The organism is Arthrobacter sp. YAF16 (genome assembly GCF_052113385.1).
Lineage (GTDB): Bacteria > Actinomycetota > Actinomycetes > Actinomycetales > Micrococcaceae > Arthrobacter.
The window spans coordinates 1,473,462-1,530,993 of record NZ_JBFRDC010000001.1 but is presented as its reverse complement, the minus strand read 5'-3'; the positions used below and the strand labels follow the sequence as shown (position 1 = coordinate 1,530,993).

Sequence of the window (57,532 nt, the reverse complement as noted above, 5' to 3'; positions counted from 1 at the left end):
CGGAGTGCACCCGGCCCAGCTGGCGCGGAGACACGCCGACGATCACGAAGCCCACGAGGGCCATGATGCCGGTCGCGGCGAGCCCGGCGAGCCAGACATTGCCGAGCAGGCTGTTCAGCAGCACGGTCACGGCCACCGCGGAGGCCATCTCGAACCAGACCCGCCAGAACCGCAGCGCGCGCATGTGCGCCACCGGCTGGGCCATGATCCGTTTCAGCGCCGTGCCGCGGCTCTGCAGGATCGCCTGTTCGGCGTCGTGGCGGGGAAGGTAATTGAAGGCGGCCTCTGCCGCGGTCAACACAGCCGCAAAGCTGAGGAAGACCAGCGCCATGCCGGCCAGGATCAGTGGGGTCACTGAGTCGTCTCTGCCGGGGCGTCCTTGCCGGTGAAGCCGGAGAGCAGCTCGCGTTGCAGCCCGAACATCTCTTCCTTCTCCTCCGGCTCCGCGTGGTCGAAGCCCAGCAGGTGCAGGATGCCGTGGGTGGTCAGCAGCAGCATCTCGTCCTGGGTGGAGTGGCCGGCGTTCTTAGCCTGTACCTCCGCCACCTGGGGGCAGATCGCGATGTCGCCGAGCATGCCCTGCGGTGTGGGCTTGTCCGGCGTGCCGGGAGTGAGTTCATCCATCGGCACGGACAGCACATCGGTGGACCCGGGCTCGTCCATCAGTTCGATGTGCAGCTTCTCCATGGCGGGCTCGTCGACCAGCAGGATGGACAGCTCCGCCTGCGGGTGGATGAAGAGCCGCTCAAAGACGAACCGGGCTAGTGCCACCAGCTCGGCTTCGTCCACCGTGACGCCGGATTCGTTGTTGACCTCGATGCTCATGCGCGTTCTCCCCGGTTCTCCCGGGCGACGGAATGCTTGACCCGGTTCCTTTGTGTCTCGTCCCAGACGCTGTACGCGTTGACGATGTCGCCCACCAGCCGGTGCCGGACGACGTCGGATGCGTCCAGGACCGAGAAATTAACGTCCTCGATCTTCTGCAGGATGTCTTCGACGATCCGCAGCCCGGAACGGGTGCCGAACGGCAGGTCCACCTGGGTGACGTCGCCGGTGACGACCATCTTGGAGCCGAAGCCCAGCCGGGTGAGGAACATCTTCATCTGCTCGGGGGTGGTGTTCTGGGCCTCGTCCAGGATGATGAACGCGTCGTTGAGCGTGCGTCCGCGCATGTAGGCCAGCGGCGCCACCTCGATGGTGCCGGCGGCCATCAGCCGCGGGATCGACTCGGGGTCCATCATGTCGTGCAGGGCGTCGTAGAGCGGACGCAGGTAGGGATCGATCTTGTCACTGAGCGTGCCGGGCAGGAAGCCGAGCCGCTCCCCCGCTTCGACGGCCGGGCGGGTCAGGATGATCCGGCTGACTTCTTTCTGCTGCAGCGCCTGGACCGCCTTGGCCATGGCCAGGTAGGTCTTGCCGGTGCCGGCCGGGCCGATCCCGAAGATCACCGTGTTCGCGTCAATCGCATCCACATAGTTCTTCTGGTTCAAGGTCTTGGGCCGGATGGTCTTGCCGCGGCTGGAGAGGATGTTGTGGGTGAGCACGTCCACCGGGTTCTGCAGCGACTGGGTGCGCAACAGCGACACGAGCTGCTGCAGGACAACCGGCGTAATCACCGTGCCGCGCGCCACCAGGCCGCGCACCTCGTTGAGCAGCCGCATAATCCTTGGCACGTCGGCGGCAGGGCCGCTGATGGAGAGCTCGTTCCCGCGGACATGGAAGTCGACGCTGGGGAACTGGGTTTCGATAAAGCGCAGGGCTTCGTCATGGCTCCCCAGGGACTGCACCATCTGGTCGGAATTGTCGAACAGGACCACCTCCGTCCGCAGACCTGGGAGGGAGTGGGGAAATTCCCCTGCGGTGCGCTCGTTCGCGCTGATCCGGGCCTTGCCGTTGGCTGCTTCAGTCATGGTGTTGGCCCGTGGGCCTCTGGTCCCCTCCAGTTCGGAAATGGTCTCGCCGCCTCGGCGCCGGCCGACGGCGTTCCGGGCCGTCCGCGCCGGGTTTCAGCGGGTCCTTCCATCTTACGCCAGCGCGGCCCGGTGCCGGCGCGGAGGGCAGCTGCCGCGACATTAGGTATCAACTTCATATCGTCCTCATATCGTTCCCGTTGCAGTTCGCCGGACAGCGCGGAATCCCCACTGGAGCGCAGGCGCCTTGTGCAATGCTGGATTCGGCCCTGCCGGGCCCGCGGAGCGAGCAACACAGCGAAGGGACAGGGGCAATCAGCCAGCGTGGAGTGAACAAGACAGCAGCAGGGCGGCGTACGCGCCGCGGCTTGCTGCACCTTGTGCTGCCCGCTGCCCTGGCGCTGTCCGGCTGCGTGGCCACGCCCCAGCCGGGCATCACGAACTCCGACACGCCCTCCCACACGGTCCCCGGCCCGGCCGCCGGCGTCGCCACCACCAGCGCACCGCTGGAATCCACCCAGGCCTCCAACAAGGCTCCGGTCTACTGGATCGGGCGCAGCAACAACAACGTCTTTTTGTACCGCGAGTTCCGGGACGTGTCCGAAGAGGACAATCCGATCACCCGGGCGCTGCGGGTGATGATGTCGCAGAAGCCGCTGGACCCTGATTTCTTCACCCCGTGGCAGAACCCCAGGCTCCTCGCCACCTCGATTTCCGGAAAGAACGTGATCACGGTGGACGTGTCCGCCGATGCGTTCAACAGCAACGTCGACGCCGACATGGCCGAACGCGCGATCCAGCAGCTCGTTTACACGGCCACGGCCGCCGGTGCCAGCGCCGGGCTGACCGATACCGGGCAGCAGATCCAGGTCGTCATCCTCGTCGACGGGCACACCGACTACGTCGCCTTCAACCGGGTCCGGCTCGGTTCACCGACCTCGCGCAGCGCCGGAATGGTGGCGCCCGTGTGGATCATCGATCCGCAGGAGGGCACCGAGGTGGCGGACGGCGCGGTCAAGATTTCCGGCCGGAGCACGGTCCCGGGCGGCAAGCTGCGCTGGGAGATCCTGCGGGTCGACGGCGCCAGCAAGACGCCCTATCTGGACGGCAACATCACGGCCTCCGCCGATGCCTCGAAGCCCGGCCTGTTCAACCTCTCGTTGAACCTCGGTCCCGGTGAGTATGAGGTCCGCGTGTCGCAGGTCGATCCCGCCAGCAAGGTCCAGGACCTGAACGTAGATACCCGCGGGTTCACTGTCCGCTAAGGCATTCCGCTAAGGCAGGCACCCGGCGGACCCGCACGGGCGCGGCGTCTGGCCTGTCCTATTACTGCTTGCCCCTACCAACGTCCCAGGACGTCGCTGGCCAGCACCGTGGCGGCGGGGCCGGCGGTGGAAGAACGCAGCACGTGGTGGCCCAGCAGGGCGGTGACGGCTCCCGCATCGCACAGCCGGGTGACCTCGCGGGGGCTGATGCCGCCCTCGGGGCCCACAATCAGGAGCACCTCGCGGGCCACACCGCCGTCGCCGGCCTGCTGGTGCCAGGCCTCCAGCACCTGCCGCAGGGGCCGAACCGCGTCCTCGTGCAGGATCACGGCCAGGTCCGCGGCGGCTACGGCCGCCTGCAGGCCGTTGCCGTCCACCGCGGCGCGGACCTCCGGAATCCAGGCGCGGCGTGCCTGCTTCGCGGCTGCCGTCACCACGGACTGCCATTTGGCGTGCGCCTTCGCCGCGCGTTCGGGTTTCCAGCGGACGATCGAGCGTTCGGCCTGCCAAGGCACGACGGCGTCAATCCCCAATTCGGTCGCGGTCTCAGCCGCCAGCTCGTCGCGGTCGCCCTTGGCCAGGGCCTGCACCAGCACCAGCCGAACGTCAGGCCTTGGCTCGGTCACGACCTCGCCGCACTCCACCGTCAGCTCCTGCGGCGCGGCGGCCGTCACGGTGCCGGTGATCCGCTTGCCGGCGCCGTCGGCGATGTCCACCGGCTCCCCCACGGCCAGGCGCTTGACCGTCACCGCGTGGCGCGCCTCGGCGCCTTCGAGGACGAACGTCGCGCGGGGGACCAGCTGGTCCAGGGTGCCTGCGGGGGTGAAGAAGACCGGGTTGCTCACTGCTACAGGTTACCGAGCCGGTCCCGCAGCTTCGCGAAGACACCGCCGCTGGCGGCAAGCTTCCCTTCGGTGAACTGCTCGCCGCGGAGTTTGGCGAGCTGGCGCAGCAGGTCTTCCTGGGCGGCGTCGAGCTTCGCGGGGGTATCCACCTGCAGGTGGACCTTAAGGTCTCCGCGGCCGTAGCCGCGCAGGTGCGTGACGCCCAGGCCACGCAGCGTGATGACCTCGCCGGACTGGGTGCCGGCCTTGACGTCGATTTCCTGTTGACCGTCAAAGGTCTCAAGGGTCAGCTCTGTGCCGAGCGCGGCCGCCGTCATCGGGATGTTCAGGCTAGCGTGCAGGTCGTCGCCTTCGCGCACGTAGGTGGGGTCGTTGTTGACCCGGATCTCGACGTACAGGTCACCGGACGGGCCGCCGGCAGGACCGGCCTCACCCTGGCCGGAGAGCTGGATGCGGGTGCCGGTAGCGACGCCGGCGGGAACCTTGACGGTAAGCGAGCGGCGACTGCGGATGCGGCCCTGGCCGGCGCATTCGTTGCAGGGATCCTTGATGACCGTGCCGAAGCCCTCGCAGCTGCCGCAGGGGGCAGTGGTCATGACTTGGCCGAGGATGGAACGCACGGCGCGCTGGACCTGGCCGCTGCCGCCGCAAATGTCGCAGCGCTCCGGGTGGCTGCCTTCGCGGCAGCAGGAACCCTCACAGGTGGGGCAGGTGACGGCGGTGTCCACTTCGAGCTTCTTGTTGACCCCGAAGACGGCGTCGCGCAGGTCGATCCGGACGCTGATCAGGGCGTCCTGGCCGCGCCGCACCCGGGATGCGGGGCCGCCCTGGCCGCCGGCGCCGCCGAAGAAGGTTTCGAAGATGTCCTGGAAGGCGAAGCCCTGGCCGGCGTAGCCGCCGCCGAAGCCGTTGTCGTTGCCGTTCTCGTTGCCCGTCGTGTCGTAGACCCGGCGCTTTTGCGGGTCGGAAAGCACCTCGTAGGCATGGGTGACCGCCTTGAAACGCTCGGAAGCGTCATCACCGGGGTTCACATCCGGGTGCAGGGTCCGCGCAAGCTTGCGGTAGGCCTTCTTGATCTCTTCCCCCGTGGCTTCACGGGAGACTCCAAGAACGTCATAGTGGCTGCTCAAAGTCTGTATCTCTTCCTTTTTGTACTGCCAGTGGGGCACTGCCTGTAGTTGGCAAGAAGTCCGGTTCCGGATCCGGCCCTGTCAGGGCCCGAGGATCCGCGAAAGGTAGCGGGCCACCGCACGGACGGCGGCCATGGTGGTGGGATAGTCCATCCGGGTGGGGCCAAGGACTCCGACCTTGGCCGTGGCGTCCGGGCCGTAGCCGGTGGCCACCACGGACGCTTCGGACAGGCCGTCGTAGGGGTTCTCCCGGCCGATGCTTACCGTGACGCCGCGCGGGTCCTCCGCCATGTCGCTGAGCAGGCGCAGCATCACCACCTGCTCTTCGAGCGCTTCGAGCACGGGTCCGATGCTCAGCGGGAAATCCACATTGGACCTGGCCAGGTTGGCGGTCCCGGCCATGACCATCCGTTCCTCGCGGCTGCTCGCGGCAAGCGATTCAAGCCCGCGGGCCAGAGCCTGGGCGGGTCCCCGGCGCACCGGCGCACAGCTGTCCACCACGGCCTGCAGCGACTGGGGCAGCAAGCTCAACGGGGTGCCGGAGAGCCTGGCCAGGAACAGGGTGCGGAGTTCGGCGAGGGCCTCGTCACCGAAGTCCTGGCCGACGTCGATCACCCGCTGTTCCACCTTGCCCGTATCCGCGATCAGGACCGTGAGTACCTTGCGCGGCGCCAGGAGCACGAATTCGATGTGCCGGACGCGGGCCCGGCTCAACAGCGGGTACTGCACGACGGCGACCTGGTTCGTCAGCTGCGATAGCAGCCGCACCGTCCGGTCCAGCACGTCGTCGAGGTCATCGGACCCCTCGAGCAGCGCCTGGATGGCGCGGCGCTCCGCCGGAGAGAGGGGTTTGACGGCCGAAATCTGGTCCACGAACAGGCGGTAGCCCTTGTCCGTGGGAATCCGGCCGGCGCTGGTATGCGGCGCCGTGATCAGGCCCTCGTCTTCCAGGGCGGCCATGTCATTGCGGATCGTGGCGCTGGACACGCCCAGATGGTGCCGTTCCACCAGGGCCTTGGATCCTACCGGCTCGCGGGAATGGACGTAGTCCTCCACGATGGCGCGCAGCACTTCGAGTTTGCGTGGCTCGCTCACTCTCCACCTCCAATCGACCCGTATCGGTTCGCCGGTGCCGCCGCGCGTGCAAGAACACCCGGGGTTAGCACTCGACATGCCTAAGTGCTAACCAGTCTAATATGAGTCGCGCCGTTGTTAGCATTGGATTCGCTGCGGGCGTGGGCCACGGGACTGGTGTTTCCCGGCACACCACAGGCCGCGCCGCCGTTCTGTCCCCCGTAATTCCCGAGTGCAAAGCAGTGTGTAGCAGATGTCGTACCAGAATTGGGGCCCGCAGGATCTCTCCGCGCCCGCTAAGGCCCAGCTGCCCGAGATCCCGGTGGAGCGCGGCATGGTGCTGGAGGACGTGCAGTCCGGCTGGGTGGGCGCCGTCACCCGGGTGGAGAAGTCCGGCGGCATGCACGTCGTGGCCCTCGAGGACCGGCGCGGCAAGTCCCGATCCTTCCGCCTCGGCTTCGGCTTCCTGCTCGAGGGCCAGCCCATCCGGCTGATGCCGCCCGCCCCGCGGGTTCCCGCGGCGGGTGCCGGAGTCGGCGCGCGCACCGCCTCCGGTTCGGTCCGGGTGGAGGGACAGCGTGCCCAGGTCGCGAAGGCCAGCCGGATCTGGGTGGAAGGCAAGCACGACGCCGAACTCGTCGAGAAAGTCTGGGGTGACGACCTCCGCGTCGAGGGCATCGTGGTCGAGCCGCTGCACGGCATCGACGACCTAGCTGCCGCCGTGAAGGAGTTCCGGCCCGGCCCCGGCCGTCGCCTCGGCGTCCTGGTGGACCACCTTGTTCCAGACTCGAAGGAGTCGCGAATCGCCGACGCGGTGATGGCCTCCCCGGGCGCGGCCGGCAACGTGCTGATCGTCGGGCACCCGTACGTCGACGTCTGGCAGGCCATCCGCCCTGCCGTCCTGGGCATTGAGCGGTGGCCGGTGATTCCGCGCGGGGTGGATTGGAAGACCGGCATCCTGACGGCCTTCGGCTGGCCGCACAGCACCAAGGAGGACATCGGCCTGGGCTGGCAGAAACTCCTCGGCGCGGTCCGCAGCTACGCGGACCTGGAGCCCTCCCTGCTGGGCCGGGTCGAAGAGGTCATCGACTTCCTCACGGTGCCGTAGCCGCCTCCCCGTGCTTTAGTTCGCGGTCCGAGCAAGTATTCTTGGTAGGGCGGCCGCTGCATTTTGTTGCGGCCGCGGCTCGTACAGGTACCTACGCTCCACCGCAATCCAAAGGACGAAACGTGGCAGAAGACGCACGCGAACACACGGATCACCAGGCCGGCCATGGCCAGTCGCAGTACCATGGCGTTCCCGCAAATGCTCTGCCGTTGACGGCAAGCGAGGACCGGCAATGGGCCACCCTGGCGCACTTTGGCGGCATTCTGGGTTGCATTCCCGCGCTGCTGATCTACCTGATCTTCAAGGACCGCGGCCCGTTCACGGCGCAGGAGTCGAAGGAGGCGCTGAACTTTACGCTTCCGCCCACCATCGCTGCGGTGGTAGCCAATCTGCTGGTCTTCGTCCCGGTGGTGGGCAACCTGTTCGCAGTCCTGGCGACCGCCATCTGGATTGCCCTCGCCTGCTTCTCGGTGGCCGCCGGCATCCACGTCAACCGCGGCCAGCCGCACCGCTACGAGTACAACCTCCGCTGGATCAAGTAGCGCGAACGGACATTTCCGGCCCACGCGCCCAACGCGATCGGACACTTCCGGCCCGCATGGGCTGACTACCTAGTCCGGCAGGATCCGGCGGACCACGGCGTCGGCTAGGAGCCGGCCCTTGAGCGTGAGCACCAGCCGGCCCTTGAACGCTTCCGCAGGCTCAACGAGCCCGTCGGCGATGAGTCCGGCGACCGCGTGCCGTCCGGTATCCCCCAGCCCGCCCAGGCTCGGGATTTCCAGGCCGGTGACCAGTCTGGCTTCGAGCATGACGCGCTCCACGTTGCGGGTCTCGGCGTCGAGGGTCTCCCGCCCGGCCGCGGGCGAGACGCCTGCCGCCAGCCGACCGGCGTAGGCCGTGGGGTGCTTGACGTTCCACCAGCGGACCCCGCCGACGTGCGAATGCGCTCCGGGGCCGATGCCCCACCAGTCATCCCCGCGCCAGTAGGCCAGGTTATGGCGACAGGCCTGGTCCGGCGTGCGCGCCCAGTTGCTTACTTCATACCAGCCCAGCCCGGCCGCGGAGACCAGTTCATCGGCCAGTTCGTATTTGGCGGCATGGTCGTCGTCGTCGATCCCCGGAACCTCGCCGCGCCGGATCTGGGCGGCGAGTTTCGTGCCCTCCTCGACGATCAGCGCGTAGGCGCTGATGTGGTCCGGGCCGTAGGACAGTGCGGTCTCCAGCGAGTAGCGCCAGTCCTCCAGCGACTCCCCCGGGGTGCCGTAGATCAGGTCCAGGCTGACCGCGAGGCCCGCCTCACGCGCCCACTGGACCACCTGCGGCACACGGCTGGGCGTGTGGGTGCGGTCGAGGACCTTGAGCACGTGGGGCACCGCGGACTGCATGCCGAAGGAGACCCGGGTGAAGCCGGCGTCGGCGAGCAATTGCAGGGATTCGGGCGTGACCGAATCCGGGTTGGCTTCCGTGGTGACCTCGGCGCCGGGCTCGAGGCCCCAGGTGTCGATCGCGGCGGCCAGGATGCGGGCCAGGTCCCCGGCCGGGAGCAGCGTGGGGGTGCCGCCGCCGAAGAACACCGTGCTGAGCCGGCGCTCCGGGAGGCCGGAGGCTTTCAACGCCCGCCCGGCGAAGTCCACTTCCGCGACGGCGGTGTCCGCGTAGGCGTCCTGCGAGGCGCCGCCGCCGAGTTCCGTGGCGGTGTACGTGTTGAAGTCGCAGTAGCCGCAGCGCACGGCGCAGAACGGAATGTGGACGTAGAGCCCGAAGGCCCGGTCCGCGGCGCCCTCCAGCGCCTGGCCGGGCAGCAGCCCGTCCGACGGCGCGGGGTCACCGAGGGGAAGCGCACTTGGCATGGCTACTTCTTGGCCTTGTCCTTGGACTCTTCCGTGGTGAGTGCGGCGATGAAGGCCTCCTGCGGGACTTCGACGCGGCCCACCATCTTCATGCGCTTCTTGCCTTCCTTTTGCTTCTCCAGCAGCTTGCGCTTTCGGGTGATGTCGCCGCCGTAGCACTTGGCCAGGACGTCCTTGCGGATGGCCCGGATGCTTTCGCGGGCGATGATCCGGGAGCCGATGGCAGCCTGGATCGGCACCTCGAACTGCTGCCGCGGGATGAGTTCGCGCAGCTTGCCGGTCATCATTACACCGTAGGAATAGGCCTTGTCGCGGTGGGTGATGGCGCTGAAGGCGTCGACCTGTTCGCCCTGGAGCATGATGTCCACCTTGACCAGATCGGCGACTTGGTCGCCATCGGCCTTCCAGTCCAGCGAGCCGTAGCCGCGGGTCTTGGACTTCAGGATGTCGAAGAAGTCGAAGACGATTTCGGCCAGCGGCAGGCGGTAGCGGATCTCCACCCGGTCCTCGGAGAGGTAGTCCATGCCGCCCATGACGCCGCGGCGGCTCTGGCACAGCTCCATGATGGCGCCGACGAACTCGTTGGGCGCCAGAATCGTGGCGGAGACCATCGGCTCGCGGACCTCGGAGACCTTACCGGTGGGGTATTCGCTGGGGTTGGTCACGTGGACGACCTTCTTGTCCTCCAGCGTCACCTCGTACTCCACGTTCGGGGCGGTGGAGATCAGGTCCAGCTTGTACTCCCGTTCGAGCCGCTCGCGGGTGATTTCCAGGTGCAGCAGGCCCAGGAAGCCGACGCGGAAGCCGAAGCCCAGCGCGGCGGACGTCTCCGGCTCGTAGACCAGGGCGGCGTCGTTGAGCATCAGCTTCTCCAGCGCGTCACGGAGCACCGGGTAGTCGGTGCCGTCCAGCGGATAGAGGCCGGAGAACACCATCGGCTTGGCGTCGGCGTAGCCGGGCAGGGAGTCGGTGGCGGGCTTAGCCAGGTTGGTCACGGTGTCGCCGACCTTGGACTGGCGGACGTCCTTCACGCCGGTGATCAGGTAGCCGACCTCGCCGACGCCGAGGCCCTTGGACGGGGTGGGCTCCGGGGAGCTCACGCCGATTTCGAGCAGTTCGTGGGTGGCGCGGGTGGACATCATCTGGATGCGCTCACGCGGGTGCAGCATGCCGTCCACCACGCGGACGTACGTGACGACGCCGCGGTAGGTGTCGTAGACGGAGTCGAAGATCATTGCCCGGGCGGGGGCGTTCGGGTCGCCCACCGGGGCGGGGAGATCGCGGACGATCTTGTCCAGCAGGACTTCGACGCCGGCGCCGGTCTTGCCGGAGACGCGCAGCACCTCGTCCGGGTCGCCGCCGATCAGGTTGGCCAGCTCCTCGGCGTACTTCTCCGGCTGCGCCGCGGGCAGGTCGATCTTGTTCAGGACCGGGATGATCGTGAGGTTGTTCTCCATCGCCAGGTAGAGGTTGGCGAGGGTCTGCGCCTCAATGCCCTGGGCGGCGTCCACGAGCAGCACGGCGCCCTCGCAGGCGGCGAGTGACCGGGAGACTTCATAGGTGAAGTCGACGTGGCCGGGAGTGTCGATCATGTTCAGCGCGTAGCTGGTGCCGTCCAGCTCCCATGGCATCCGGACGGCCTGGGACTTAATGGTGATGCCGCGTTCGCGCTCGATGTCCATCCGGTCCAGGTACTGGGCCTTCATGTCGCGGGACTGGACGACTCCGGTGTACTGGAGCATCCGGTCGGCCAGCGTGGACTTGCCGTGGTCAATATGCGCAATGATGCAGAAGTTCCGGATGAGGGCCGGATCTGTTGCGGCAGGCACCGGGGCGGTGCGGGCCATGGGAGACACGCAGGGTCCTTACTGTTGGCAATACTTGGGGGCTGTACTGGCGGGCTGCACAGCTGGGCTGTTCTACGGGCGGGCGCAGCCGGTGTTCTACGTTGCTTGTTCCACCTGCTGCGGCACGCCGCATTTCTCGTTCCTATAGTCTCCCACGTCCCGGACCGTGGCACTGCATTAGCGCCGGCGCTCACTGCCCGTCGTCGCCGCTCCGTCAACGTACGCCGGTGCACGGCGGCCGGTAGGGTTTCCCCATGGCCTTGAATCTTCGCTCCCTCGGCAACGCCGTCCGCGGCGCCCTGCGCTTCCTCGACCGGCTCGGCGGCGGCGCTCCTCCCGCGACACGCCGTCCTGCCGGCAAGGCTCCCGCCCGGCAGCCGCCCCGCGCATCCGGCGGACTGACCGGGACCTACCCGGGCGACTTCCAGGGCAAAGCCAAAGTGCAGTACAGCCCCGCCGCGAACGGCCGGGCCGAGCCCGGTGAGATCGTCTGGACCTGGGTACCGTTCGAAGAGGACCACTCCCGGGGCAAGGACCGGCCGGTGCTGCTCGTGGGAAGCAAGGGCCGCTTCCTGCTTGGCCTGATGCTCACCAGCAAGGACCACGACGGCGACGCGCGCCGCTCGGACGACTACGTCGACATCGGCACCGGGCCCTGGGACCGGCAGTGGCGCCCGAGCGAAGCCAGGCTGGACCGCATCCTGCAAATCAACCCCCAGGACGTGCGCCGCGAGGGCGCCATCCTGGACGCCGGACGGTTCCGGGACATTTCCTCGGCGCTGCGCAGGCGGCACGGCTGGTCCTGAAGTCCGGGTTCTTCGGCGACGCCGCGCGGGGAACTCCGACCCGCGGGTCGCACCGGGAATCGCCACCGGGTTCGCGGCTCTGCTATTATTGACAGCTGTGTGTCCGTGCAGGTCGACGGCCACAGATGGTTGGTCGCCATAGGTATCCCCACGCCGCTCAGTCAATGGCCAATCTGAAAGCCCTCTAGACCATTTTCCGCATTGAAAAAGAGAGTTCACACGTGGCTAATATCAAGTCCCAGAAGAAGCGCATCCTGACCAACGAAAAGGCTCGCCTGCGCAACAACGCAGTCAAGTCCGAGCTGAAGACGGCCATCCGCGCCGTCAACACCGCCGTTGAGTCCACCGACAAGGATGCCGCTGCTGCTGCACTGGTTACTGCCAGCCGGAAGCTCGACAAGGCTGTCAGCAAGGGTGTTCTTCACAAGAACAACGCTGCAAACCGCAAGTCCGCGATCTCCAAGAAGGTCAACGCACTCTAAGGTTTTCCAGTTCAACTGAACTGATGATTGTGGCCGGCACCCCCAGGGTGCCGGCCACAGCCAGTTAAAGCGCCGGACCGGACACGGCAACGTGACCCGGGCAAGCCGCCAACGCGACCCGGCGACCCGGGCAACGTGACCCGGCGACCCGGGCAAGCCGCGGCGCGGGACGTGCGGTCGGGCACCGGCCGTGCGCGGGCCGTGGTCGTCAGCGGCGGACCGCGCCCGCAATCACCGTGACGGCATGTTCCACGGCGTAGACCGGGTCGCGGGAGAGTCCCTTGACCTGCGCGTCGGCTTCGGCCGTGACCTGGATGGACCTAACCAGGCCCTCCGGAGTCCAGCGCCGCACATCGCGCTGCGCCTGCTCCACGAGCCACGGCTGCATGCCCAGCTGCTTGGCGATCTGGGCGGAAGACCCCTGTGCCCCGGCCACCTTGGCCAGGGACCGCAGCTTGGAGGCCAGCGCAGCGACGATCGGCACCGGGTCGGCACCGGTATCCAGTGCGTGGCGGAGCGTGGAGAGGGCCAGCGGCGCATTCCCGGCCATGGCGGCATCCGCGACCTTGAATGCCGTGGCCTCCACCCTGCCGCCGTAGTAGCGGTCAACCATTTCCGAATCCACGCCGGTGGTGGCGTCGGCGATCAGCTGGCTGCAGGCGGCCGCGAGTTCGGCCAGGTTGGCCCCGACCGCGTTGACCAGGGCGTGCACGGCGTCCGGCTCGATCCGCCGGGAGGCGGCCTTGAACTCTGTGGTGACAAAAGCCACCTTGTCCGCGTCCTTCTTCAACGGTTGGCAGTCGACCACGGGCCAACCGCCCGCCTTGATCGCGTCCAGGAGCTTCTTGCCGCGCACTCCTCCGCCGTGACGGAGCACCAGGACGGCGTCGGGTTCGGGCTGGACCAGGTACTTCAGAGCGTCGGCGAGGAAGGCGTCATTCATCGCTTCCAGGCCCTCCACCTCGATCAGCTTCTGCTCGCCGAAAAGGGACGGGCTGACGTTCATGGCCAGCGTGCCCGGTTCGTAGCTGCCGGCGTTGAGGCGGGTGAGCTCGACGTCGGGGGCCGCGGCACGGACCTGGGAGCGGATCCGGTCCATGGCCCGGGAACCCAGGTAGTCCTCCGGTCCGCCGACCAGCACCACCGCCGCGGGCGTCACATCGCGCCAGGTGGCGGTCTTCGTCGCCGTGGTCCTGGTGCGTTGGGTCTGGGCAGCAGCCACTCGTGGTTCCTCCGGGAAGTTGGTTTGCAGACTCTAAGCCTGCCACGGCGTGGGCGGTCCACCAAGCCGCGGCCGACGGACCCCGGCAGGGCGCGGACGGTGCCCGGCGGCCGCTCATGACGGCGCAGAGTCCGGGTGAGGCACAGCGTGGTCCGGTCATGTATTTTCAGGATCAGGCGTACCGCAGCGGCAGGGTGGGTGGCGAGCCAGAAGCCCGTCAGTGTCAGCCCCGAGAGCGCCGCCATCGTGGACGAGCCGAGGGCCCCCTCCGGCCAGGGCAACGCGGCCCCCGGAAGCGCCGCGAAGCAGCGGGCGATGCCGGCCACACCCGCTGCGAAGGTGCCGGCAACGGCGATGAGCATAGCCGACAACGCGGGGGCGAGGGGTACGATTGGCACTGCTGCCGTGCCGAAGACCGTAACCGGCGGCACCAGCACGGCAGCTGCCAGATTCGCGGGCAGCGCGTAGCTGGAGAACTGCGGCTGGAGCAGCACGATCACCGGGCTGCAGAACAACTGGGCGGACAACGGAACAGCGAGTCCGGCAGCCAACCAGTGGGGCACGAAGGCGGCCAGCCAGCCCATGAGGGGCCTGCCCACCACGACGATGCCAAGCGTGGCCAAAACGGAGAGCACAAAGCCGAAGTCGGTAGCCAGGGCCGGATTCGCCAGCAGCAAGCCGGCCGCGGCCACGCACAGCAGGCTGAGGCCGCGGCCGGCACGGCCAAACCCTAGCGCCCACAGCCCGATCGACCCCATCAGGGCGGCCCGGAGCACGCTGGCATCGGGCCCGACCATCAGCACAAACAGCCCCAGCCCGGCCACGGCAATTCCGGAAGCCGCCGGGCGCGGAAGCCGCAGGCTACGGGCCGCCAGCAGCAGGACCCCGAGGACCAGGCTGCAGTTGGCTCCGCTCACCGCGGTCAGGTGGGTCATTCCGACGGTTTTCATGGCCGAAGCGAGTTCGGGGTCCAGCTCACCGGTGTCGCCGGTCACCATCCCTGGCAGGAGTCCGCGCGCGTCGCCAGGCAGCCCCGCGGCGGCGACGCTGAAACCGCGCCGCAGGCCTGCCGGGAGGTGCACCCAGCTGGAGGCGGTCCGCACACGGTGCGGCGCAGAGGAGGCAGAGAGGATGCCGGCTTCGGCCTCACCTGCTCCGGCCTGCCTGAGCTTGCCTGTGGCCCGGAAACGCTGCCCCGGAGATGAGTGTCCCCACTCCTCCCCGCCGAGGGCAAGCAGCTTCACGGAGGCTTCCACGCGTCGGCCGTCGAAGACCAGGACGAGCAGGGTCACCGGCACGGCCCACCGGTCTGACAAACCGGACCGGCCCGGGGCGGAAAGCCGCCGTGGCATGCCGGCAACTTCGATCTCGGCCACCACCGACGCGCCGGCGGCGACGGCCTCTGCGACAGCACCGTCGTTCCGCTGCGCCGATGCCACCGCCGAATGCGCCCCGGCGGCGCACGAGAGAAGCAAAGCTACCGCCAAGGTGGCCCGGAAGCTTCGGGGTCCAGGTCTCCGGCGATGCGCACCGGGACCCAGCAACAGGGCAGCCGCGGCGGCCGCCAATCCGGCACAGAGCCCGGCAAGCGGGGCTGGTTCCAGCCATCCGCCAGCCAGAGCAATGCCCCAAACCAGCAGCGCGGCGGGCACCAGGCGGAGGTCGGTCCGGCGTCGTCGTCCCGGCACGCCGTGCGGCACGGGCATGACCCCGGCCCGGCGCCTGCGCAGCGCCTCAAGGACACGGTGCCCCAGGCCGGCCAAGGCGGTACGCGCGGCTCCCCCTGCGCGGAACGAGCTGTTCGGCGCCGCGGGCACGCCCGGTGCCTCGGACGCGCCCGGCGCCGCGGGCACGCCCGGTGCCTGTCTGTTTTGCGTCGTTGCAGGATCCAGCGGATCCCGGCTGCGGGCCATGGCATCGGCGGCGGCGGCGCGGAAAGCCTGCCAACGGGGCCGCTGTTCCCCGGCCACGTCAGACCCGCACCAGCGGCAACAGGGCTTCGAGCAGCTTGGGACCAACACCCTCCACAGCGTCGAGTTCTTCGACGCTGCCGAAACTGCCGTGCTGCTTGCGCCAGTCGACGATGCGCTGGGCCAAGACCGGACCGACGCGCGGCAGCGTCGCCAACTCTTCGACGCCGGCGGTGTTCAGGTTGATTTTCCCCGCTGGCGCTCCGGCGCCGCCGGAGGTCCCGGTGCCGTCGGGACCGGGAGAGGGGCCGGGAAGTTCAACCGGGTCCGGGCTGCCGCGCTCCGGGACGAGGACTTTCTGACCGTCTTCGAGAACGGCGGCCAGGTTGAGCCGGTCAAGGTCGGCTGCGCGGGTGTTTCCGCCCGCGGCTTTGATCGCCTCGTGGATCCGGCTTCCGCGCGGCAGCACCACCACCCCGGCCTTCGCCACGGCACCGGCAACGTGGACGACAATGGTGCCGGCCGCCGTCGCGCCGGGCATCTCCGCGGCAGCCGGGTCCGCCCTCGACGGCGCCCCGCCGGGACCGCCGTCATCGGCTACGGCCGGTCCGGACCCGTCCGCCGCTTCCGAACCGGGTGGCTCGCCCAGCGACTGGACCCGTGGCGCTCCGTCGGCTGCCTGCCACCAGAACCAGCCGGCCAGCAGCACAGAGATCACGGCGAGCATGGCTGCGGCACTCCGACCGCTGCGCCACCTGAACACCGCGGGCACTGGGGACTCCGCAGCATCGGCCCCGTCAGGAGAGGCCCGGTCCGCCGCCGCCGGGTCCGGGGCTCCGTCAGCCGGGGCTCCCGGGGCCGGCACATCGCCGAGCAGCCCCTCCTCCGGCGCAGGGCCGAGGCTGGCGGCCCAGCGGTGCCGTGCCACGCCGGTTCCTGAGTGGGGTCCGCTGCGGGCTCCGGCCCCCGGGTATCGGCGCGACATGAAGCCAGCCTAGGGATGGGACCGGACCTGCCGACAGGCGCGGCAACGGCTATGTGGAAAGCGCCCCGGCAGCCCCCGGTGTGGAGCCAGACCCCGGTGTGGGGCCGCTCCCGGGAAGCGGGGTGCTGCTCTCCCCCACAATGACGGCCAGCACGCCCAGTCCGGCATGGGCCGCCAGCACGGCCGGCAGCGAACTGATCTGGGCGGGCGGGCAGTCAGGCAACCGCTGTGCCAGCCGCGATGCCAGCTGCTCGGCCTCGGCGCGGTTGCCGAAGTGGTGCACGGCGATCCTGGCCTCACCGCTGGGGCGGGACAGCGCATCAGCGGCGGCGATTTCCTCCAGCCGGCCGATGGCGCGGGGCGCAGAACGGACCTTTTCCAGCGGGACGACCTTGCCGCCGTCGACCGCCAGGATCGGTTTGATCGAAAACATGGTGCCCCAGAGGGAGGCGGCTGCGCCGATCCGGCCACCGCGGCGCAGCTGCTCCAGGCTCGGCACATAGAAGTAGACCTTGGTCCGGGCCAGCCGCTCTTCGGCGAAGGCCCTGACCTCGTCCGCGCCCCGGCCGTCAGCAGCCGCGACGACGGCGCTTTGCACGCCCATGCCCTGCGCCATCCCGACCGTGCGCGAATCCACGACCACCACCGGGATTCCCACTTTCGCGGCTGCGAGCCTGGCGGAGTCGGCGGTGCCGGAGAGCTCCCCCGAAATGTGCAGCGAGACTACGGATTCGAAGCCGCGTGCCGCCGCCGCGAGGTAGGCCTGTTCGAACTGGCCGGGTGAGGGCCTGGAGGTCCGGACCGGCAAGCCGCTGGCCAGTGCCACCGCGATGGTCTCGGCGATGTCGTCCTCGCCCTCGCCGTAGATCTCGGCGCCCACCATGACCGGCATCGGTACCACGGTCAGGCGGCCGTCGGCGGTGAAGTCCCGCACCCATTCTGCCGGCAGCGCGGCGGCGGAGTCAGTGACCACCGCAGTCCGCGCCGCCATGGCGCGCACTGGTTCGGGCACCGCCCCGGGGCGGGCAGCCTGGCGGAGCCTGACGAGGCGCTCGCGCAGCCACGGCCAGCCCGGGGGCTCACGGTCCGGCACGAAGCACCTCCTGAAAAGAGTTCCGGCCGCCGGCTTCTGCCGGCGGCCGGTTCACGAACGGCCTTGCCCGGCTAGGCCGGGACGATGTTGACCAGTTTAGGCGCCCGCACAATGACCGTGCGGATCCCCCTGCCGTCCAGCGCGCGCTGGACGTTTTCCGAGGCCAGCGCCAGTTCGCGCAGTTCGTCCTCGGAGATGCCCGGGGAAACCTCGAGCCGGTCCCGCACCTTGCCCTGGACCTGGACGACGGCGGTCACCGTATCCTGCACCAGCAGCGTCTCGTCGTGCGTGGGCCAGCCGGCGTTGGCTACCGACGCCGGGTGTCCCAGTACGTTCCACAGGTCCTCGGCGGTGTAGGGCGCGAAGAGGCTCAGGATCACCGCTACAGCCTCCACGGCCTCGCGGACGGCCGGGTCCGCGCCGCCGGCGCCGGCATCAATGGTCTTACGGGTCGCGTTGACCAGTTCCATCAGCTTTGCCACCACCACGTTGAACTTGTTGTGGTCCAGCAGTGCCTGCGCGTCGGCGATGGTGCGGTGGGTGACGGTGCGCAGGGCGCGGTCCCCGGCGGCGAAGTCGACGCCGGGCTCGCTGCTGACGTCCTGGCCGAGCCGCCAGGCGCGGGCCAGGAACTTAGCGGAGCCCGACGGCGAGACATCCGCCCAGTCGACGTCGTCCTCCGGCGGGGAGGCGAAGATCATGGTGAGCCGCACGGCGTCGACGCCGAACTTGTCCAGCTGCTCGCCCAGGTCCACGCCGTTGCCGAGGGACTTGCTCATGGCCTTGCCGCCGTTGAGCACCTGGCCCTGGTTCAGCAGCGCCTTGAACGGTTCGTCGGCCTCGATCAGGCCCAGGTCGTGGATGACCTTGGTGAAGAAGCGGGCGTACAGCAGGTGCAGGATGGCGTGCTCCACCCCGCCGACGTACTGGCCCACGGGCATCCAGTCGTTGATCTTGGCGGGATCGAACGGGCCCTCGGTGTAGTCGGGCGAGACGAAGCGCAGGAAGTACCAGGAGGAGTCCACGAAGGTGTCCATGGTGTCCGTGTCGCGCTTGGCCGGGCCGTGGCAGCTGGGGCACTCGACGTTGACCCAGGCTTCGGCGGCGGCCAGCGGGGAGGTGCCCTTTGGCGACAGATCCTCGCCGCGCAGGTCCTCCGGCAGGGTCACCGGCAGCTGGTCGTCCGGGACCGGAACCTCGCCGCAGGCCGGGCAGTGGATGATCGGAATCGGGGTGCCCCAGAACCGCTGGCGGCTCAGCAGCCAGTCGCGCAGGCGGAAGTTCACGAACTTCTCGCCGGTGCCCAGCTGCTCCAGGATCGCGATGGCGGCAGGGATGGCCTCGGCCTTGGGCAGCCCGTCCAGGGCGCCGGAGTTGATCAAGGTGCCCTCGCCGGTCGTCGCCGTGCCGGACACGGCGGGGTCTTCCTCGCCGGTGTCCAGGACCGCCCGGACGGGCAGGTCGAAGGTCTTGGCGAAGTCCAGGTCGCGCTGGTCGTGGGCCGGGACGGCCATGATGGCGCCGGTGCCGTAGTCGGCCAGCACGTAGTCGGCCGCCCAGACGGGCAGCTTCTCCCCGTTCAGCGGGTTAATGGCGTAGCGGCCGGTGAAGACGCCGGTCTTTTCCCGTTCGGTGGACTGGCGCTCAATCTCCGACAGCGCCTTGACCTGTTCCCGGTAGGCGTCCAGTGCCCCGGCGTGTTCCTCGGTGACCAGTTCGGCGGCCAGCGGGGCGTCGGCGGCGACCACGAAGAAGGTCGCGCCGTACAGGGTGTCCGGGCGGGTGGTGAAGACCGTGACGTCCTTGGCGGGCTTGCCGCCGTCGGCCTCGACCACGAAGTTGACGTGCGCGCCCTCGGAACGGCCAATCCAGTTCTTCTGCATGGCCAGGACCCGCTCGGGCCAGTGCCCGCGCAGTTCGTCCATGTCATCGAGCAGCCGGTCGGCGTAGTCGGTGATCTTGAAGTACCACTGGTTCAGGGACTTCTTCGTCACAGCCGTGCCGCACCGTTCGCAGGCGCCGTTGACGACCTGCTCGTTGGCCAGCACGGTCTGGTCCTTGGGGCACCAGTTGACCGGAGAGTTCTTGCGGTAGGCCAGCCCGCGCTCGTAAAAGCGCTTGAACAGCCACTGGGTCCAGCGGTAGTACCCCGGATCCGAGGTGTGCAGCCGGCGGGACCAGTCAGCGGAGATGGCGTAACGCTTGAATGACGCCGCCTGGGTGTCGATGTTGGCGTACGTCCACTCGCTGGGGTGCGCGTTCCGCTTGATGGCGGCGTTCTCCGCCGGCAGTCCGAAGGAGTCCCAGCCGATCGGGTGCAGCACGTCGTAGCCCTGCTGGCGCAGGTAGCGGGCGACGACGTCGCCCATCGCGAACGCTTCGGCGTGGCCCATGTGCAGGTCACCGGACGGGTACGGGAACATGTCCAGCACGTAGCGGCGTTCCTTCGAGCCGTCATCCAGGGGCGTGAAGACCTTGAGGTCCTCCCAGACCTGCGGCCACTTGGCCTCCATGGCGGCGAAGCTGTAGGCGCCCTCTTCGGGGCCTTCATTCGCGACGGCTGCTGCTGTTCCGGTCTCTGTCTCCGGCTGAACGCTCACTGCTGGCCTCTTCTGTTCTTTCGATCTTGTCGGATCAGGACTGTCCCGCCTGATCCCTTGGTCCCCTGCTGCGGGCCGGTACATATCCCGGACACACAAAAGCCCCTCGACACGGAGGGGCTGCCGCTCGGCAATCCGGGTTTTCGCCGGGATGCCGGGCGGCTAACTAAGCAGGAGGATCGCACGCATACGACTACTTTAGCGCACGGCTTGCCAGCGCTACGTAAGTCGCCACGAGCGGCTGAATCGGCCAGCCCGGAAATGCCGAACTGTTGAGGGGGCCCGGGAGCGGCTTCGGGCGTCCGCGAAGCGGGCGGGGCCCCCTCAACAGTGAAGGCATCGGCTCGTCGGCCTACTTCACGTCCTCGTCGACCCAGTCCATGGACTTGGTGACGGCCTTCTTCCAGAGACGCATCTGGCGCTCGCGCTCCGCCTGGTCCATCTTCGGTTCCCAGCGCTTGTCCTCGGACCAGTTGGCCGAGCACTCGCCCAGATCCTTCCAGAAGCCGACGGCGAGGCCGGCCGCGTAGGCGGCGCCGAGCGAGGTGGTCTCGACGACCTTCGGCCGGATCACCGGCACGCCCAGGATGTCGGCCTGGAACTGCATCAGCGCGTCGTTGGCGACCATGCCGCCGTCGACCTTGAGTTCCGTGAGCGGAACCCCCGAGTCGGCGTTGACGGCGTCGAGCACCTCACGGGTCTGGAACGCGGTGGCCTCCAGCGCTGCGCGGGCGATGTGGTTCTTGTTCACGAACCGGGTCAGGCCGACGATCGCGCCGCGGGCGTCGGAGCGCCAGTACGGTGCGAACAGGCCGGAGAAGGCCGGAACGATGTACACGCCGCCGTTGTCCTCCACCGAAGCGGCCAGGGTCTCGACTTCCGGGGCGCTGCTGATCATGCCCAGGTTGTCGCGCAGCCACTGGATCAGCGAACCGGTGACAGCGATCGAACCCTCCAGGGCGTAGTGCGGCTTGGCGTCGCCAAGCTTGTAGCCGACCGTGGTCAGCAGCCCGTTCTTGGAGTGGACGATTTCCTCGCCGGTGTTGAAGATGAGGAAGCAGCCCGTGCCGTAGGTGTTCTTTGCCTCGCCGGTGTCGAACGCGGCCTGGCCGAAGGTTGCCGCCTGCTGGTCGCCGAGGATGCCGGCGACCGGAACTTCGCGCAGCAGCTGGGAGGTGTGGACGGTGCCGTACACCTCTGAGGACGACTTGATGGCGGGCATCATGGAGGCCGGGACCCCGAAGGCGTCCAGGATTTCCTGGTCCCACGACAGCGTGTCGAGGTCCATGAACATGGTCCGGGACGCGTTGGTCACGTCGGTGACGTGTACGCCGCCGTCGGTTCCGCCGGTGAGGTTCCACAGCACCCAGCTGTCGGTGTTGCCGAAGACGAGGTCGCCGGCTTCTGCCTTGGCCCGGGCGCCCTCGACGTTGTCCAGGATCCACTTGATCTTCGTGCCGGAGAAGTAGGTCGCCAGCGGCAGGCCCACCTTCTGCTTAAAGCGTTCCGGGCCGCCGTCCTTGGCCAGCTCGTCGACGATCGACTGGGTGCGGGTATCCTGCCAGACGATCGCGTTGTACACGGCTTTGCCGGTGGTCTTGTCCCAGACCACCGCGGTTTCGCGCTGGTTGGTGATGCCGACGGCGGCAATGTCGTGGCGGGTCAGGTTGGCCTTGGACAGTGCGGAGGCGATGACCTCGCGGGTGTTGTTCCAGATCTCGGCGGGGTCGTGCTCCACCCACCCTGCCTGCGGGAAGATCTGCTCGTGTTCCATCTGGCCGGAGGAAACGATGTTGCCGCTGTGATCGAACACGATGGCGCGGGTGCTCGTGGTTCCCTGGTCAATGGCGATTACATACTGGTTCATGCTGACGTCCTTGTCTTTTGGGCCTGGCGGTTGAATTGATGCGATTCGAGCGGGTTTGGTTCAGGGTCCTGTGCGGCAGAATCAGGCGGCGGCGGTGGCGATGATCGGCACCACGGCTGCTACGACGCCAGCGAGTCCGCCGCCGATCAGCGGTCCGACGACCGGGATCCACGAGTAGCTCCAGTCCGAAGAACCCTTGCCCTTGATGGGCAGCAGGGCGTGGGCGATGCGCGGGCCGAGGTCACGGGCGGGGTTGATGGCGTAACCGGTGGGGCCGCCGAGGGAAACACCGATGCCGACAACCAGCAGCGCCACGGCCAGCGGGCCAAGTCCCGACGGGGTCCCGCCGAAGGTCAGGATGACGAAGACGAGGACGAAGGTGCCGATGATCTCCGTGATCAGGTTCCACGGGGTGGAGCGGATGGCGGGTCCGGTGGAGAAAACACCCAGCTTGCTGGCGGGCTCGGGTTCGACATCAAAGTGCTGCTTGTGGGCCAGCCACATCACGACGGCACCCAGGAAGGCGCCCAGCAGTTCCCCGCCGAAGTAGGTCAGGGTGGAGCCGAAATCGACCGCGACACCCGGGGCGTACTCCTTCTTGCCGTTAAGCAACAGGCCGAAGGTGACGGCCGGGTTCAGGTGCGCCCCGGACTTGGCCGCAACGAAGACACCGGCGAAGACGGCAATGCCCCATCCCCAGGTGACCATCAGGAACCCGCCGTTGTTGCCCTTCGTGCCTTTGAGCGCGACGTTGGCCACAACGCCGCAACCCAGCAGGGTCAGCATTGCGGTGCCGAATACTTCGGACAGGAAAACTATTCCAAGAGACATCTTTGACTCCTCTATTTTCTGTTGTCAGCCCTTCGCGAGTTTGAAGGGCCGTTGGGCCGGCAGCGGTTTCGCGCTGCCGGCCGGCCACTGCGGGTTCCCCTGGGAGAAACCCCGCAGCCCTTGTGTCCGGAGGCTCCAGCCTCCGGACACTCAAGTTGTCAGGCGACCAGGCTGTGTACCTGGACGCCGTGGAACCGCTGGAGCACCTCCTGGGCGTGGTCGATCTCGGCGGTCCGCGTCGCCGCGTCCCAGCCCAGCGGTCCGGAAAGGATCTCGGCGAGCTCGTTCAGCAGCTCCCCCGTCACGAGCCCGCGGAACGCGAGGGAGGTGCGGCGGATCAGCACGTCCACCAGGTGTCCGATCTGCTCGTTGGCCGCCATGAACTCCAGTTCCCGGACGCTCAGTTCCCGGGTGGAGTGCAGCAGCCGGTCGGTCCCGGCGTCGAGGTAGGCCATGACGTCCACCGCGCGGGTGCCGTAGCGGGTGAGCAGGCCAGCGGTCCGGTCCGCGTCGCGGCCGGCCCCCATGTGGGCCTTGATCCAGCGCTGGACGCCGTCCTCGGTGTCGGGGAAACCTGCCCCGCCGCCGATGGCAAGTTTGGCGGTCGAGACTTTCCGTTCCATGCCGAGTTCGGCGAGGACGTCGTTGCTGAGGTGTTCGGCGAGGGCCCGGAACGTGGTCCACTTGCCGCCCACCAGGCTGAGCACGACGGCGCCGCCGTCGGCCAGCTGCCCGGCGCCCCTGGCGGGGCCGCGGCGCTCGATCCGGTAGTCGCGGCTGACGAAGCCCGGCTGCGTGGCGTCGTGCCGGGGCAGCGGACGGACGCCGGAGAAGGTGTAGACGATCTGTTCCCGGTCCACGGCCACGTCCGGGAAGACGTGCCCGATGAGGTCGAAGAAGTAGTCGATCTCGGCCTCGGTGCAGACGGCGTCCTCGGCCATGTCGGCGTCGATGTCGGTGGTGCCGACCAGCACGCGGTCGCCCATCGGGTAGATCAACACGATCCGGCCGTCGGTGTGTTCGAAGAAGATCTCCCGGCCCTGGCAGGCCTCAAGCAGCCCGGGGTGGTCCAGCACTATGTGGGAACCCTTGGTGCCGCCCATAAACGCGGACGCCGCGCCCATGGCCTGGTTGGTCAGGTCCACCCAGGCGCCGGTGGTGTTGACAATGACGTCGGCGCTGAAGTCGAAGACGTCGCCGGTCAGTTCGTCCCGGAGCTGGACGGTTCCGCCCTTCGCTCCGGGGGTTGCCGTGCCATTGCCGGAACCGGCTGCGCCGTCCATGGAGACCAGGGAGAGGTAGTTGCTGGCCCGGGCCCCGTTGCCGGCCGCCTCGCCGGCCTTCTCGCCGTCCTGGAGCACGTCCAGGGTGAGGCGCTCCGGGTTGTGCACGGAGGCGTCGAAGTAGGTCGCGGCGTACTTGATGCCGGGGTGCAGCCGGGGCAGCTCGGCCAGGGCGCGCTTGCGGCCGCGGAACTGGTGGCGCGGCACGGTGCCGCCGTCGCGGGAGAAGGAGTCGTACATGCTCAGGCCCAGCTTGATCAGGAAGGCACCGCGCTCGGTGTTCTTCCCCTGCTTGTGGGTCAGGAACCGCAACGGCGCGGCCAGGATGCCCGAAAAGGTGCTGAAGATCGGGATGGTGGTCTGCAGCGGCTTCACGTAGTGCGGCGCGATCCGGAGGAGCCGGTTGCGTTCCACCACGGACTCCTGGACGAGGCGGAACTCGCCGTTTTCCAGGTACCGGATACCGCCGTGAATCATGTGCGAGGAGGCGCCGCTGGCTCCCTGGCAGAAGTCGCCCCGTTCGACGAGGGCAACGTCAACGCCCTGCAGGGCAAGGTCACGGAAGGTTCCGACCCCGTTGATGCCGCCGCCGATGATGAGCACCTGCGCGTGCGGCCGGTTCCGCAACTGCTGCACGGACGTGCGCTGTGTGCTCGACGCCGGATTGCCGGATGAAACCTTGTTTCCCAAAACTGCTCCTTGGGGATCGGTGCTCTGCGGCGCGCCCACCGGGCACGTCGCCGTTCAACACTATTCTTTGGACTAATGGAAAATGGAGTCAAGCACTATGCACAAACGTGCAGATTGGAAATGGAATGTCGCCAACCCGCCAGTCCGACGCCCTCCGGGCCGCCCAGTTGTATTACCTCCAGGACCTGACGATGGACGCCATCGCCCGTGAGCTCCGAACGTCCCGCTCGACCGTCTCGCGGCTGCTGTCGGCGGCCCGGGAATCGGGCCTCGTGCAGATCCAGATCCGCAGCCCGTTGGACACCGGACCCGAGCTCGCCAGCATGATCCGCGCCGAATACAAGGTCGATGTGCACGTCGTGCCGGTGGTGGACACGCTCAACGAGGCGGAAACGCTGGACCGCGTGGCGATGCAGGCCGCGCGCACCATCGGCCCGCTCGTGGACTCGAACGCGATCATCGGGGTGGCGTGGGGTTCCACGCTGAGCGCCGTGAGCCGGCACCTGACCCGGAAGATCACCCATGACAGCATCATCGTGCAGCTTAATGGAGCCGGAAACATGCAGACCACGGGCATCACTTACGCCTCGGACATCATGCGGCGCTTCGGCAGCGCTTACGGGGCGCGGGTGGAACAGTTCCCGGTGCCGGCGTTCTTCGACCACGCCGCGACCAAGAAGGCCATGTGGAATGAACGCAGTGTTCAACGCATCCTGCAGCTGCAGTCCCGGATGAGCATCGCCATTTTCGGGGTGGGATCGGTCGACGCCGACTACCCCAGCCACGTGTACGCCGGCGGCTACCTGGACGAGGACGACCTGAGCGTACTGGCGGAGTCCGACGTCGTGGGCGACGTCGCCACTGTTTTCTTCCGCGCGGACGGCTCCTCGGACGGCATTACCCTCAACGAACGCTCCACCGGGCCGGACCTGGCCCAGCTCCGGCAGGTCCGCCGCCGGATCTGTGTGGTCTCCGGCGCGTCCAAGATCAACGGGTTGCGCGGGGCGCTCGCTGCCGGCCTGGCCACGGACCTGATCCTGGATGAGGCCAGCGCCCGGCGGCTGGTCAGCGCCGAGGGCCTGTCCTGAGGGCCGGACACCCGCGGCCGGGTGCCCGGAATGGGTAGAGTCGTTGCTATGAGAATCTCCCCCCGGCTGACCTTGAACAACGGCGTGATGATGGACCGCCTCGGGTTCGGGCTTTACAAGGTGCCCCCCGCGGACGCCGCCGGGCTCGTGACCATGGCGTTGGAGGCCGGTTACCGTCATTTCGACACTGCGGCGATGTACGGGAACGAGACGGGCGTCGGGAAAGCGATCGGCGCCCTGTCCGCCTTCGACGGCTCCGCCGGCGGCTCCGGCGAGCTGCACTCCCCGCTCGCCCGGGAGGACATTTTCGTGACTACCAAGCTCTGGAATGACGACCAGGGCTACGACGCGACCCTGCGTGCCTTCGACACCTCGATCGCCAAGCTGGGCCTCGAATATGTGGACCTCTACCTGATCCACTGGCCGTGCGCCCGGCGCGGGCTCTTCACGGAGAGCTACCGCGCGCTCGAATCGCTCTACCGCGAGGGAAAGGTCCGCGCCATCGGGGTGTCCAACTTCCAGCCCGCACATCTGGAGCGGCTGCTCCAGACCGCCGAAGTGGTGCCCGCGGTCAACCAGATTGAACTGCATCCCTGGCTGCAACAAGCCGAGCTGAGATCCCTGCACGCGTCGCTGGGCATCACCACCGAGGCGTGGAGCCCGCTGGGCCGCGGCCAGGTGATGGAGGACCCGGTGGTGCTGGAGCTCGCCGCGGCACACCGGCGGACCGCGGCCCAGGTCATCCTGCGCTGGCACCTGGAACTGGGTAACGTCGTCATCCCCAAGGCCAGCTCCTACGCCCGGATCCGCGAGAACCACGACATCTTCGGTTTCAGCCTCAGCACCACGGACCTGGACGCCCTGGCCGGCCTGGACCGGGGATTCCGCACCGGTTCGAACCCCGACGACGTCAACTAGGACCCGAACGAATGGAACACGTGGCCACCGAGCCTTCCCCCCTGCCTCCCCTGCTCAGCGCCGAACTGGAAACGCGCAGCAGCGCCTCCGCGGTGGACCTCAACGGTACCCGGGTCGCCTACTGGAGCTACGAACCGGTCCGGGAGACCGCCGACACCCGGACCATCCTTGTGATCCACGGCTTCCGCGGCGACCACCATGGCCTGCTCCGGGTGGCCGACCAGCTCCCCGAAATGCGCCTCATCATGCCGGACCTCCCGGGGTTCGGCGCCTCCGCCGCGTTCCGGACCGGCGGGCACAGCGTTAGCGGCTACGGCCGGTTCATCGCCGACTTCATGGCCGCCCTCGGGCTGGGCAAGGACACGGTGCTGCTGGGCCACTCCTTCGGTTCGATCATCGCCAGCCACTTCGTGGCGGACCATCCCGGCGCGGTCGCCGAACTGATCCTGATCAACCCCATCGCCGCACCCGCTCTGGAGGGGCCCAAAGGGCTCATGACCAAGGCCGCGGTGCTGTACTACGAGGCGGCGGCCCGGCTCCCCCGCGGACTCGGGAACGCGCTGTTGCGCAACCAGCTGATCGTCCGGGTGATGAGCGAGACCATGGCCAAGACCCAGGACAAGGCGCTGCGGAGGTTCGTCCACGCCCAGCACAGCGCGTACTTCTCCGCCTTCGCCGACCGCGACAGCCTGCTCGAAGCCTTCAAGGCCTCGGTCAGCAGCAACGTCGCGGAGGTGGCTCCACGGCTGGCCCTTCCGGTTTTGCTCGTGGCGGGCGAAAGAGACGAAATCGCCACCCTGCCCGACCAGCACAAGCTGCTCCCGCTGCTGCCGAACGCCAGCCTCGAAGTCATTCCCGGCGTCGGGCACCTCATCCACTACGAAACCCCGGAACCCGCCGCGGGCTTCATCCGACGCTTCCTGAAGGAACACGACGCGTGAAAATCCTTATTGACGCTCGCTTCACCAGGCTCGACCACCACGATGGCATCAGCCGTTACGGCGCCAGCCTCATTGCCGCGACCGCCAAGGTCGCGGACGTCTCCATGCTGATCAGCGATACGCGACAGCTGGCCTTGCTCCCGGACGTCCCCTACACCCTGATCAACAGCCCGCTCTCGCCCGCGGAGCTATTCGTTGCGGCCAAGGTCAACCCGCTGGGGGCCGACGTGGTGGTGTGCCCGATGCAGACCATGGGCAGCTGGGGCCGGAAGTACGCCCTGGTCCTGACCCTGCACGACCTGATCTACTACGAGCACCCGGCACCTCCCGGCTTCCTCCCGGCCCCGGTCCGGGTCCTCTGGCGGCTCTATCACAAGGCGTTCTGGCCCCAGCGGGTCCTGCTGAACCGGGCCGACGTCGTCGCGACCATCAGCTCCACCACCGAGGCCCTGATGGCGAAGTACCGCCTGACGAAGCGACCGGTCCGGATCGTCGGCAACGCCCCGCAGCCCGGGCTGACTCCTCGGGACCCCGGCGCAGGCGCCGACAAGACGCTGCTTTACATGGGGTCTTTCATGCCTTACAAGAATGTCGAAACCATGGTCAAGGGCATGGCCCAGCTGCCGGAGATAACCTTGCACCTGCTGAGCCGGATCACGCCCGAACGCAGGGCGGAGCTGGAGGCGCTGGCCCCGGCGGGCGCCGGCATCGTGTTCCACAACGGCGTCACCGATGCCGAGTACGAGGCGCTGCTGGCCCGCACCACGGCCCTGGTCAGCCTCTCCAAGGCCGAGGGCTACGGCTTGCCGCTCGTGGAAGCGATGTCACACGGCACTCCGGTCATCGCCAGCGACATTCCGATCTTCCGCGAGGTGGGCGGGGACGCGGTCAGCTACGTCGACCCCGACTCCCCGTCCGCGTTTGCCGCCGCGGTCCGCGAGCTCGAGGAGCCCGAGCTCTGGAAGCAGCGCTCCAGCAGTGCGGTGCAGCGCGCGGCCGAGTTCAGCTGGGACGCCTCCGCACAGCGCCTGCTGGCCGCCGCCGAAGAGGCCGTGGCCCTGCGCCGGCGCAAGCGACGCTAACCTCGGCCGTTTCGATGGTTCCGTGCCAATTCGACGCGGGCGGACGTCGAGTGCGCAGGGAACCGTCGAAGCGGCGCCCCTACGCCGGCGCAAGCACCGTTAGAGAACGTCGACGCCGTCGAGCCGCAGCTGCACCGGATCGTCGGTGCGCTTGGCGGCGGCTGCGGCCTTGACCGCACGCATGGCCTTTGTGGCCTCGGTGGCTTCGGCGTACGGGATGAACAGCAGCGTCCGCACGTCCTCCCCACCGCGCCGCTCCATGCCGGCAGCCGTTGGCGTGGCTACGAATCCGCCGGCGCCCGGCAGCGGCGCCGGACCGGCCTGCCGGAGCACAACGCCCTTTTTGGCCAGCGCCCGTTCGACGGCCTCGGTGAAGTGCCCGACGGCGGTCCGGCCGCCGGTGACGGACGCGATCCGGACCGCTGGCGGCAGCGACAGCTCCTGCCGCAGGGCGAGCTCGCGTCCGGCGTAGCCGGCGGGGTCCCAACGCAGGAGTGCCCCGACTCCCGCCGTGTCCTCGGCGGTGATGACCACAAGGCCGCCCTCGGACGCGGAACGGACCAGGGCCGCGGCGTTGAACCAGCGCCGCACGGCGTCCTCGCCCGCCCGGAGGTTCTCGCGGCGCAGCAGCGAGTCGCCGTCGAGCAGCAGCGCGGCCGCATACCCGCCCGCCGCGACCGGTTCGGCGCCGACCGTCGCGACCACGAGGGCCTTTGAGTCCGGGACGGTGGCCAGCACGCGGTCGCCGGAGGAAGTGACGACGGGTTTGCCCGGAAACGCCCGGCCCAGTTCCTCGGCCGTCCGAAGTGCCCCGGTGGCGCCCCGCCGGAGCCGGACCCCGTCGCAGTGCACGCAGTGCCAGTCCGGGGCCGCCGCGGAGCACCACCGGCACACCGGCACCGCGGCGCTGCCGCCGGGCCCGGCGATGGCCAGCGGTCCGTTGCAGGCGGTGCAGCGCGCGGCTTCGCGGCAGCGTTCGCAGGCCAGAGACGGCGCGTACCCTGCGCGGGCAACCTGAACGAGGACGGGACCGCGTTCCAGGCCTTCCTTTGCGGCGCGCCATGCGGCGCCCGGCAACCGCGCGATCCGCGCCAGCGGGTCGCGCTCCTGTTCGAAACTGTCCGCGGTGTTCTGGACGCGCGGGACGGTGCGGCGCATCACGGAGCGCCCCGCCTCGATCGGGCGGGCCCAGCCGGATTCCACCAGCCGCTGCGTCTCCGTGCTGCGGGCGTGCCCGGCGAGCAGGCAGGCGGCGCCTTCATGCGCGGCCCGGAGCAGCAGGACTTCACGGGCGTGGGCGTAGGGGGAACGCTGCTCGATGTGCAGGTCGTCGCCGTCGTCCCAGCACACCACCAGGCCCAGGTTCCGCACCGGGGCGTAGGCGGCGGAGCGGGTGCCGACGGCGACCCCTGCGGCGCCGCTGAGGACCCGCAGGAAGCTGCGGTACCGCGGTGTCTGGCCGTTGTCGGCCGTGAGCCGGGCGACGTCGCCGGCCGGCAGGTGTTCCAGCAGGGCCGCCTCCACCCGATCCAGGTCGCGGTAGTCCGGCACCACGACGACGGCGCCCCGGCCGGAGCGGCGGACGGCGGCAACAGCCTCGGCAACCATCCGGGGCCAGCCGCCGGGACCAAACCCCTGCAGGGCGCTCAGCACGGCACGCGGCGACTCCCCCGCCCCCAGGTGCTGGAGGAATGCCGGGCCGTTATGATATTCCGCCCAGCCGGACGGAGGGGCAGCAGGCGGCTCTGCCCGGGCGTCGTCCCCGGCGGCGAAGAGTGCCGGGTCGAGCAGGCCTCCCGGTGCGTAGTCTTTTTCCATTTTGGCCATCCGGGGCGGGATGGCGACGCGCAGGACGTCGCTGACAGTTCCGGCGTAGCGCGCCGCCACCCTCCCGGCCAGTTCGGACACGGCGGGGGTGAGAACGGGAACCGGGGACACGACCTTGAATAGCGGCACCAGCGGGTGGCCGGCGTCGGACGCCGCCGTGCGTTCGAGCAGGTATCCGCCAAGCTCCTGGCCGCTGAATTTCACCTTGACCCGCACGCCCGGCCGGGCCGCGGCGTCGAGGTCCGCCGGCACGCTGTAGTCGAACGGGCGGTCCAGGTGCGGGAGGGAGGATTCCAGCAGCACCCGGGCCACCGGCAGTTCCGCGGCAAGGGCGGGCCCGGCGGCTGCCGCGGATGCCGGGAAGCCGTGCAGCAGCGAGAGCTGAAGCGGTTCCTCCGGCGTGGCGGCGCGGCGATCTGGAGTCATGGTGCCTGCCTCCCTTCGGCGCTGGAATCGGTCAAGTAAAGAGCCTGGAAACTTCGACGATCAGGCTAACGATCAACATTAAAGCTGTAGCCAGGCCGCCGTTCGGCGGCCTGGCTACAGCACATCACAGAGCTGTGACATTGAAGAGCAACGACATTCAAGAGCTCTGCCATCCAGCGGTTCGGCCGGTTGCTAGGCGTTGAAGAAGGCCTTCAGCTCGTCGACCCGGTCCAGGCGCTCCCAGGTGAAGTCAGGCTCCTCGCGGCCGAAGTGGCCGTGCGCGGCCGTCTTCGCGTAGATCGGACGCTTGAGGTCGAGCGCGTCGATGATGGCGCGGGGGCGGAGGTCGAAAATCTCGGCAATCGCGGCGCTGATCCGGGCGGGATCGACGGTTTCGGTCCCGAAAGTCTCCACGTAGGTGCCCACGGGGCGGGCCTGCCCGATCGCGTAGGCGATCTGGATTTCCGCACGCTTGGCGAGGCCGGCGGCCACCACGTTCTTGGCAACCCAGCGCATCGCGTAAGCAGCGGAGCGGTCCACCTTGGACGGATCCTTGCCGGAGAAGGCGCCGCCGCCGTGCCGGGCCATGCCGCCGTAGGTGTCGACGATGATCTTGCGGCCGGTCAGGCCGGCGTCACCCACCGGACCGCCGATCACGAAGGCGCCGGCCGGGTTGAGGATGTTGCGGGACCGGGAGATGTCCAGGTTGGACAGCGCCATGACCGGGTCGACGACGTGCTCGGCGAGGTCGGCGCGGAGCTGGTCCAGGCTGGCGCCTTCCGCGTGCTGGCTGGAGATCACGACGGTCTCGACCGAGACGGGACGGTCGCCGTCGTAGCCCACCGTGACCTGGGTCTTGCCGTCGGGGCGCAGGTAGCCCAGCTGGCCCGACTTGCGGACCTCGGTGAGCCGTTCGGAAAGCCGGTGCGCGAGCCAGATCGGGACCGGCATGTAGGACGGGGTCTCGTCGCTGGCGTAGCCGAACATGATGCCCTGGTCGCCGGCGCCCTGGAGATCGTAATCGTCTTCCTGGCGGCCTTCGCGTGCCTCGAGGGAGTTGAATACGCCGCCGGCGATGTCGTTGGACTGCTGGCCGATGGAGACCGACACGCCGCAGCGGGCGCCGTCGAAGCCGTTCGCGGAAGAGTCGTAGCCGATCCCGAGGATGGTCTCGCGGACGATCTGCGGGATTTCGACGTAGGCGTCCGTGGTGACTTCACCGGCCACGTGCACGAGGCCCGTGGTGGCCAGGGTCTCGACGGCGACGCGCGACTCCGGGTCCTTGGCCAGCAGGGCGTCGAGGATCGCATCGCTGATCTGGTCACAGATCTTGTCGGGGTGTCCTTCGGTCACCGACTCGGACGTGAAGAGCCGGAGCGAGGCGGGCGTGGACCCATGGAAGTCTGGGATGTGCAGCGGTAAAGTCACTCAACTACCTTACTGGTTGGGAAACGGACGTCCGGCGGCGTGTGTCCCCCTGCTAAGGAGACCTTGATTACGCCAGCGCTTATGCGGGCGGGACAACCCGGCTTAGCTCGGCGCTGATGCGGTCAATGACGGCAGCCGCGACGTCGGATTTGGAACCCGACGCCTCTTGGGGTTCGGAGCCGGACCGCGAAAGGATGACTACGGCGTTGCTGTCCTGGCCAAAGACCTGGTTCTGGCCCACCTGGTTGACCACCAGCAGGTCGCAGGCCTTGCGGCGCAACTTGGCCTGCGCGTATTCGAGGACGTCCCCGTCGGCGTCGCCGGTTTCGGCAGCGAAACCCACGATCAGCTGGTTCCGGGACGCAGCATCACGGACCTCGACGACTTCCCGGAGAATGTCCGGGTTGCGGACCAACGAAATCACGGGATCGGCGACGTCGTCGCGCTTCTTGATTTTGGTTCCGGAGACATCCGCCGGGCGGAAGTCCGCCACCGCGGCGGCCATGATGACGACGTCGGAATCGGCGGCGGCGTGCAGGGCCGCCTTGCGCAGTTCCAGTGCGGTCTCAACCTCCACCACCTCGACGCCGTCGGGGGCCGGGACGTCCATGTGGGCTGCCAGCAGCCGAACGCGGGCGCCGGCCTCGCGGGCGGCGACGGCCAGCGCCACGCCCTGTTTGCCGGAGGAACGGTTGCCGAGGAAGCGGACCGGGTCCAGGGGTTCGCGGGTGCCGCCGGCGCTGATGGTGACAGTGAGTCCGGCCAGCGGCCTGGCTGCGGCGGCTGGAAGGGCCGCGTCCGACGTCGACAGGCCGGGGGTGTTGGGCACGGCCGGAGCGCCGGCCAGGGCCAGCGCGGCAGCGAAGATTGCCTCGGGTTCGGGCAGCCGGCCCGGGCCGGAATCCGCCCCGGTCAGCCGGCCGGTGGCGGGTTCGAGCACGGTGATGCCACGGCTGCGCAGGGTTTCGACGTTGGCCTGGGTAGCCGGGTGCCGCCACATTTCGGTGTGCATGGCCGGGGCCATCAGCACCGGCCCGCCGGCCATCAGCAGCGTGTTGGTCAGCAGGTCGTTGGCCTGACCGGTGGCGGCGCGGGCCAGCAGGTCCGCCGTGGCCGGTGCCACCACGATCAGCTCAGCCTCGTGGCCGAGCCGGACATGGTTGACGGTGTGCACCTCGTCGAAGACGCTGTTGCTCACCGGGTGCCCGGAGAGGGCCTCCCAGGTGGCCACGCCGACGAACCGGGTGGCGGCCTCGGTGGGAATGACGGTAACGTCATGGCCGGCTTCAGTAAAAAGCCGGAGGAGCGACGCCACCTTGTAGGCGGCAATCCCTCCCCCGACTCCGAGGACTATGCGCACGTGACCTCCGTCAGGCAGCAGAGATATTACTCTGCGGCGGCTTCGATCGGCGTGGAAACGAGCTTGCCTTCGTTGATTTCGCGCAGGGCGATGGAAAGCGACTTTTCGTTCAGCTTGGTGTCGACCAGCGGGCCGACGTACTCGAACAGGCCCTCGTGCAGCTGGGCGTAGTAGGCGTTGATCTGCCGGGCGCGCTTGGCACCGAAAATCACCAGTCCGTACTTCGAATCGGCAGCCTTCAGCAGCTCGTCGATCGGCGGGTTGATGATGCCTTCAAGGTTCGTGGACACGAATTCTCCAAATTCTAACGGGCCAATCCGACCCTGCGGTTAGTGCGGGTGCGGCGTTAGCCCCATGAGTGAAACAAGCTCATCCGCTGCCCGACGTACGTCATCATTGATGACTGTGTGATCGAACTCCGGTTCAGCGGCTAGTTCTACTTTACCGGTTTCCAGCCGTCGCTGCTGTTCCTCGGCGGATTCAGTGCCGCGGCCCACCAGGCGGCGCACCAATTCTTCCCAGCTTGGCGGGGCGAGGAAGACGAATTGCGCGTCCGGGACGGCCTGCTTCACCTGGCGTGCGCCCTGCAGATCAATCTCCAAAAGCACCGAGCGACCCTCAGCAATCGCCGCGTCTACAGTGCTCTTGAGGGTGCCGTAAGTATTTTGTCCGTGCACCACAGCCCACTCCAGGAGTTCCCCTGCCGCGATGAGGGCATCAAACTCTTCCTTGGACTTGAAGTAGTAATGCACACCATCGATCTCACCGGGCCGCGGCGGGCGGGTGGTTGCCGACACTGAAAGCCAGACCTCGGGATAGTTGTCCCGAATATAGGTGGACACGGTGCCTTTGCCGACAGCCGTCGGACCGGCGAGGACTGTCAGTCCGGGTTTCTTGCTCACGTATTCCTTTGGGCGGTGGTGGAAGCTCGGCGGGCCAAGCTATTTCTCGTCTATAAAATCTACCAGCGCCCGGCGCTGGTGGATTCCCAGGCCACGAACCCGCCGGGAGGCTGCGATGCCGAACCGGTCCATGATCGCCGCGGCCCGTACGCGCCCGATTCCCGGCAGCGCTTCCAGCAGCTCCACGACCCGCATCCGGGCGATCGCTTCGTCCGTCTCCCCCGCGCTGAGCAGTTCCGCGATCGACAGTTCCCCCGACTTCAGCCGCTCCTTCGCGGCCGCCCGGGCCAGCCTGGCCGCGGCGGCCTTGTGCAGGGCGTCGGCACGCTCCTGCGGCGTGAGGGGTCGCAAGCTCACTGAGGTCCTCCCTGCATTGTCAGCCGGGCCCACGCAAACGGCCCACGCAAACGTCCTGGTCAGACGTGACCGTGAGACGGGCCGCAGACAGCGCCCCGGCCGGTACCGCGGACTTGTCCTGAACTTACAGTCTGAAGTCGCCGGAAAGCAATGGATCGCGTCCGGCGCTAAACCTGCGGCCGACGCCATTGGAGCCAGGCGGCGGACGTGGGGTTCAGCCCGGGCCCAGCACGCCGGAGATGTGGCTGCGGGGCCTGGCGGACAGGCTGGCGGGACGGCAGCGCCTCCGTTCGCCACAGACGGCCGCAATGCTGTCGCCACAGCGGCCTTCTGCGACCAACCGACGCAGCAAACCCGCAAAGCCGTCCCCGCGGGCGGTTTTCCGCCGAGCCGGGAAGGCCTAGGCTGCGCGGAGTTCGTCGAGCGTGCGCTGCGCGGCGTCCCGGAGCCCTGCAGGCTGCGGCCCGGCGCCGAGGATGTCCCGGCTTGAGGTGCCAAGCACCTGACCGTAAGCGCTGCCGAAGGTGCTCCGCAGATCGGCGGCCGTGGCCCCCTGCGCGCCCAGCCCCGGCGCCAGGATCGGGCCGCGTACCGCCGACAGGTCCAGGTCAAGGTCCGCCAGCGCGGAGCCAACGGTCGCGCCCACGACGAGTCCGACGGAGCCCAGTTTCCCGTCGCCCTGCTCAACACCGTACCGCCGGTTCTCCGCGGCGGCGGCCCGGGCAATCCGCCGCGCCACCGAGTCCGCGCCACCGACATGCTGCACGGAGGCGCCCTCCGGGTTGGACGTCAGCGCCAGGACGAAGACGCCGCGCCCGGACTCCGCCGCGAGGTCAAGCGCCGGCCGGAGCGATTCGAAGCCGAGGTAGGGGCTCAACGTCACCGAGTCCGCGGCCAGGCCCGAGCCGTCCCGCAGCCAGGCGTCGGCGTAGGCGGCCATGGTGGAGCCGATGTCGCCGCGCTTGGCGTCGGCGATGCTGAGCACGCCCGCCTCCGCGCACCCTGCCAGGGTTCGTTCCAGCACAGCCATCCCGGCCGAGCCGTGGCGTTCATACAGCGCCACCTGCGGTTTCACCGCGGCAGCGAGCGGGGCCACGGCCTCGAGCACTGTGAGCGAGAAGCGCTCCAGCCCGGCGACGTCGTCGTTCAGGCCCCAGCGCTCCAACAGCGCCGGATGCGGGTCGATGCCCACGCAGAGCGGGCCGCGCTCCGCCATGGCCCGGCCGAGCCGGGAGCCAAAGGACTCCCGGACGGACGTCTCAGCTGTGGCAGCCTCAGGCATGCGCTTTCGCTTCCTGCGCGACCCGCTCCTGTGAAGCAGCCAGGGCCGCGGCGTGCTCCTGCAGGCTGGTAACGGACCACTCGTAGGTCCGCATCGCCTCAATGGCCTGGACGGCGGCGTTGAACTCGGCCACCGTGGTGATGCACGGGATGCCGATCGACGTGGCTGCGGCACGGATTTCGTAGCCGTCGCCGCGGGCTTCGCCGCCGGACGGGGTGTTGAAGACCATGTCGATTTCGCCGGCGATGATCAGGTCCGCGATGGTGCCTTCACCCTCGGCGCTGGAGCCCTCGGCGACCTTGCGGACCGTGGTGGCCTGCAGGCCGTTGCGGCGCAGCACGTCGGCGGTGCCGCCGGTGGAGACGATCTCGAAGCCGAGGTCGGAGAGGCGCTTGACGGCCATGATGACGGCGCGCTTGTCCCGGTTGGCGACCGAGACGAAGACCTTGCCCTCGGTGGGCAGCGCGTTGTTGGCCGCGGCCTGGCTCTTGGCGAAGGCCGTGTCGAAGTGCTTGTCGATGCCCATGACCTCGCCGGTGGAGCGCATTTCCGGGCCAAGCAGGGAGTCCACCACCTTGCCCTCAAGGGTGCGGAAGCGGCTGAACGGCAGCACCGCTTCCTTGACCGCCACCGGGGCGTCCAGCGGCAGCGTGGAGCCGTCGCCGGATTCCGGCAGCATTTTGTAGGCAGTGCGGAGCTGGTTGATGGTGACGCCGGTGCCGATCAGTGCTGCCGCCTTGGCCATCTGCACACCCGTCGCCTTGGAGACGAAGGGCACGGTGCGGGAGGCGCGCGGGTTGGCCTCGAGCACGTAGAGCACGTCGGAGGCGAGGGCGAACTGGATGTTGATCAGGCCGCGGACGCCGACGCCTTCGGCGATGGCCCGTGTGGCGGTCCGGACCCGGTCGATCACGTTGTTGCCCAGGGTGATCGGGGGCAGCACGCAGGCGGAGTCGCCGGAGTGGATTCCAGCTTCCTCGATGTGTTCCATGATGCCGCCGAGGTACATGTCCTTCCCGTCGTAGAGGGCGTCGACGTCGATCTCGACGGCGTCCTCGAGGAAGCGGTCAATCAGCACCGGGTGGTCCGGGGTGATTTCGGTGGCGTTGGCGATGTAGCGGGAGAGGTTCGCTTCGTCGTAGACGATCTCCATGCCGCGGCCGCCGAGCACGTAGGACGGGCGGACCAGGACCGGGTAGCCGATCTCGTCGGCGATCTTCTTGGCGTCCTCGAAGGAGACGGCGGTGCCGTTCTTCGGGGAGATCAGCCCGGCCTCATCAAGCACCCGGGAGAAGGCGCCGCGGTGCTCGGCCAGGTCGATGGCCTCCGGGGAAGTGCCGAGGATCGGCACGCCGGCGTCGGCGAGCTGCTGGGCGAGCTTGAGCGGGGTCTGGCCGCCGAGCTGGACGAACACGCCCATCACACCGCCGGTCCGCTCTTCGGCTGCAATGACCTCGAGGACGTCCTCGAGGGTGAGCGGTTCGAAGTAGAGCCGGGTGGAGACGTCGTAGTCGGTGGAGACAGTCTCCGGGTTGCAGTTGACCATCACGGTCTCGTAACCGGCCTTGCGCAGCGCCATCGAGGCATGCACGCAGGAGTAGTCAAACTCGATGCCCTGGCCGATCCGGTTCGGCCCGGAGCCGAGGATGATGATGGACGGCTTGGCGTGCAGCGCCACCTCGTCCTCCTCGTCGTAGGACGAGTAGTGGTACGGCGTGTACGCGGCGAACTCCGCGGCGCAGGTGTCCACGGTCTTGTAGACCGGGCGGATGCCGAGGGCCTGCCGGACGCCGCGGACGACGTCCTCGGAGTTGTGCGTCAGGGCCCCGATCTGCGCGTCGGAGAAGCCGTGCCGCTTGGCGCGCTGCAGCATCTCCTGGGTCAGGGCGGTGGAGTGGCGGATTTCCTGCGAGATCTCGTTCAGCAGCTGGAGCTGGTCCAAGTACCAAGGGTCGATCTTGGTGGCCTCGAACAGCTGTTCCAGGGTGGCGCCGCCGAGCAGCGCGCGCTGGACCTGGTGCAGGCGTTCGGTGCTGGGGCGCTTGGCCTTCTCGATCAGTTCCGGGACTTCCCATTCCGGGACCGGGCTGAAGTCCAGCTGGGAGCCCTTCTGTTCCAGGGACCGCAGCGCCTTCTGCAGCGCCTCGGTGAAGTTCCGGCCCATGGCCATGGCCTCGCCCACCGACTTCATGGTGGTGGTCAGCGTGGAGTCCGCGGCGGGGAACTTCTCGAAGGCGAAGCGCGGGACCTTGACGACAACGTAGTCGAGGGTCGGCTCGAAGGAGGCCGGCGTCTTCTGCGTGATGTCGTTCGGGATCTCGTCCAGGGTGTAGCCGAGCGAGAGCTTGGTGGCGATCTTGGCGATCGCGAAGCCGGTGGCCTTGGAGGCCAGGGCCGAGGAGCGGGAGACGCGGGGGTTCATCTCGATCACCACGACGCGGCCGGTGTCCGGCTCGACGGCGAACTGGATGTTGCAGCCTCCGGTGTCGACGCCGACTTCGCGGATGACGGCGATCGAGATGTCGCGCAGCCGCTGGTACTCACGGTCCGTCAGGGTCAGCGCCGGGGCGACGGTGATGGAGTCGCCGGTGTGCACGCCCACCGGGTCGAAGTTCTCGATGGAGCAGACCACTACGACGTTGTCGTTCTTGTCCCGCATCATCTCGAGTTCGTATTCCTTCCACCCGAGGATGCTCTCTTCGAGCAGCACCTCGGACGTGGGGCTGTACTGCAGGCCCTGGCCGACGATCCGGCGCAGGTCCTGCTCGTTGTAGGCCAGGCCGGAGCCGAGGCCGCCCATCGTGAAGGAGGGCCGGACCACCATCGGGTAGCCCAGGTCCTGGGCCGCGGTGAGGGCCTCGTCCATGCTGTGGATGATGTGGCTGCGCGCGGACTCGGCGCCGCAGCGCTCCACGACGCCCTTGAACTTCTCGCGGTCCTCACCGAGCTCGATCGCGGCGATGTTGGCGCCGATCAGCTCGACGTTGTACTTCTCCAGCACACCGTTCTTGTCCAGGGCGATCGCCGTGTTCAGTGCGGTCTGGCCGCCCAGGGTGGGCAGCAGTGCGTCCGGGCGTTCCTTGGCGATGATCTTCTCGACCACCTCGGGCGTGATCGGCTCGATGTACGTGGCGTCGGCGAACTCCGGGTCGGTCATGATCGTGGCCGGGTTGGAGTTGACGAGGATGACGCGCAGGCCTTCCTCCTTGAGGACGCGCAGTGCCTGGGTGCCGGAGTAGTCGAATTCGGCCGCCTGGCCGATGACGATCGGGCCGGAACCGATGACCAGGACGCTCTTAAGGTCAGTTCTCTTGGGCATTACTTCTTGTCCTCAGTCTTGGAGTCGGTGGCAGTCTTGGTGTCGGCAGTCTTGGTGTCGGCGTTCTTGGTGTCCGCCATCAGCTCGATGAAGCGGTCGAAGAGGTAGGCGGCGTCGTGCGGGCCGGAAGCCGCCTCGGGGTGGTACTGGACCGAGAAGGCGGGAATGTCGAGGCAGTACAGGCCCTCGACGACGTCGTCGTTGAGGCTGACGTGGCTGACCTCGACGCGGCCGAAGCGCTCCTCCGGAGCCTGGGTGGCGCCTTCGAGCGGGGCGTCGACGGCGAAGCCGTGGTTCTGCGAGGTGATTTCGACCTTGCCGGTGCGGCGGTCCATGACGGGCTGGTTGATGCCGCGGTGGCCGTAGCGGAGCTTGTAGGTGCCGAAGCCGAGGGCGCGGCCCAGGATCTGGTTGCCGAAGCAGATGCCGAAGTAGGGCAGCTTGGCGTCCAGAACGGAGCGCAGCAGGTTTACCTGGCTGTCGGCGGTGGCGGGGTCGCCGGGGCCGTTGGACATGAAGACGCCGTCGGGGTTGACGGCTTTGACGTCTTCGAGCGTGGCGGTGGCCGGCAGGACGTGGACCCGGACGCCGCGTTCGGCGAAGCGGATCGGGGTCATGCGCTTGATGCCAAGGTCGATCGCGGCGATGCTGAACCGCGGCTCGCCCTCCCAGCCCCAGTCGGCGGGCTCGACGGTGTACGCCTCGTCAACGCTGACTTCCTCAGCCAGCCGGGAGCCTTCCATCGGCGCGCTGGCCAGCACGGTGTCCACCAGCTCCTTGTCCGTGGCGCCGGCGGCCTCGCCGGAGAAAATCCCGGCGCGCATGGTCTTGTGTTCGCGCAGGTGCCGGGTGATGGCGCGGGTGTCGACGCCCTGGATTCCCACGATGCCCTGGTCGACGAGTTCCTCGTCGAGGCTGCGCTCCGAGCGCCAGTTCGACGCGCGGCGTGCGGCGTCGCGGACGATGTAGCCGGCCACCCAGATGCGGCGGGATTCGGCGTCGTCCTTGTTCACACCGGTGTTGCCGATGTGCGGCGCGGTCTGCACCACCAGCTGGCGGGCGTAGGACGGGTCGGTGATGGTTTCCTGGTAGCCGGTCATGCCGGTCGCGAAGACCGCCTCGCCCAGCGCGGTGCCGGTGGCACCGTAGCTGCGGCCGCGGAAGATCCGGCCGTCTTCGAGCACGAGCACGGCGGGGGTGGAGGCTGCTGCAGCGGGTGCAGAGTCGTTTGCTGTCACTGTTTCTTCAATCACTTCTGTTGCTGACACTGCTGCTTCTGACACTGCTGTCTCTGACACTGCTGTCTCTGACACTGCGTGGGAGTCTGTCACGTCGTTACTTTCCACTATCGGCTTCTGCCTGAGGGGCTGCGGAGATCAAATCTTGGAGGGTGGACAGGAGCAGGGCCTTGTCCTCGGCCCGACGGGTGCGGAAGCCGGTGTCCAGCTCCTTGGCGCCGAGCATCCAGCTGAGCACCAGGAGACCGTCCTTTTCGACGAACTTCCCGGCCATGCCGCTTTCCTGCCGGACGCCGGTGAGGCTGGCGGCCGGGATGAACACGGGGGCGGCGCCGGAGCGGTCGAACAACACGCCTTCGGGGTGGACGCTGAGTTCGGCGTTGGTGCGCAGGCCCAACTGGTGGACGGCGATCCGGTCCAGCCAGTCGCCGGCGGTGGTGGAGGCGACGTACTGGCCCTCGGCGGCTGCCAGCGTTCCGCCCAGTTCGGCGGGAACGGCCGGGAGCGGATCGACGTCGGCCTGGCGTCGCAGCCGATTGCGCCAGCCGATCCAGATCAGGACCAGCGCGACGCCGATCAGGACCAGCGTGAAGAGCAGGGAGAGTTCCTTGACCATCAGGGGCGGACCGCCGTGTCCGGGACGTCTGTGCTGTCGGGGAGCCACCGGTACGGGGTGTTGAGTTCCCCGTCCAGGACGGTCGGATGACCCTTGAAGAAGGTGGCCACCACCTTGCCCGGGAGTTCCCGGCCGGCAAACGGAGAGTTACGGCCCATGGTTGCCATCTTAGAAGGGTCCACGGTCCAGCGCGCAGCCGGGTCCACGAGTATGACGTTGGCGGGTTCACCGGTCTCCAGCGGCCGGCCCTGGTCCTCCAGCCGGCCGATCGCGGCAGGCGTGGTGGAGGTCACGCGGGCGAAGTCGGCCCACGTCATCAGCCCGGTCTCGATCATGGTGTGCTGCACCACCGACAGGGCGGTTTCCAGCCCGGTCATGCCCATCGCGGCCTGCGCCCATTCGCATTCCTTGTGTTCGCTCGGGTGCGGGGCGTGGTCGGTGCCGACGACGTCGATTGTGCCGTCCGCCAGGGCGGCGCGCAGGGCCTGGACGTCCTCGTCGGTGCGCAGCGGCGGGTTGACCTTGTAGACCGGGTCGTAGCTGCGGACCAGCTCGTCGGTCAGCCACAGGTGGTGCGGCGTGACCTCGGCAGTGACGTTGATGCCGCGTGATTTGGCCCAGCGCACGATTTCCACCGAGCCCGCGGTGGAGACATGGCAGACGTGCAGCCGGGATCCGACGTGCTGGGCGAGCAGGACGTCGCGGGCGATGATGCTCTCCTCGGCGACGGCGGGCCAGCCGGTGAGGCCGAGGACCGCGGAGACGACGCCCTCGTTCATCTGCGCTCCCGCGGTGAGGCGGGGCTCCTGCGCGTGCTGGGCGACGACGCCGTCGAACGCCTTGACGTATTCGAGGGCACGGCGCATCAGCACGGGGTCGCTGACGCAGATGCCGTCGTCGGAAAAGACCCGGACCCGGGCGCGGGAGTCGGCCATGGCGCCGAGCTCGGCGAGCTGCTCGCCGGCCAGGCCGACGGTGACGGCACCGACCGGGCGGACGTCCACCCAGCCGGCTGTGCGGCCCAGGGTGAGGACCTGCTCGACGACACCGGCGGTGTCCGCCACGGGCGTGCTGTTGGCCATCGCGTGCACGGCGGTGTAACCGCCCAGGGCTGCGGCGCGGGTGCCGGTCTCGACCGTTTCGGCGTCCTCACGGCCGGGCTCGCGCAGGTGGGTGTGGATGTCCACCATGCCGGGCAGGGCGACGAGGCCGGTGGCATCGATGACTGTTGCGTTCCCGGCGTCGAGGTCCAGGCCGCGGGCTGCGATGACGCCGTCGCGGATCAGCAGGTCTTCAGCGGCCCCGCCGAGGATCGAGGCTCCCCGGATGAGGTAGGCGCCGGTGCTGCCTGTGTCCTGTTGCTGTGATGACATCAGTGGCTCTCCTTGGAATAGGCGGCAGTGGAGGTTGCTGGTTCGCGGGTGTCCCCGGAGAGCAGCAGGTACAGTGCGGCCATCCGGATCGACACGCCGTTGCGCACCTGTGCCAGCACGGTGGAGCGGGGCGAGTCGGCGGCGGCCGAGGAAATTTCCAGCCCGCGGTTCATCGGACCGGGGTGCATGATGATCGTGTCCTTCAGGCCCAGGCTGTCGAGGGCGCGGAGGCGGTTGTCGTCGAGGCCCCAGCGCCGTGAGTACTCGCGGGTGGTCGGGAAGAACGAAGCGTTCATCCGCTCGCCCTGTACGCGCAGCATCATCATCGCGTCAACGCCCCGGGCGAGGGTCTCGTCGAGGTCGTAGCTGACCGTGCAGGGCCACTCTTCGACGCCGATGGGCAGCAGCGTGGGCGGGGCCACGAGGGTGACTTCCGCCCCCAGGGTGCGCAGCAGCCAGACGTTGGAACGGGCCACGCGGGAGTGCAGCACGTCGCCGGCGATCGCGACGCGCATGCCTTTCAGGTCCGCGCCGGCGGACGGGCTGCCGGCGAGCTGCGACCAGTGCCGGCGCATGGTGAAGGCGTCCAGCAGCGCCTGGGTGGGGTGCTCATGGGTGCCGTCGCCGGCGTTGATGACGGCGGCGTCGATCCAGTCGGTCGCCGCCAGCCGGTGCGGGGCACCGGAGGCCCAGTGCCGGATGACGACGGCGTCGGCGCCCATGGCGGCGAGCGTCTGGGCGGTGTCCTTGAGGGATTCGCCCTTGGAGACGGAGGAACCCTTCGCGGCGAAGTTGATGACGTCCGCGGAGAGCCGTTTGGCGGCTGCTTCGAAGGAGATGCGGGTGCGGGTGGAGTCCTCGAAGAAAAGGTTGACCACGGTGCGGCCGCGCAGCGCCGGCAGCTTCTTGACCTCGCGCTCCCCCACCGCGGCCATCTCTTCGGCGGTGTCGAGGATGCGGATGGCGTTGGCGTAGCTGAGGTCTTCGGTGGAGAGCAGGTGCTTCATGCGGTGGCCTCGATAACAACTTCGTTCACGGCTTCGCCGTCGGTTGAGTCGGTTTCTTCCAGCCGGACGCGGACCTTCTCCGCGGAGGAGGTGGGGAGGTTCTTGCCGACGTGGTCGGCGCGGATGGGCAGCTCCCGGTGGCCGCGGTCGATCAGGACGGCCAGCCGGACGATCCGGGGACGGCCCAGGTCGATGATCGCGTCCAGCGCGGCGCGGATGGTACGGCCGGAGTAGAGGACGTCGTCGATCAGCACCACTACCTTGTTGTCGATCCCGGTGCGGGGCAACTGGGTGGGGTACGGGGGCCGGGTCGGCTGGTGCGAGAGGTCGTCGCGGAACATGGTGACGTCCAACTGGCCCACGATCGCGGCCGGGTCCACGTTGGGATCGGCGGCGGCAATCTTGGCGGCGAGCCGGACGGCGAGCGGATAGCCCCGCCGCGGGATGCCCAGCAGGACCAGGTCCTGGGAGCCCTTGTTGGACTCAAGAATTTCATGGGCGATACGAGTGAGTGCACGGTCGATGTCAGCCTGGTTGAGGACAACCCTGCTGAGCTGGACCTTGGCCGGAACCGGTGCTTCTGGAACAGAAGTCAACGCTCGTCTCCCCTTTCCCCGCCTCACGGGACGGAATTAAAAAAGGATCATTTGCTCTTTCAAATTACCACACGGGCCGCCGCCTCCCGGCCCCGGAGCAGGCGGCGTGCGTCACACCGGCACGGGCCGTATTGGGCCGCCCGGCGGCGCGCGGCTTAGGCTCATGGCATGACGAGCTTCGATCCTCCCCCCGCCCGGCAGCCGCCCGGAGCGACCCGGCAGCCGCAGCAGGCGAACCCAAGCTGGATGGGCCAGGTCCAGCCGGAGAACTACCGCCCGGCGCCGGGCTTCGGGCAGGCACCGCTGCCGGCGCAGACGTCAGCGCAGGCTCCGGCGCAGCGCCATCCGGTACTGCCGGCAGCCTACGCCGCGGCACCCCGTGCGCGGGCCTCTGCGGGTATGGCGGCCCTCGTGCTGGGCGGCGCGGTTCTCGCCTTTGTGAGCCTGTTCCTGGTGCTGCCGTTCGTGCTGGAGAACACCGGGCCGGGCGGCTTCGTCGTGGGCTTCATCGCGTCGCTGCTGCCGCTCAGCTCGGTCCTGCTGGCCGTCCGCTACATTGACCGCTGGGAGCCCGAACCGAAACGGCTGCTGTTCTTCGCGTTCGCGTGGGGCGCGCTCGTTTCGATTGCCGTGACGATGCTGATCCAACCGTTCTTCTCGCTCGCCGCGGGTCCCGCGTCCGGGCTGGACTACCGGACGTTCGCCGTCACGGTACAGGCCCCGGTGGTGGAGGAATTCGCGAAGTCACTCGGTCTCTTGCTGCTCCTGCTCTTCGCGCGCAAACAATTCGACGGTCCGGTCGACGGCGTCGTCTTTGCGTTCACGGTTGCCGGCGGTTTCGCTTTCACCGAGAACATCCTGTACTTCGGCCGGGCCATCGCCGAGTCCAGCACTCCGGGCACGGACCTGGCGGTCGTGTTCTTCCTGCGCGGCGTGATGTCCCCGTTCGCGCATGCCATTTTCACCGGCACGACCGGGCTTATCCTGGGCTTCGCGGCGCGGCGCTGGCACTCCGGCCTGACGCTGCTCGCCTTCCCGGTGGGCCTGGTCCCCGCCATGTTGCTGCATAGCGGCTGGAACTCAATGGGCCAGAATTTCCTGGCGCAGTACATCCTGGTCCAGGTGCCGATCTTCCTGCTCGCCGTCCTGGTCGTGGTGCTGCTGCGCGTGGCGGAACGCCGGCTGACCCGCCAACGGCTGCAGGAGTACGCGGCGGCCGGCTGGTTCACCGGCCAGGAGGTAGCCATGCTGGCGACTCCCGCCGGGCGCCGCTCGGCCCTGCGCTGGGCCAGGTCGATCGGCCGGGCCCCGCAGATGAAGGCTTTCCTGCAGGCCGCCACCCGGCTGGCCATCATCCGGCAGCGGATCCTCAGCGGCCGGGACGTGGCGGCGCATCAGCTTGACGAACAGCACCAGCTCGGCGAGATCCTGGCCTTGCGCGACGCCGTGCTGCGCTAACCCCCGGAGGGCAAGCCTAGAGGGAAAGCGGGCCGTGATACGCCAAGGGCCGGTGTCCGCCGTGGGGCGGGCACCGGCCCTTTATGGAACGGCCATCAGGCCAGCAGCGAGGGCTTCAGCTGCTGCAGGCGGCCCAGCAGGCCGTTGATGAACGACGGCGACTCGTCCGTGGACAGCGTCTTGGCCAGCGCCACGGCCTCGCTCACGGCGACGCCGTCGGGAACGTCGTCGTTGTAGAGCAGTTCCCAGGTCCCGATCCGCAGGATGATGCGGTCTACCGAGGGCATCCGCTCCAGCGACCAGCCCTGCGAGTAGGTTTCGAGGAATTCGTCGATCGCGGCCTGGTGGGACACGACCCCCTCAACGATTTCCAGGGTGTAGGGGTTGATGATCTGATCCGTCTGTTCACGACGGGAACGCAGCACATCGAATGCGGAGACGGAGCGCTGCTCCGCCTCGAAGAGAACATCCAGGGCCCGGTTACGGGCCTTACCGCGTGCACTCACTAGTCGTTGACCCGGCCAAGGTAGCTGCCGTCGCGGGTGTCGACCTTGACCTTGGTGTTGTTCTCGACGAACAGCGGCACCTGGATCTCGTAGCCGGTCTCGAGGGTCGCGGGCTTGGTGCCGGCCGAGGAGCGGTCGCCCTGCAGGCCCGGCTCGGTGTAGGTGATTTCCAGCACGACGCTCGGCGGCAGTTCGATGTAAAGCGGGTTGCCCTCGTGGATGGCGATGTTGACCATCTGGTTCTCGAGCATGAAGTTGGTGGCGTCGCCGACGGTAGCGGCGGACACGGTGAGCTGGTCGAAGTCCGAGGTGTCCATGAACACGAAGTCGGCCCCGTCCTGGTACAGGTACTGGTAGTCGCGGCGGTCAACCGTGGCGGTCTCGATCTTGAGCCCGGCGTTGAAGGTCTTGTCGACGACCTTGCCGGACATCACGTTGCGCATCTTGGTGCGGACGAAAGCGCCGCCCTTGCCGGGCTTGACGTGCTGGAACTCGATGATGTTCCAAAGCTGGCCCTCAAGCTTCAGCACGGTTCCGTTCTTGATGTCGTTAGTGGTTGCCACAGTATCCTCAGGTTTCTTTGTTGACTGGTTCTAGCCGCCAGCCGCTTATGCCAGGCAGGCATGCCGATCCGGCCCGCCAGCGCGTATTTATCAAAAATCCAAAAACCATTCTACCGGTTTTGCCGGTGCGCTGCCGGACGGGCCAGGAACGGCCCTTAGCAGGCCAGGTCAAGCACGTCCCGGGCGCGCTGCAGCGCCACGGTCGAGGAGTAGATCAGCGCGGCATCAGCCGAGCCCGCCACCCGCAGGTCCAGCGCCTTGGCGAAGGACTCGACGGCGGCGGCGATGTTGCCGGCGGCGAAGTAGGACCGGCCAAGGTGCTGCCGGACCACGGCCTCGTCGGGAGTGCCCTGGGCTTCGGCGAGGAGCTGGCGGTAAAGCTCTACGGCGCGGTCGAAGCGGTGCGACACCCGCAGGACTTCCGCCTCGAACATCCGCAGCCGGAACGAATCCGGGTCCTTGTACCGGGCCTCGGCGAGCAGCTCGGCGGCCTCGCCCGGGTGCCCTTCCACGAGGCGCACGAAGATCAGGTCCGTGTCGTCCGTTGAGGCGGCCAGCGCCGCGGCGCAGGCTTCCCCGTTGACCACCTGCGGCATGAGGGTTTCCGGGTTGATCCGGATGCCGGGGAACCCGCCGTCGGGCCACTCGCTGGTGCCACCGCTGTCGCTGATCATCAGGACGCGATTTCCTGGTACGCCGCGAAGAGCAGCGAGGTGTCCGGCACGTCCAGGATGCCCGGGCGCCCGACGCCGTCGAGCACCACGAAGCGCAGCAGGTCGCCGCGGGACTTCTTGTCCCGCCGCATGCCGTCCAGCAACGCCTGCCAGCGGTCGCGCCGGTAGGTGATGGGCAGACCGAGGCTCTCCAGGATGCTCCGGTGCCGGTCGGCGTCGGCGTCGCTGAGCCGGCCGACGCTGCGGGCCAGTTCCGCGGCGAACATCATGCCCACCGAGACGGCGGCGCCGTGCCGCCAGGAGTAGCGTTCGGCGAGTTCAATCGCGTGGCCCAGGGTGTGGCCGTAGTTGAGGATCTCGCGCTGCCCGGTTTCCTTCAAGTCCTCGGACACGACCCGGGCCTTGACCGCGATGGCGCGTTCGATCAGTTCGCGCACCGTTTCGGAGCGCGGGTCCGACACCGCGGCGGGGTCCTTTTCAATCAGGTCGAGGATGGCCGGGTCGGCGATGAAGCCGCACTTGATGACCTCGGCCATGCCGGAGATCATCTCGTTCTTCGGCAGCGTGTCCAGCGTGTCCAGGTCGGCGAGGACGCCCGCCGGCGGGTGGAAGACGCCCACCAGGTTCTTCCCCTCGGCGGTATTGATGCCGGTCTTGCCGCCGACGGCGGCGTCCACCATGCCGAGCAGGCTCGTGGGCATGTGGATGACCTTCACGCCGCGCAGCCAGGTCGCCGCGACGAAGCCGGCGAGGTCGGTCACCGCTCCCCCGCCGACGGCGACGATTGCGTCCGAGCGGGTGAAGTCGTTCTGGCCCAGCACCTGCCAGCAGAACGAGGCCACCTCGATGTGCTTGCCTTCTTCGGCGTCCGGAATTTCGGCCGTCAGCGCCGTGAAGCCGGCGGTGGCGAGCTCCTCGCGGGCGGCGTCACCGGTGAGCCGCAGGGCGCGCGGGTGGACGACGAGGACGCGCTTGACGCGCTCCCCCAGCAGCCCGGGCAGGTTAGCCAGCAATCCGCGGCCGACGACGACGTCGTAGTTCTCCGCCGGAGCGTGTCCGGTGACTTTGATGACGGTTGATTCGGTGCTCACTTTTCAACTTTCCTTGTGGCTGCGGGGGTGCGCGTTGCCGCGGTTGGGGCGGCGGCGAGCTGCTCCAGCGCATCTTCAAGCCGGCGTGCGAGCTCCTGGACGGAACCGCTCCGGACATCGAGGGTCAGGTCCGCGAGGCGTTCATAGACCGGCTGGCGGGTGGCGAACAGCGTCCGCCAGCGTTCCATCGCGTCGCCTGCCAGGAGGGGACGCCCGGAGTTCCGGGCAATCCGCTCGGAGACGGTGTCGGCATCGCATTCGAGGTAGACCACGGTGCAGCTGGCCAGCAGCTGCTGCGTTCCGGAGTCCAGCACAGCCCCGCCGCCGAGGGAGATGACGGTGTTGGTGCCTGCGGTGTTGGTGCCTGCGGCCTCCTCGATCGCCTTGGCGACGGCCCGGGCTTCCAGTTCGCGGAACGCGTTTTCGCCGCGGCAGGCGAAAATGTCCGCGATGGTGCCGTGCTGGGCGACCACTTCGACGTCGGTGTCGACGAAGCGGGCGCCGAGCTGCTGGGCGAGCTGCTGCCCGATAGCGGACTTGCCGACCGCCATCGGGCCGATCAGGGCGACCGGGCGGTCCAGTGACTTACGCGCTGCGTGACGACCCGGCACTAGTGCCCGATCGAGTCCAGGGACGCCGGAATGTTGTCCAGGTAACCCTTGATGTTGCGGGCGGTCTCCTGCACGGAGTCGCCGCCGAACTTTTCCGTGACCGCTTCGGCGAGGACCAGCGCCACCATGGCCTCCGCCACCACGCCGGCGGCCGGGACCGCACAGACGTCCGAGCGCTGGTGGTGTGCCTTGGCGGCCTCGCCGGTGCTGATGTCGACAGTCTTGAGCGCGCGCGGCACCGTCGCGATCGGCTTCATGGCGGCGCGGACGCGGAGCACGTCGCCGATGCTCATGCCACCTTCGATGCCGCCGGCCCGGTTGGACGTGCGGATGATCCTGCCGTCGGCGTCCTTGACGATTTCATCATGGGCAGCCGAGCCGCGACGCGCAGCGGTGAGGAAGCCGTCGCCGACCTCCACGCCCTTGATTGCCTGGATGCCCATTAGGGCGGCAGCGAGGCGCGAGTCGAGGCGCCGGTCCCAGTGGACGTAGCTGCCCAATCCGGGGGGCAGGCCGTAGGCGAGGACTTCGACGACGCCGCCGAGGGTTTCGCCTTCCTTGTGCGCCATGTCCACCTCCGCGACCATGGCGTCCGAGGTCTCGCGGTCGAAACAGCGCAGCGGGTCGGCGTCGAGGGCCAGCACGTTGTCCGGCAGCGGCAGCGGCCGGCCCTCCGGGACGGAAACGCTGGCAATGGACACCGTGTGGGAGACGAGTTCGATGCCGAGCTGATTGAGGAACGCGGAAGCGACGGCGCCCAGGGCCACGCGGGTGGCGGTCTCCCGGGCGCTGGCGCGCTCCAGGACCGGGCGGGCCTCGTCAAAGCCGTACTTCTGCATGCCGGTGAAGTCGGCGTGGCCCGGCCGAGGCCGGGTCAGCGGTGCGTTGCGGGCCTGGTCCGCGAGGGCCTCGGGGTCCACCGGGTCCGCAGACATGATCTGCTCCCATTTGGGCCACTCGGTGTTGCCGACCTGGATCGCGACGGGGCCGCCCTGGGTCAGGCCATGGCGCACACCGCCCAGGACCGTCACCGCGTCCTGTTCGAACTTCATCCGGGCGCCGCGGCCGTAACCGAGGCGCCGGCGGGCCAGCGCTTCGACGATCCGGTCGCTGGTGAGTTCAACACCTGCGGGGACGCCTTCGATAATTCCGACCAGGGCCGGACCATGGGATTCTCCGGCAGTCAACCAACGCAACATAAAATCCATCCTGCCATGCAAGGCACTTAGAACACCCGCCGGGGTACCCCGACTGCGTCACACATCACATCTATGACCTCCGCCGGCACGGGTCCTTGGAGGCCGGTGAAATGGCGGACCTGCTCCACCGCCTGGTAGAGCAGCATTTCCAGGCCGGGGACCACCCGACCGCCCGCGGCCGCCCAGGCCGCGGCGATCCGGCTCGGCCACGGGTCGTAGGCCACGTCGAGGAGCACCCCGGCGACTGTGCCGCCCTTCGCGCCCAATGCTGCGGCGAGTTCCTCCGCGAGGCCGTCAGCGGCGCGGGGCGGCAGGGTGGAGATCACGATGTCCGCTGCTGCGACCGCGGGCGCTGCAGCCGTCAGCGGCAGCACCTGCAGCGGAAGTCCGACGGCGGCGGCCGCTGCCCGGGCTTCGACGGCGCGGCCGACGTCCCGGACGTAAACGGCAGCATCCGGGGCGCCGAGCTCCTTCAGCGCGGCAATGGCGGCCGCGGCGGTTCCGCCGCCGCCGAGGATGACGGCGGACGGCTCAGCGGCCACGCCGGCGTAGCGGACGGCGTTGACGATCCCGGCGACGTCGGTGTTGTACCCCACCAGGCGGACCGGCGCACCGGCGGCAGCGCCCGGCCGCTCAAAGGCCACGGTGTTGATGACGCCCAACTGCCGGGCGACGCCGCGGACCTCGTCCACCTCGGCGGCCATCGCGGCCTTGAGCGGCATGGTCACCGACAGCCCGCGCCAGCCTTCGTCCCCGCGTACGCCCGCCATGAAGGCCGGGAGGGCCTCCTCGGTGACGTCGACGGCGTCATAGGCCACTTCCACGCCGATCTTGGCGTAGGCGGCGCGATGCAGGGCCGGCGACTTTGAGTGGCTGATGGGATGCCCGAGGACGGCGGCCCGCAGCGTCACACGCAACGTCCGGGATTGGCCTCGCACCAGGCGTTGTACTTGGCCACGTAGCCGTTGTGCTCGGCCAGGGTCTTGGAGAACTTCGTCTCCTTGGTGTCCAGGTTGATGGTGACCCAGTAGAGGTAGTCGTTCTTCTTCGGCTTGGCGGCCGCGTCGATAGCCCGCTTGCCTGGCGAACCGATCGGGCCCGCCGGCAGGCCGGCGTTGGCGTACGTGTTGTATTTGTTCGACTTGTCGGCCTTCTGGTCCTCGTCGATGTGGAAGCTCCGGATGCCCAGCCCGTAGGTCACCGTGGCGTCGGACTGGATCAGGCCGTTCGTCTCGGTGTTGTTGGGCTTGAGCCGGTTGTAGATCGCGCCGGCGACGTCTCCGTATTCCGCCTGGCCACCTTCGGCCTGCACGATGCTCGCGACCGTGATGGCGTCGTACTGCTTGGCCGGATCGGTCACGCCCTGTGACTTGAGTTCCTCCAGCGTGCTGCCGACCAGTTTCTGCAGTACGTCCTTCCCGGACGTGCCCAGCGGGAAGCGGTACTCGCCCGGGAACAGGAACCCTTCGAGGTTCTTGGCCTTGGACGGCACACCGAACTGCTTCGGGGAGTCGCTGAGTGCCTTGAGCTCCGCCACCGGGATTCCGGTGCCCTCGGATATGGCCTGCAGCGATTCGCTGATCCTCAAACCGGCGCTCAGGGCAACGTACATGACCTTTTCCTGGCCCTTGTTCAACAGGACGGCCACGGCATCGGAGTTGTTCATTTCGTTGCGCATCGTGAATGTCCCCGGGCTCAGGGCGCCGCCCGAGGCGGCGAACTGCTTGACGAAGGAATCGGCGTTCGCAATGACCTTCTTGGATTCCATCTCCGCCGCCACGGACCGGGGTCCGGCACCCGGCGGAACGGTAATCGTCACCGAGCCGGTTCCCGGGCCCGGGTAGTCGGCGACCTTGTCGCCGCCGAGCAGGGGTTTGATGACCTGCGCGCCGACCACGATTGCGACCACGAACACGGCCAACGTCAGGACGAGGGCGAGGAAGCGGCGGCGCCGGCGGACCTTCTTGGAGGGGCCCTTGGCGGTGGGAATGCTGGCGGCGCCGGCCATCAGATCGTGGCCGGGCTCGTCGTCGTAGACATGGTGGGCCTCATCGTCGGGCTGGTCCGCGTAGGCCTGGTGGAAATCCGCCCCGTCGTGAAGGCCGTGGCCGTACTGCAGCGCGTCGGCCCGGCGCAGGGTCTCCTCGCGGGACATCCCGCCGGCGTACTCGTGGACCGGCTCCTCGAGCGCGGGTTCCTCGTGCTGCGGTTGATCATGGTGCGGTTCATCGTGACCGGAGTAGCCGTGGACCGGCTCCCCCTGCGCGGGGTCCTCGTGCACAGGCTGTTCCGGCTGGGGTGTGGCGTGCCCGGGCTGTTCAAGCACCGGCTCCGCGCGCACAGGTTCTGCGTGTATGGGTACTGCGTGTGCGGGATCCTCGTGCACGCGCGCGGCGGGGCTCTCGTTCACGGGTTCGTGCACGGTCGGCGCAGCCTCCGGGGGTTCCGGGGCGTCTGCGGAGGGTTCACGGGGTGCATCAGCCGTGGCCGAAGCGTCGGCTGGCGGCACGGCCGGAGCTTCCGGCCCCGTCTCGAAGGCCTGCGGCGGGATGACGTCGTGACCCTGGGTGGCCAGGAACTTCTCCTGGGCCCTGATCTCTTTGCGCGTCAGCGGTCGGCCGGCGCCGCTCTTGGCAACACCAGAGGAGTCGTCATTGTTGACCGGGCTCACTGTAGCCTTCCATTTTGGGCAGAATGCGTTGTGCAGAATGCGTGTGTACTGCCGGGACGGCCTGAGCGCCGTCACCGGGTGGCCCCGGAGGGAGGTCCGCGCTGACGCGGTTTCCTACATCCGTTCCCCTGGCCTTTTGCATATCGATCGCATGCTGCAGGATACCTGCGGCCGCGACCTGATCAACTACTTTACGGTGGTCCCTGCTGCTCATGCCAGCTTGGTGCAGGTCGCGGTGGGCTGACACGGTGCTCAGCCGTTCGTCAACCAACCTCACCGGCACGCCGGATCCGGCCTCCAATAGTTTACTGACCAGTAGCTTTGCATATTCGGTGGCCATTCGGGCGGAAGCGTGCTCCTCACCTTTCATGGTGCGCGGCAGGCCCACAAAAATTTCCACCGCTCCGAGCTCCACGGCAAGATCCGCGAGGATCCGGACGTCGGTGTTCTTCTTGGCATTGCGGGCCAGCGTACGCAGGGGCGTGGCCAGGATGCCGTCGCGGTCGCACACCGCGACGCCCACCCTGACGGTGCCGACGTCTACCCCGAGTTTCACGCCCTGGGGGTAGGCGCCGGGCACGGCCGATTCAGTCATCCAAGGTCCTGGGTTAGCGCCTGGTAATGGCGTCCACGACGGCGGAGAGGGCCGCGCCGACCTTGGTAGCGTCGGTGCCGCCGCCCTGTGCAACGTCGTCCTTGCCGCCGCCGCCGCCGCCGAGGATACCGGCGGCGAGGCGGACCAGCGCACCGGCCTTGACGCCGGCGGACCGGGCAGCCTCGTTGGTGGCGATCAGGATGACCGGGCGGTCGTTGCTGACACCGGCGACCGCGACGGCGGCCGGCTCGGAGCCCAGCCGGGTCCGGAGGTCAAGGGCGAGGCCGCGAAGGTCGTCGGCTCCGCTGACCAGGCCGGCATCGTGGGCGATCACCTTGACGCCGGCGGCGTCCTTGGCGGTGCCGACCAACTGCGCTGCGGCAGCCGTGAGCTGTTCCTTGCGGAGCCGCTCGACTTCCTTTTCCGCCGTCTTCAGCTTGTTCAGGGTGCTGGCGATCCGCTCGGTGAGCAGGCCGGAAGGAACCTTGAGCATCTCGGTGAGTTCGGTGACCAGGGCGCGTTCAGCAGCGAGGTGCCGGAACGCGTCCATGCCGACGAAGGCCTCCACGCGGCGGTTTCCCGAACCAACGGACTGTTCGCCGAGCAGCGACAGGCTGCCGATCAGCGAGGTGTTGGACACGTGCGTTCCGCCACAAAGCTCACGGGACCAGGCGCCGTCGATCTCCACGACGCGGACCTCGTTGCCGTAGTTCTCGCCGAACAGCGCCATAGCGCCGAGGGCCTTCGCTTCGGCCAGGCCCATGACCTTGGTCTGCACCTGGAAGTTGTTCCGGATGGCGATGTTGGACACTTCTTCGATCTCGGAGCGGGTGGCGGCGCTGAGGCCCTCACCCCAGGCGAAGTCGAAGCGGAGGTAGCCGGCCTTGTTGAACGAACCGCGCTGCGTAGCCTCCGGCCCGAGGATCTGGTGCAGGGCCGCGTGCACGATGTGCGTACCGGTGTGCGCCTGCTCGGCGGCGTGGCGGCGTTCCCGGTCCACGGCGGCCTGGACCAGTGAGTCGGCTCCGATTTCGCCCTCGCGGACGATTGCCTTGTGCACGCTCAGGCCCTTGATGGGCCGCTGCACGTCAAGGACCTCGACGACGAAGCCGTCTCCGGTGATCAGCCCGGTGTCGGCGGCCTGGCCGCCGGCTTCGGCGTAGAACGGGGTCTCGGCCAGGACCAGTTCGATTTCCTCGCCGGTGGAGGCCTGCGAGACCTTCCGGCCGCCGGCCAGGATGCCGCGCACCTTGGATTCACCGGCAAGCTCGGTGTAGCCGGTGAAGACGGTCTCCCCCGCGGCCAGCAGCTCCTGGAAGGCGCTGAGGTCCGCGTGGGCGCCCTTCTTGCCCTTGGCGTCCGCCTGGGCGCGCTGACGCTGTTCCAGCATGAGTTTGCGGAACTCCGGCTCGTCGACCTTGAGCCCGGCTTCCTCGGCCATTTCAAGGGTGAGGTCGATCGGGAAGCCGTAGGTGTCGTGCAGCGCGAAGGCGTCGGCGCCGGAGAGCGGCTGGCCGGCGGCCTTGGATTCCTTCACGGCGTCCTCGAGCCGCGCGGTGCCGGAGGCGATGGTGCGCAGGAACGCCTTCTCCTCGGCGTAGGCGATCCGGCTGATCCGGTCGAAGTCGGTCTCCACGATCGGGTAGACACCCTTCATGGCGTCGCGGGAGGCGGGCAGCAGCTCGGGCAGGCAGGCCTTTTCGACGCCGAGGAGCCGCATCGAGCGCACCGCCCGGCGGATCAGGCGGCGCAGCACGTAGCCGCGGCCCTCGTTGGAGGGGGTAACGCCGTCGGCGATCAGCATCAAGGCAGAGCGGATGTGGTCTGCCACCACGCGCATCCTGACGTCGTCCGTGTGGTGGGGGTCCGCCGGGGTTTCCGCGGAGGTGTATTCCTTGCCGGAGAGCGCGGCGGCCTTGTCGATCACCGGACGGACCTGATCCGTCTCGTACATGTTCTCGACGCCCTGCAGGATCATTGCGAGGCGTTCCATGCCGAGGCCGGTGTCGATGTTCTTCTTCGGCAGTTCGCCGGTGATGTCGAAGTCCACCTTGGAGCGGACGTTGTCGATCTGGTACTGCATGAAGACGAGGTTCCAGATTTCGATGTACCGGGTCTCGTCGGCCAGCGGGCCGCCCTCGATGCCGTAGGCCGGGCCGCGGTCGTAGTAGATCTCGGAGCAGGGGCCGGCCGGGCCGGGCTGGCCGGTGGACCAGTAGTTGTCCGCCTTGCCCATCCGCTGGATCCGCTCGGCCGGGACGCCGGTGTTCTTGAGCCAGAGTTCCTTGGCCTCGTCGTCCTCTTCGTAGACGGTGACCCAGAGGCGCTCGGGCGGCAGGCCGTAGCCGCCGTCGTCGACGCTCGTGGTGAGCAGTTCCCAGGCGAACTTGATGGCGTCTTCCTTGAAGTAGTCGCCGAAGGAGAAGTTGCCGCACATCTGGAAGAACGTGCCGTGCCGCGCGGTCTTGCCGACTTCTTCGATGTCGCCGGTGCGGATGCACTTCTGCACGCTGGTGGCGCGGGAGTAGGGGGCTTCCTCACGCGCGGTGAGGTAGGGGATGAAGGGGACCATGCCGGCCACGGTGAACAGCAGGGAGGGGTCGCTGGAGACCAGGGAGGCGGAGGGCACGGCGGTGTGGCCCTTGCTGACAAAAAAGTCGATCCAGCGCTTGGTGATCTCCTGCGACTTCATAACCTGGTTACTTACCCTTCAATATGCACTGCGTAGTTGGTTCCGGGCTGGTTGCCTGCCAGCGGTGTGTGCCAGCATGTGGGCGCGGGGCGTCGTGCTGCCAGCCTTCGGAAAATTCTTTGATGCGCCGGCCTGGTTCCGGCAGGCGCCCCGCGGGGCGCCGTTGTTTCCCATTCTCCCCCGGCTAGCGCCGGAGCGCATCCCGGCCGGTGACGGCGCCGTCTGCGCTGGCGTCCACCCCGAGGGCGGTGCGGAGTTCGGTTTCCCGCTCGAGCATCCCGACGCGGACGGCGTCGGCGAAGTCGTACACGCCGTCGGCGAGCCGGCCGACGGCACGGTTCAGGCCTTCGGGGCCAAGGGTCGACTGCGCCTCGGTGAGCTTGCGGAAAGCGATGACACCGATCGCGACGCCGATGCCCATCCAGATGATTCTGTTCATGTCAGATCCTGTCAGCGTGATCGGTTTGGTCAGCGGCTACGGCGGCCGGTGGCGGGCTTCTTGCGGGCTGAGAAGGCGGACCGCACACCGTAGCTGAAGGCGGCAACCTTGATCAGCGGCGAGCCGACGGTCGCGGCGACCAGCGAGGACAGCGCCGAGATGTTGGCGGAGGCGTCTGAGACGTTGGAGGCGATCCCGTCGACCTTCTTCAGCTGCTGGTTGGTGGTGGAGACGGTGGCGGTGACCTCATCCATGAGCGGGGTGGCGCCGTCGCTGATCGAGCGGATGGTGCTGCGGACCTCGTCGAACACACCACCGAGCTTGAGGATCGGTACGGCGAGCAGCAGGACCAGCAGTGCAAACACTCCGGCCGCGATCAGGCCGGCAATATCGCCACCAGACATAGACGTTCATCTCCTTGAAACTACGTGGATTCCTGCGTGGTCCTCCACTGGCCGGGCATGGCAAGCGGAGA

At 68.3% G+C, this 57,532-nt stretch carries 51 protein-coding genes (1 of these 51 running past the window's edge); 10 read left to right on the top strand and 41 right to left on the bottom strand.

What is annotated here, in order from left to right:
* The 3 genes in view from AB4Y91_RS07135 to AB4Y91_RS07125 are tightly spaced (each overlapping or abutting the next) and all read right to left on the bottom strand, a layout consistent with a single transcriptional unit that may run on beyond the window.
* On the bottom strand, window positions 1-355 hold the start of the coding sequence (locus AB4Y91_RS07135) for a hemolysin family protein (RefSeq protein WP_441417748.1). 977 nt of this gene lie to the left of the window's left edge; the window shows 355 of its 1,332 coding nt (coding positions 1-355); its start codon is at window positions 353-355; its stop codon lies beyond the left edge, outside the window.
* On the bottom strand, window positions 352-825 hold the full coding sequence (gene ybeY / locus AB4Y91_RS07130; protein WP_441417747.1) for an rRNA maturation RNase YbeY: 474 nt from the start codon (window positions 823-825) through the stop codon (window positions 352-354). Before ybeY ends, AB4Y91_RS07135 begins: the two co-directional genes overlap by 4 nt.
* Complete coding sequence (locus AB4Y91_RS07125) at window positions 822-1,910, bottom strand: PhoH family protein (protein WP_441417746.1); 1,089 nt, start codon at window positions 1,908-1,910, stop codon at window positions 822-824. The genes ybeY and AB4Y91_RS07125 overlap by 4 nt, the downstream gene beginning before the upstream one ends.
* A 329-nt stretch (window positions 1,911-2,239) precedes the next feature.
* Here AB4Y91_RS07125 and AB4Y91_RS07120 point away from each other — a divergent pair, with 329 nt between their 5' ends.
* Window positions 2,240-3,175: a GerMN domain-containing protein gene (locus AB4Y91_RS07120; RefSeq protein WP_441417745.1), complete on the top strand. Its 936-nt coding sequence runs from the start codon at window positions 2,240-2,242 to the stop codon at window positions 3,173-3,175.
* Between the two features lie 74 nt (window positions 3,176-3,249).
* Here the strand turns inward: AB4Y91_RS07120 and AB4Y91_RS07115 are convergent, their stop codons facing one another.
* From AB4Y91_RS07115 to hrcA, 3 genes are all read right to left on the bottom strand, one after another.
* Window positions 3,250-4,020 carry a 16S rRNA (uracil(1498)-N(3))-methyltransferase gene (locus AB4Y91_RS07115; protein WP_441417744.1) on the bottom strand — a complete coding sequence of 257 codons (771 nt, stop codon included), beginning with the start codon at window positions 4,018-4,020 and terminating at the stop codon, window positions 3,250-3,252.
* A gap of 2 nt (window positions 4,021-4,022) precedes the next feature.
* A complete protein-coding gene (gene dnaJ, locus AB4Y91_RS07110) occupies window positions 4,023-5,150 on the bottom strand; it encodes a molecular chaperone DnaJ (protein WP_441417743.1) in 1,128 nt (375 codons plus the stop codon).
* An 81-nt stretch (window positions 5,151-5,231) separates the two neighbouring features.
* Window positions 5,232-6,245 carry a heat-inducible transcriptional repressor HrcA gene (gene hrcA, locus AB4Y91_RS07105; RefSeq protein WP_441417742.1) on the bottom strand — a complete coding sequence of 338 codons (1,014 nt, stop codon included), beginning with the start codon at window positions 6,243-6,245 and terminating at the stop codon, window positions 5,232-5,234.
* 232 nt (window positions 6,246-6,477) lie between these two features.
* Here hrcA and AB4Y91_RS07100 point away from each other — a divergent pair, with 232 nt between their 5' ends.
* Both AB4Y91_RS07100 and AB4Y91_RS07095 read left to right on the top strand, forming a co-directional pair.
* Complete coding sequence (locus tag AB4Y91_RS07100; RefSeq protein ID WP_441417741.1) at window positions 6,478-7,332, top strand: DUF3097 domain-containing protein; 855 nt, start codon at window positions 6,478-6,480, stop codon at window positions 7,330-7,332.
* Between the two features lie 122 nt (window positions 7,333-7,454).
* On the top strand, window positions 7,455-7,874 hold the full coding sequence (locus AB4Y91_RS07095; protein ID WP_441417740.1) for a DUF4870 domain-containing protein: 420 nt from the start codon (window positions 7,455-7,457) through the stop codon (window positions 7,872-7,874).
* A 69-nt stretch (window positions 7,875-7,943) separates the two neighbouring features.
* Here AB4Y91_RS07095 and hemW read toward each other — a convergent pair whose 3' ends face one another.
* Both hemW and lepA read right to left on the bottom strand, forming a co-directional pair.
* Entirely contained in the window at window positions 7,944-9,182 is a 1,239-nt protein-coding gene (hemW, locus tag AB4Y91_RS07090; protein WP_441417739.1) for a radical SAM family heme chaperone HemW, read from the bottom strand.
* Window positions 9,183-9,184: 2 nt separating this feature from the next.
* Complete coding sequence (lepA, locus tag AB4Y91_RS07085) at window positions 9,185-11,038, bottom strand: translation elongation factor 4 (protein ID WP_441417738.1); 1,854 nt, start codon at window positions 11,036-11,038, stop codon at window positions 9,185-9,187.
* 245 nt (window positions 11,039-11,283) lie between these two features.
* On the opposite strand from lepA, the gene AB4Y91_RS07080 reads away from it, so the two are divergent.
* A complete protein-coding gene (locus AB4Y91_RS07080) occupies window positions 11,284-11,835 on the top strand; it encodes a type II toxin-antitoxin system PemK/MazF family toxin (protein ID WP_441417737.1) in 552 nt (183 codons plus the stop codon).
* Between the two features lie 221 nt (window positions 11,836-12,056).
* Window positions 12,057-12,317 carry a 30S ribosomal protein S20 gene (gene rpsT / locus AB4Y91_RS07075; protein WP_056739236.1) on the top strand — a complete coding sequence of 87 codons (261 nt, stop codon included), beginning with the start codon at window positions 12,057-12,059 and terminating at the stop codon, window positions 12,315-12,317.
* 208 nt (window positions 12,318-12,525) lie between these two features.
* Here rpsT and holA read toward each other — a convergent pair whose 3' ends face one another.
* The 8 genes from holA to AB4Y91_RS07035 all read right to left on the bottom strand — a co-directional run bounded on the left by holA (window position 12,526) and on the right by AB4Y91_RS07035 (window position 24,798).
* A complete protein-coding gene (gene holA / locus AB4Y91_RS07070; RefSeq protein WP_441417736.1) occupies window positions 12,526-13,539 on the bottom strand; it encodes a DNA polymerase III subunit delta in 1,014 nt (337 codons plus the stop codon).
* Window positions 13,473-14,978, bottom strand: a complete 1,506-nt coding sequence (locus AB4Y91_RS07065; RefSeq protein WP_441417735.1) for a ComEC/Rec2 family competence protein — start codon at window positions 14,976-14,978, stop codon at window positions 13,473-13,475. The genes holA and AB4Y91_RS07065 overlap by 67 nt, the downstream gene beginning before the upstream one ends.
* Before the next feature lie 532 nt (window positions 14,979-15,510).
* Window positions 15,511-16,377 (bottom strand): helix-hairpin-helix domain-containing protein, encoded by an 867-nt coding sequence (locus AB4Y91_RS07060; RefSeq protein WP_441417734.1) that lies wholly within the window; start codon window positions 16,375-16,377, stop codon window positions 15,511-15,513.
* Between the two features lie 106 nt (window positions 16,378-16,483).
* Entirely contained in the window at window positions 16,484-17,527 is a 1,044-nt protein-coding gene (locus tag AB4Y91_RS07055) for a DegV family protein (RefSeq protein WP_441417733.1), read from the bottom strand.
* Between the two features lie 71 nt (window positions 17,528-17,598).
* A complete protein-coding gene (gene leuS / locus AB4Y91_RS07050) occupies window positions 17,599-20,127 on the bottom strand; it encodes a leucine--tRNA ligase (protein WP_441417732.1) in 2,529 nt (842 codons plus the stop codon).
* Between the two features lie 352 nt (window positions 20,128-20,479).
* Window positions 20,480-21,994 (bottom strand): glycerol kinase GlpK, encoded by a 1,515-nt coding sequence (glpK, locus tag AB4Y91_RS07045; RefSeq protein WP_441417731.1) that lies wholly within the window; start codon window positions 21,992-21,994, stop codon window positions 20,480-20,482.
* An 81-nt stretch (window positions 21,995-22,075) separates the two neighbouring features.
* Window positions 22,076-22,825: an MIP/aquaporin family protein gene (locus tag AB4Y91_RS07040; protein WP_441417730.1), complete on the bottom strand. Its 750-nt coding sequence runs from the start codon at window positions 22,823-22,825 to the stop codon at window positions 22,076-22,078.
* Window positions 22,826-22,983: 158 nt separating this feature from the next.
* Window positions 22,984-24,798, bottom strand: a complete 1,815-nt coding sequence (locus AB4Y91_RS07035; protein ID WP_441417729.1) for a glycerol-3-phosphate dehydrogenase/oxidase — start codon at window positions 24,796-24,798, stop codon at window positions 22,984-22,986.
* A gap of 125 nt (window positions 24,799-24,923) precedes the next feature.
* On the opposite strand from AB4Y91_RS07035, the gene AB4Y91_RS07030 reads away from it, so the two are divergent.
* Genes AB4Y91_RS07030 through AB4Y91_RS07015 form a run of 4 tightly spaced genes read left to right on the top strand, consistent with a single transcriptional unit; the run spans window position 24,924 to window position 28,827 of the window.
* Window positions 24,924-25,886 (top strand): sugar-binding transcriptional regulator, encoded by a 963-nt coding sequence (locus AB4Y91_RS07030; protein WP_441417728.1) that lies wholly within the window; start codon window positions 24,924-24,926, stop codon window positions 25,884-25,886.
* A gap of 48 nt (window positions 25,887-25,934) precedes the next feature.
* The gene (locus AB4Y91_RS07025; RefSeq protein ID WP_441417727.1) at window positions 25,935-26,804 is read left to right on the top strand and encodes an aldo/keto reductase; all 870 of its coding nucleotides are present in this window, start codon (window positions 25,935-25,937) and stop codon (window positions 26,802-26,804) included.
* An 11-nt stretch (window positions 26,805-26,815) separates the two neighbouring features.
* A complete protein-coding gene (locus tag AB4Y91_RS07020) occupies window positions 26,816-27,745 on the top strand; it encodes an alpha/beta fold hydrolase (protein WP_441417726.1) in 930 nt (309 codons plus the stop codon).
* A complete protein-coding gene (locus AB4Y91_RS07015) occupies window positions 27,742-28,827 on the top strand; it encodes a glycosyltransferase family 4 protein (RefSeq protein ID WP_441417725.1) in 1,086 nt (361 codons plus the stop codon). The genes AB4Y91_RS07020 and AB4Y91_RS07015 overlap by 4 nt, the downstream gene beginning before the upstream one ends.
* A gap of 99 nt (window positions 28,828-28,926) precedes the next feature.
* Here the strand turns inward: AB4Y91_RS07015 and AB4Y91_RS07010 are convergent, their stop codons facing one another.
* The 13 genes from AB4Y91_RS07010 to pyrR all read right to left on the bottom strand — a co-directional run bounded on the left by AB4Y91_RS07010 (window position 28,927) and on the right by pyrR (window position 44,558).
* Complete coding sequence (locus tag AB4Y91_RS07010; RefSeq protein WP_441417724.1) at window positions 28,927-31,080, bottom strand: primosomal protein N'; 2,154 nt, start codon at window positions 31,078-31,080, stop codon at window positions 28,927-28,929.
* Between the two features lie 192 nt (window positions 31,081-31,272).
* A complete protein-coding gene (gene metK / locus AB4Y91_RS07005) occupies window positions 31,273-32,508 on the bottom strand; it encodes a methionine adenosyltransferase (protein ID WP_441417723.1) in 1,236 nt (411 codons plus the stop codon).
* Between the two features lie 79 nt (window positions 32,509-32,587).
* A complete protein-coding gene (locus AB4Y91_RS07000) occupies window positions 32,588-33,868 on the bottom strand; it encodes a bifunctional phosphopantothenoylcysteine decarboxylase/phosphopantothenate synthase (protein ID WP_441417722.1) in 1,281 nt (426 codons plus the stop codon).
* Window positions 33,869-33,894: 26 nt separating this feature from the next.
* Window positions 33,895-34,158: a DNA-directed RNA polymerase subunit omega gene (rpoZ, locus tag AB4Y91_RS06995; protein WP_138769242.1), complete on the bottom strand. Its 264-nt coding sequence runs from the start codon at window positions 34,156-34,158 to the stop codon at window positions 33,895-33,897.
* A 39-nt stretch (window positions 34,159-34,197) separates the two neighbouring features.
* Window positions 34,198-34,770, bottom strand: a complete 573-nt coding sequence (gene gmk / locus AB4Y91_RS06990; RefSeq protein ID WP_441417721.1) for a guanylate kinase — start codon at window positions 34,768-34,770, stop codon at window positions 34,198-34,200.
* A 39-nt stretch (window positions 34,771-34,809) separates the two neighbouring features.
* Window positions 34,810-35,127, bottom strand: coding sequence for an integration host factor, actinobacterial type (gene mihF / locus AB4Y91_RS06985; protein WP_441417720.1), 318 nt, complete (start codon window positions 35,125-35,127; stop codon window positions 34,810-34,812).
* Window positions 35,128-35,527: 400 nt separating this feature from the next.
* Window positions 35,528-36,409, bottom strand: a complete 882-nt coding sequence (pyrF, locus tag AB4Y91_RS06980; protein WP_441417719.1) for an orotidine-5'-phosphate decarboxylase — start codon at window positions 36,407-36,409, stop codon at window positions 35,528-35,530.
* On the bottom strand, window positions 36,402-39,728 hold the full coding sequence (carB, locus tag AB4Y91_RS06975; RefSeq protein ID WP_441417718.1) for a carbamoyl-phosphate synthase large subunit: 3,327 nt from the start codon (window positions 39,726-39,728) through the stop codon (window positions 36,402-36,404). The genes pyrF and carB overlap by 8 nt, the downstream gene beginning before the upstream one ends.
* Window positions 39,728-40,966 (bottom strand): glutamine-hydrolyzing carbamoyl-phosphate synthase small subunit, encoded by a 1,239-nt coding sequence (gene carA, locus AB4Y91_RS06970; protein ID WP_441417717.1) that lies wholly within the window; start codon window positions 40,964-40,966, stop codon window positions 39,728-39,730. Before carA ends, carB begins: the two co-directional genes overlap by 1 nt.
* Before the next feature lie 97 nt (window positions 40,967-41,063).
* Window positions 41,064-41,582: a PH-like domain-containing protein gene (locus tag AB4Y91_RS06965; RefSeq protein WP_441417716.1), complete on the bottom strand. Its 519-nt coding sequence runs from the start codon at window positions 41,580-41,582 to the stop codon at window positions 41,064-41,066.
* Window positions 41,582-42,955 carry a dihydroorotase gene (locus tag AB4Y91_RS06960; protein WP_441417715.1) on the bottom strand — a complete coding sequence of 458 codons (1,374 nt, stop codon included), beginning with the start codon at window positions 42,953-42,955 and terminating at the stop codon, window positions 41,582-41,584. The genes AB4Y91_RS06965 and AB4Y91_RS06960 overlap by 1 nt, the downstream gene beginning before the upstream one ends.
* Window positions 42,955-43,962: an aspartate carbamoyltransferase catalytic subunit gene (locus AB4Y91_RS06955; RefSeq protein WP_441417714.1), complete on the bottom strand. Its 1,008-nt coding sequence runs from the start codon at window positions 43,960-43,962 to the stop codon at window positions 42,955-42,957. The genes AB4Y91_RS06960 and AB4Y91_RS06955 overlap by 1 nt, the downstream gene beginning before the upstream one ends.
* Window positions 43,959-44,558, bottom strand: coding sequence for a bifunctional pyr operon transcriptional regulator/uracil phosphoribosyltransferase PyrR (pyrR, locus tag AB4Y91_RS06950; protein WP_441417713.1), 600 nt, complete (start codon window positions 44,556-44,558; stop codon window positions 43,959-43,961). The genes AB4Y91_RS06955 and pyrR overlap by 4 nt, the downstream gene beginning before the upstream one ends.
* Before the next feature lie 168 nt (window positions 44,559-44,726).
* Here pyrR and AB4Y91_RS06945 point away from each other — a divergent pair, with 168 nt between their 5' ends.
* Complete coding sequence (locus tag AB4Y91_RS06945; RefSeq protein ID WP_441417712.1) at window positions 44,727-46,016, top strand: PrsW family intramembrane metalloprotease; 1,290 nt, start codon at window positions 44,727-44,729, stop codon at window positions 46,014-46,016.
* Between the two features lie 95 nt (window positions 46,017-46,111).
* On the opposite strand, the gene nusB is transcribed toward AB4Y91_RS06945, so the two are convergent.
* The 12 genes from nusB to AB4Y91_RS06885 all read right to left on the bottom strand — a co-directional run bounded on the left by nusB (window position 46,112) and on the right by AB4Y91_RS06885 (window position 57,461).
* On the bottom strand, window positions 46,112-46,522 hold the full coding sequence (gene nusB / locus AB4Y91_RS06940; RefSeq protein WP_441417711.1) for a transcription antitermination factor NusB: 411 nt from the start codon (window positions 46,520-46,522) through the stop codon (window positions 46,112-46,114).
* Window positions 46,522-47,085, bottom strand: coding sequence for an elongation factor P (gene efp / locus AB4Y91_RS06935; RefSeq protein WP_018773146.1), 564 nt, complete (start codon window positions 47,083-47,085; stop codon window positions 46,522-46,524). Before efp ends, nusB begins: the two co-directional genes overlap by 1 nt.
* 155 nt (window positions 47,086-47,240) lie before the next feature.
* Window positions 47,241-47,759: a tetratricopeptide repeat protein gene (locus AB4Y91_RS06930; protein ID WP_441417710.1), complete on the bottom strand. Its 519-nt coding sequence runs from the start codon at window positions 47,757-47,759 to the stop codon at window positions 47,241-47,243.
* A complete protein-coding gene (gene aroB / locus AB4Y91_RS06925; RefSeq protein ID WP_441417709.1) occupies window positions 47,759-48,850 on the bottom strand; it encodes a 3-dehydroquinate synthase in 1,092 nt (363 codons plus the stop codon). Before aroB ends, AB4Y91_RS06930 begins: the two co-directional genes overlap by 1 nt.
* Window positions 48,847-49,401 (bottom strand): shikimate kinase, encoded by a 555-nt coding sequence (locus AB4Y91_RS06920; RefSeq protein ID WP_441417881.1) that lies wholly within the window; start codon window positions 49,399-49,401, stop codon window positions 48,847-48,849. Before AB4Y91_RS06920 ends, aroB begins: the two co-directional genes overlap by 4 nt.
* Window positions 49,402-49,460: 59 nt before the next feature.
* Entirely contained in the window at window positions 49,461-50,660 is a 1,200-nt protein-coding gene (gene aroC / locus AB4Y91_RS06915) for a chorismate synthase (RefSeq protein ID WP_441417708.1), read from the bottom strand.
* A 26-nt stretch (window positions 50,661-50,686) separates the two neighbouring features.
* Window positions 50,687-51,571 (bottom strand): shikimate dehydrogenase, encoded by an 885-nt coding sequence (locus AB4Y91_RS06910; protein WP_441417880.1) that lies wholly within the window; start codon window positions 51,569-51,571, stop codon window positions 50,687-50,689.
* Complete coding sequence (gene mltG / locus AB4Y91_RS06905) at window positions 51,568-53,331, bottom strand: endolytic transglycosylase MltG (RefSeq protein ID WP_441417707.1); 1,764 nt, start codon at window positions 53,329-53,331, stop codon at window positions 51,568-51,570. The genes AB4Y91_RS06910 and mltG overlap by 4 nt, the downstream gene beginning before the upstream one ends.
* On the bottom strand, window positions 53,312-53,926 hold the full coding sequence (ruvX, locus tag AB4Y91_RS06900) for a Holliday junction resolvase RuvX (protein WP_441417706.1): 615 nt from the start codon (window positions 53,924-53,926) through the stop codon (window positions 53,312-53,314). The genes mltG and ruvX overlap by 20 nt, the downstream gene beginning before the upstream one ends.
* A 13-nt stretch (window positions 53,927-53,939) precedes the next feature.
* Window positions 53,940-56,618, bottom strand: coding sequence for an alanine--tRNA ligase (gene alaS / locus AB4Y91_RS06895; RefSeq protein WP_441417705.1), 2,679 nt, complete (start codon window positions 56,616-56,618; stop codon window positions 53,940-53,942).
* 184 nt (window positions 56,619-56,802) lie between these two features.
* A complete protein-coding gene (locus tag AB4Y91_RS06890; protein WP_441417704.1) occupies window positions 56,803-57,057 on the bottom strand; it encodes a DUF6167 family protein in 255 nt (84 codons plus the stop codon).
* 29 nt (window positions 57,058-57,086) lie between these two features.
* A complete protein-coding gene (locus AB4Y91_RS06885; RefSeq protein WP_175321020.1) occupies window positions 57,087-57,461 on the bottom strand; it encodes a DUF948 domain-containing protein in 375 nt (124 codons plus the stop codon).
* Between the last annotated feature and the right edge of the window lie 71 nt (window positions 57,462-57,532).

What these genes read in the sequence shown, in the direction of transcription:
- ybeY (WP_441417747.1), bottom strand. Translation starts at nt 825, where the DNA reads ATGAGCATCGAGGTCAACAACGAATCCGGCGTCACGGTGGACGAAGCC.
- AB4Y91_RS07125 (WP_441417746.1), bottom strand. Translation starts at nt 1,910, where the DNA reads ATGACTGAAGCAGCCAACGGCAAGGCCCGGATCAGCGCGAACGAGCGC.
- AB4Y91_RS07100 (WP_441417741.1), top strand. Translation starts at nt 6,478, where the DNA reads ATGTCGTACCAGAATTGGGGCCCGCAGGATCTCTCCGCGCCCGCTAAG.
- hemW (WP_441417739.1), bottom strand. Translation starts at nt 9,182, where the DNA reads ATGCCAAGTGCGCTTCCCCTCGGTGACCCCGCGCCGTCGGACGGGCTG.
- AB4Y91_RS07080 (WP_441417737.1), top strand. Translation starts at nt 11,284, where the DNA reads ATGGCCTTGAATCTTCGCTCCCTCGGCAACGCCGTCCGCGGCGCCCTG.
- glpK (WP_441417731.1), bottom strand. Translation starts at nt 21,994, where the DNA reads ATGAACCAGTATGTAATCGCCATTGACCAGGGAACCACGAGCACCCGC.
- AB4Y91_RS07040 (WP_441417730.1), bottom strand. Translation starts at nt 22,825, where the DNA reads ATGTCTCTTGGAATAGTTTTCCTGTCCGAAGTATTCGGCACCGCAATG.
- AB4Y91_RS07030 (WP_441417728.1), top strand. Translation starts at nt 24,924, where the DNA reads ATGTCGCCAACCCGCCAGTCCGACGCCCTCCGGGCCGCCCAGTTGTAT.
- AB4Y91_RS07025 (WP_441417727.1), top strand. Translation starts at nt 25,935, where the DNA reads ATGAGAATCTCCCCCCGGCTGACCTTGAACAACGGCGTGATGATGGAC.
- AB4Y91_RS07020 (WP_441417726.1), top strand. Translation starts at nt 26,816, where the DNA reads ATGGAACACGTGGCCACCGAGCCTTCCCCCCTGCCTCCCCTGCTCAGC.
- AB4Y91_RS07010 (WP_441417724.1), bottom strand. Translation starts at nt 31,080, where the DNA reads ATGACTCCAGATCGCCGCGCCGCCACGCCGGAGGAACCGCTTCAGCTC.
- pyrF (WP_441417719.1), bottom strand. Translation starts at nt 36,409, where the DNA reads ATGCCTGAGGCTGCCACAGCTGAGACGTCCGTCCGGGAGTCCTTTGGC.
- carB (WP_441417718.1), bottom strand. Translation starts at nt 39,728, where the DNA reads ATGCCCAAGAGAACTGACCTTAAGAGCGTCCTGGTCATCGGTTCCGGC.
- AB4Y91_RS06965 (WP_441417716.1), bottom strand. Translation starts at nt 41,582, where the DNA reads ATGGTCAAGGAACTCTCCCTGCTCTTCACGCTGGTCCTGATCGGCGTC.
- AB4Y91_RS06960 (WP_441417715.1), bottom strand. Translation starts at nt 42,955, where the DNA reads ATGTCATCACAGCAACAGGACACAGGCAGCACCGGCGCCTACCTCATC.
- AB4Y91_RS06955 (WP_441417714.1), bottom strand. Translation starts at nt 43,962, where the DNA reads ATGAAGCACCTGCTCTCCACCGAAGACCTCAGCTACGCCAACGCCATC.
- AB4Y91_RS06945 (WP_441417712.1), top strand. Translation starts at nt 44,727, where the DNA reads ATGACGAGCTTCGATCCTCCCCCCGCCCGGCAGCCGCCCGGAGCGACC.
- AB4Y91_RS06930 (WP_441417710.1), bottom strand. Translation starts at nt 47,759, where the DNA reads ATGATCAGCGACAGCGGTGGCACCAGCGAGTGGCCCGACGGCGGGTTC.
- AB4Y91_RS06920 (WP_441417881.1), bottom strand. Translation starts at nt 49,401, where the DNA reads ATGGCGGTCGGCAAGTCCGCTATCGGGCAGCAGCTCGCCCAGCAGCTC.
- aroC (WP_441417708.1), bottom strand. Translation starts at nt 50,660, where the DNA reads ATGTTGCGTTGGTTGACTGCCGGAGAATCCCATGGTCCGGCCCTGGTC.
- ruvX (WP_441417706.1), bottom strand. Translation starts at nt 53,926, where the DNA reads ATGACTGAATCGGCCGTGCCCGGCGCCTACCCCCAGGGCGTGAAACTC.
- alaS (WP_441417705.1), bottom strand. Translation starts at nt 56,618, where the DNA reads ATGAAGTCGCAGGAGATCACCAAGCGCTGGATCGACTTTTTTGTCAGC.
- AB4Y91_RS06890 (WP_441417704.1), bottom strand. Translation starts at nt 57,057, where the DNA reads ATGAACAGAATCATCTGGATGGGCATCGGCGTCGCGATCGGTGTCATC.
- AB4Y91_RS06885 (WP_175321020.1), bottom strand. Translation starts at nt 57,461, where the DNA reads ATGTCTGGTGGCGATATTGCCGGCCTGATCGCGGCCGGAGTGTTTGCA.